Raw genomic sequence first — 47,078 nt, forward strand, 5'->3', positions numbered from 1 at the left:
CGTGCACCTCGGCGATGCCGCCGACAAATGGTGGCCCACCTTGCTGAAGGGGCTGCCTCGGCTGACGGCCTTGGCCTGACACCCAGCGTCACCAAGATTGACTCGCCAAGTAAGGCGGCCACAACGGAGGTCGACGGCCACGGCTGCGCCGGCGCCAGACATCAATTCCTGATCGTTATGAAAAGATCGGCCAAAAGCCGAATCGGGTATATGCCAACCGTCTACCAAGCGACCGCATGAGGTTGAAGCAGGTCGGTACCGGCAATCGATGGACTCAACACGCTCGTTCTGTGCCCTGATGAATGAGGCGGGTAGATAGCATCGCATCAGTTGAAATGGCACCCGGCTGACGGGATGTGAACCAGTGCGCCATTATGGCAGCTATTACTGTGCCGAACAGCGGGCGGCCAACAGCCAGTCCGCGCGCCCCCATCAACAGCAAGTATGTCATCCCGATCGGTTCCCGCATCGCCTGTTCAGGGGGCGCCATCTTGCCGAATTCTCGCCGCCCTGTGGGGTGGCATCGTTCAGGACGATCGCCTGGGCCACTGCGACGTCGCTCAGGGCACCGCGATCAGGGCACCACAATCAGGGGAATCGGCAGCCGCGCCAGCAGGTCGGGGTCCTGCTCGGCCAGCCGCGCGAGCCGAGGGCGATGCAGCAGCAGCGCGCCGCTGGTCGCCCGCCGGAGCCGGTGCTCGAGCTCACGCGCATTACTCGCCTCCAGGACCTCCTCGCCCTCGAACAGCCGCGCCAGGACCTCGGGGACCTCCATGCGGTAGGGCGCCTGCGCTTCCGCTTCGGCCAGGGTGCGCAAGGGGCCGTGAGCCAGCGGCAACCGCTCATCCCAGATGATCACCGTGCAGGGCGCCTCCAGCATCAGGGCGCGGCTGGTGGAGCCCAGCCGCACGCCCCAGTGGCTCGAGAAGCCGGCCTTGCCGAGCATCAGCACGTCCCCTGGCCCGGCCAGGGCCTGCGCCTCGCTGACGATGGCGCCACGACTGATCCTGAGTTCGTGGCGAAGCTCCCGACCGGACACCGCGGCCTCCAGCGCCTCGGCCACACGGCGGGCCTGGCGCGCCTGGCCGACCACGAGGTCGTCGCGAGAGCGCCGGCGCGCCCGCCCGGAGACCGCCCCGATCTCCCGGGCGAAGGGGAAGCCGGCGCTGCTCACGAGCTCCTGATCCTCGACGAACAGCGCCACCAGCTCGGCGTGGGGGGCCACGGCAAGATCCACCGCGGCGGCCAGCGCGGCCAGGCTGTGGCGCGAGGCATCGAGCAGGGTCAGCACCCGGACGACCCTGACCGCCTGGCCGGCCGAGCTGGGGCTCGGATCGTCTCCGAGCGGCGGTCGCGCCTCGTCAGGGGGCATCGTCATCCTCCTCGTTCTCTTCCTCTATTCTTTCCTCTTGCGCGGCCTCGCCGTCGGCAAGGCCGCGCTCCGCCCGCCGGGCGTGCGTCACCGCTTCGCGGAACTGTGCCAGGCGCTCGGCCACCCGCGCCTCGAGACAGCCTTCGGGGAAGCGCCCCTGTGCGTCGAGTTCGCCGATGGGCAGCCCGGTGAGCAGTGACAGGGCCTCGTCCACCCGGGAGATCGCGAAGACCCGAAAGCACCCCCGCTCAATGGCTGCACGCACCTCGGCCTTGAGCATCAGGTGCTCGACGTTGGTCCTCGGCAGGATCACCGCCTGACCCGACAGCGTGCCGCGGGAGCGGCAGACATCGAAGAAGCCCTCGATCTTCTCGTTCACCCCGCCCACCGCCTGGACCCTGCCGTGCTGGTCGATGGAGCCGGTCACGGCGAAGGCCTGGTCGAGCCCCACGCCGGCGATGGCCGAGACCAGGGCACAGGCCTCGGCCACCGAGGCGCTGTCGCCCTCGACGCCCCCGTAGGACTGCTCGAAGGCGAGACTCGCCGAGAGCGACAGCGGCTCCAGGGCGGCGTAGCGGCTGGCCAGGTAGCGGGAGAGGATCATCACCGCCTTGGCATGGATCCGCCCGCCGGTGCGCGCTTCGCGCTCGATATCGACCACCCGGCCCTCGCCGGGACGCGCCGTGGCGGTGATGCGCGTGGGCTGGCCGAAGGCGGACTCGCCCAGCTGCATCACCGCGAGGCCGTTGACCTGGCCGACCACGTGTCCCTCGGTGGCGACCATCAGGGTGCCGCGGGTGAACAACTCGTGGCTGCGCTCGCGCAGACGCCCCGCCCGCCAGAGCTGCTGCGCCACCGCCTTTTCGACATGGGCACGATCGATCACCCGGTCCTCCGCCTCGCCGGCCCAGTGATCGGCCTCCAGCAGCAGGTCATGGAGGTCGCGGTGGCGCGCCGTCAGCTTGCGCTGGTCGCCGGCCAGGCGGCTGGCGCGTTCGATCACCGCGGCCACGCCCTCGCGGTCCAGGGGGCGAAGCGCCGCGGTGCGCGCCAGGGTCGCCACCATGCGGGCGTAGAAGGCCTCGTGCTCAGGGTCACGATCGAGCTCGTCCTCGAGGTCGGCCTGCACCTTGAACAGCTCGAGAAACTCCGGGTCATGCTCGCAGAGCAGGTAGTAGAGCAGGCGGTCGCCGAGCAGCACGATCTTGACGTCCAGCGGAATCGGCTGCGGCTCGAGGGTCACGGTGCTGATCAGGCCATAGGCCTGCTCGAGGGACTCGGTGCGGATCTCGCCGGCCCGCAGCACCCGCTTGAGTGTCTCCCAGGCCCCCGGCTGGGTGAGCACGCCACGCACGTCCAGCACCAGGTAGCCGCCGTTGGCGCGATGCAGGGCACCGGCGCGGATCAGCAGGAAGTCGGTGAGCAGGGTGCCGTTGTGCACGTGGTGCTCGATGCGTCCCACCAGGTGCTGATGGCTGGGCAGATCCTGATGGATCACCGGGGCTCCCTTGGCCTCGGCGTTGTCCACCAGCAGGTTGATCTGGATGCGGCTGTAAAGCGCCTCCGCCGGTATCTCGGGGTCCTCCTCGATGAAGGACTCGGCATTGAACAGGATCGCCTCGCGAATCGCCTCGAGATGGGTGATGACGCCCGGCTGGGCGGCGTAGCGCTCCTTGAGCTCTTCAAGCGGCGCGTCGATGACCGATTCGAGCATCTCCGCATTGAGCGCACTGGCCTGCTCGCGCAGCTGCTTGGCCAGACGGGGCATCCGGCGAATCGCCAGGGTGAGCGTGCGCTGCAGCTCCTCGACCTTGTGCTCGATGCGCTCGCGCTCCTCGGCGGGGAGTGCCTCGAAGGCTTCCGGAGCCATCATCTTGTCGCCATCGGCCGGCGCGAACGTGAAGCCGTTGGGGGTGGAAAGCAGCAGGATGCCGTGCTCGCGGGCCTCGCCACGCACGCTCTCGACGGCATCGCGCTGTCGCTCGCCCATGGCCTGCTTCAGCTCGTGGAGGCGGTTCTGGTACTCCTCGCTCTCGAAGACTGCGGGAATGGCGCTACTCAGCTCCTCGATCAGGCCGTCCAGATCCTCGCGCAGCGTGCGACCCATGCCGGCCGGCAGGGAGAGCACCAGCGGCACGGCCGGATCATCGAAGTTGTAGCGAAAGCACCAGTCCCCGGGCGCGGGGCCACGCTTGGCCCGCTCGGCGAGAAAGCGCCCCACCAGGCTCTGCCGGTCGTGTCCGGGCGACCCCAGCACGAAGAGGTTGAAGCCGTCGCTGCGCATCGCGGTGCCGAAACTCAGCGCGTCCCGGGCTCGCTCATGCCCGCTGAGCAGGTCCAGCGACTCGAGTTCGCTGGTGATCTCGAACGCGAAGGCCTCGGTGGCACAGCGTCGATAGACTTGGGTGACCTCCAGGGGCTCCAGCATGGTCGCTCTCCTCTACCCTTCCCCCTTATAACTGGCTCGCCGCCATCGCGCCGTCAGCGCAGGATGTCGTGGATCACCTCACGGATGATGTCGTTGGTGATATCGACCAGCACGGCATCGGCCCCCACGCGACGCCACTCGTACCCCTCGTAGTAGGGCAGTTCGCGGCGCAGCCGCGGGTCGAAGTTCTTGGCGATCCCCGGCGGCAGGCGCTTGCCGCGCGCGAGGTTCTTGCGAATACCAGGCGGCAGGCGATCGCGCTCATCCAGATCGAGAGCATCGCGACGGCGATGGAAGATGTCGCGGATCTCGCGCTCATCGATGCGCAGGCGGCGAGCTTCCCGAACATCACGGTCGCGGTCCTGCTCTCGATCCCGGCCTCGATCCCGGTATCGATCGTCATCACGCCTCGCCTGGCGGTAGCGCTCGTCGGACCGGCCCTGACCCCGCTGGTCCTGCCCGTGCTGGCTCCGTCCCTGTCTACCCTGAACCGTCTCCTGACCCTGGCCCCTTTGCTGAACGCCGCCCTTGCCGACACCCTGTCCGTTGCCGGGTTGCGCCAGCAGCGGCGCGGCGACGAGCGCCAGCCCCAGGGCGGTGACGAACGCCAGTAAAGAGCCACAGCCGGCATATCTCATGAGACAACTCCTGATTGAGAAACGTACCCAGAGTCTAGTCACACCGGGCGCAGAACACGTGTAGCGACGGATTCGTCATCGTGCGAGAACAGGTATCATGTCAGCGATCCGAAATCGCTTTCCCTGCCTCTGCTGGAGATGTTTGAGATGATTCTGCGTTCGCTGCTCGCTTCCACCGGCCTGCTGCTCGGGGCCGTCAGCCCGCTGGCCCAGGCCGACACTCTGCGCCTGGGCATCGGCGAGTGGGCCACCGGTCAGGCCAGCACCTATGTGCTCAAGGCGGTACTCGAGGACGCCGGCCATGAGGTGGAGATCCGCTCGGTGAGCCTGGCCGCGATCTGGCAAGGGCTCTCCGTCGGCGAGCTCGATGCCTTCACCGGCGCCTGGCTGCCGGTCACCCAGGCCAGCTATTACGAGGGCCTGGCCGATCAGATCGATGATCTCGGCCCCAACCTCAACGACGCCCGCGTCGGCCTGGCCGTGCCCAGTTACGCCGAGGCGACCTCGATGGCGGACCTGGCCGAGGCCGGCGACGCCTTCGGCGAGCGTATCCACGGCATCGACCCGGGCGCCGGCATCATGGCCCTGACCGAGCGGGCCATGGAGGCCTACGGTCTCGACGACTGGCGACTGATCGCCGGCAGCGATGCCGCCATGAGCAAGACCCTGGAGACCGCGATGGGACGCCAGGAGCCGATCGTCGTCACCGCCTGGGCGCCGCATCCGGTGTTCTCGGGGCAGTCGCTGCGCTACCTGGAGGATCCCGAGGGCCTCTATTCCCAGGACGAGCGCATCCACACCGTGACGCGCCAGGGGCTCGACGAGGAGCAGCCGGAAATCACCGCCATCCTGGATCGCTTCGCCTGGAGTGCCGACGACGTCCAGGGCCTGATGGAAGCCAACCAGGCCAACGGCGACTACGAGGCCAACGCCCGCGCCTGGGTCGAGGCGCATCCCGAACTCGTCGCCGAGTGGCTGGGCGAGAACGACTGACCCCGCCCCCTCTGGTACGCGGGTCTGCCCGACGCGACACCAACAAAACCGCTTAACGACATCGCCCGGCCACACTGGCCGGGCGATGTCGCATCTGGCAATCGCCTACCGGCGCGGCCGCATTGGCGGCGCCGTCACGTTACCCTCAGGGGGTGCCGGGCTGGCTTGCGAGCATCGCCGGTGTATCGATATCCCGGTGCACGCCGTCGTCCTCGACCTCGATCTCCCGGCAGGCTTGGGGGTGGTCGGCGATCACGCCGCGGGCGCCCTGCTCGCCAGCCAGCCTGGCCAGGTGTGGCCAGAAGGCCCGGCCGAAAATCACCGGGTGTCCGGGACGCCCGCCGTGGCGGGGCCGCACGATGCGTTCAGGCGCTGCGGCCGCTGCCAGGCGCCGGCAGGTCCAGGGCGCGATGGCCGGCATGTCACCCAGCCACACCGCCGCCGCCTCGACGTCGCGCATGCCGGGGTCCTCGAGCAGCCGCGTAAAGGCATCACCGAGACTCGCCCCAAGCCCCTCGTCGGCTCGCGGGGCGACCAGCAGGCCAAGACTCGCAGGCTCGTGAGCGTCGAGCGCCAGCGAGGCGAGGCTCTCGCCGGCCAGCACGACCAGCACGCGCCGCGGCGATAGGGCGAGGCTTGCCTGAAGGCTCGCCGCCAGCAGGGGCCGACCATCCGGCAGGCGTGCCAGCCGCTTGTCGGCGGGCCCGAAGCGCCGCGAGCGCCCCGCCGCCATCATCAGGACGACGAGGCGGTTCGCGTCGTGACCCGCCCTCACAGGTCATCCCGGGCGCGGCCGCGGCGTACCCGTACGATATCGGCCATCACCGCCAGGGCGATCTCCGCCGGCGTCTTGCTGCCGAGCCCCAGGCCGATCGGCATGTGGATGCGTGCCAGCGCCGCCTCATCGAGGCCGCCGCTGCGTTTCAGGCGCTCGGCGCGGGCGGCAGAGGTCTTGTGCGAGCCCATCACGCCGATATAGAAGGCCTCGCTCGTCACCGCCTCGATCATCGTCAGGTCATCGAGGCGGGGGTCGTGGGTCAGCGCCACCACCGCGGTGGCCGCATGGCAGCCGCCGTCGGCGATGAAGGTCGAGGGCAGCGTCGCGACCCGCTCGACGCCGGGCAGGCTAAGCCCGTCGAGCGCCTCCGATCGCGGGTCGCAGACGATGACCTCGAATCCCAGCCGCTGGGCGAACTCGGCGCAGGCCTCGGCGACCGGCGACATGCCCGCCAGCACCAGCCGCGCCACGGGTCCGACTCTCAGCTGGACATGGCCCGGCCGGGCGCGGCCCGGCGACTCGCCGTTCGACGCGGGCGGCCAGATCACCCGCTCACCGAGGCCCGCATCGTCTTCGAGATACGCCGCGCCGCCTGTCAGGTCGACGTGACGCAGCGCCGGCCGCTGGCCGGTCAGCGCCGCCTCCAGGGCCGAGAGATGCGCGAGTGTCTCCTCGCCGGGCGACAGGCGTTCGACCAGCACCTCGAGGAGGCCGCCGCAGGGCAGCGTGACCCCGGGCCCGTCGAACTCTCCGCCCTCGCCATAGCGCACCCGCTGCACCGGCGACTCGAAAGCACCCTCGGCGAGGCGCTCGAGAAAATCCTCCTCGACGCAGCCCCCGGAGAGCGAGCCCACGTGGGCACCATCGCGGCGTGCCACCAGCCAGGCACCCGGCTCCCGGGGCGAGGAGCCGAAGGTCGAGAGCACCGTGCATAGCCACAGCGTCTCGCCCTGCCGCGCCCAGGCCAGCGCCTGGCGGATCACCGTCAGATCAAGGTGTTGCATGAAAGGTCTCATTCAAGAGGCCCCACCCCGGAGGCTCCGGGGCGGGGCGTGACAGCACGGGGGCGCTGCCCTGATGGAAGGCGGTCCGAGAGGACGCCCCTCTAGAGCGCGGCCTTGAGCGCCTCGGCGCGCATCGGCATGTCGCGCAGGCGCACGCCGACGGCATGCTGGATGGCGTTGGCGATGGCGGGCGCCACCACCGTGGTGCCCGGCTCGCCCAGGCCCACCGGCATGGCGTCGCTGTCGACGAACTCCAGGTCCATCTGGGGCACCTGATCCATACGCAGCGGCGTGTAGGCGTCGAGGTTCAGCGCCTTGGGCTTTCCCTTCTCGATCTCGGTGCCCTCGTAGAGCGCCATCGAGAGCCCCCACAGCAGCGAGCCCTCGAGCTGCGCCATGGCACCGTCGGGGTGTGCCAGGGTGCCGGCATCGGCCACCGTGGTCAGTCGCTCGACCTTGACCGTGCCGTCGCCGCGATCGACCCGGACTCGGGCGATGCAGGCGACCCAGGTCGGCATGCTGCGCTCCTGGCCGAAGGTCAGGGCCACGCCCATGCCGACATCGTCGGGCAGGCTGTCGCGGTCGTCCCAGCCTGCCTTGGCCATGGCCCGCTCGAGTACCGCCTTCAAGCGCTCGGCGCCGCCGAGGCTATGCGGCGCCTGGCCGGCGTTGCGGCCCTCGGCCTTGAGCAGGTTCAGCCGGAACCGCGCGGGATCCTCGCCAGCGGCCAGCGCCAGCTCGTCGATGTGCTGCTCCACGGCCCAGGTCGTCCAGCCCGGCCCCACCGAGCGCAGGTAGCCCGGCACGAAGACCTCGTGGGCCTTGTGATTCTGCTGGGCCCAGACGCGCTGGTCACCGACGTCGTACCAGTGATCGGCGCCGCTGATGGCGAAGGAGTCGACCTTGCCACCGTTCTCGACCGTCTCGGCGAGAAACGCCGGCGCCATGGCGGCCGACGGCCAGCCGGCGGCGGCGGCATGCTCGGAGGCTACCACGCGGCCGCTGTCATCGAGCCCGGAGCGAAGACGCTGCACCGAGGGCGAGCGCACGCAGTCGAAGCGAGTGTCGTCGGGACGCGTGAAGAGCATCTTCACCGGGCGCCCCAGCGCCTTGGCCGCCAGCGCCGCCGGGATGGTGTAGTCGCCATAGAGACGCCGCCCGAAGCCGCCGCCCAGGTAGTACTGGTGCAGGGTGACCTGGCTCTCATCGACCTCCAGGGCCTTGGCCAGCATCCCCACCGCCAGCGTCTGCTGCTGGTTGCCGCAGTGCACGTGCCAGTGGCCATCTTCCTCGACCACGGTGGCGTTGACCGGCTCGAGCTGGAAATGCAGCACGCTCGAGGTGGTGTAGGTGGACTCGACCACCCGGCTCGCCCCCTCGAGGCCGGCGGCGGCGTCGCCGATGTCGACGAACAGCGAGCCGTTGTCGCGGCTCGGTGCCTCGACCAGGGCATGGCCCTGCTGCTGAATGTCCGCCTCGGTGATGGCATAGCTGTCGCCGCGCTGCCACTCGACCTTCAGGGCGTCGGCGGCGCGCATCGCCGCCGAGGTGCTGTCGGCGATCACCGCGAGCCAACCCTGGCAGACGCCGGAGGGGTCGTTAAGCTCGATGGTCTGGCGATAGCCCTCGACCTGCTTCGCGGCGCTGTCGTCCACCGAGGTCGGCGTGGAGCCAAAGCGAGTCGGCGGCAGCACCGGGCGCGCATGGAGCATCCCCTCGACGCTGACGTCGATGCCGTAGATCGCCTCGCCGTTGACCTTGGCCGGCACGTCCAGGGCGCCGCCCTTGGTGCCGAGCACCCGGCGCTCGGCGGCAGGCTTCAGGGAGATCTGTTGGAGTTCTTCCTCTGAGAAGGTGCGCTCGAGCCCGGCCTGAGACACGATCTCGCCATAGCCGATCGACTGATCACCGCAGATGACCCGACCATTACGCGCGCGACAGTCGGCCGCGTCGACGCCGAGCAGTTTGGCCCCGGCCTCGATCAGCGCCATACGCCCGGCCGCGCCGGCCCGGGAGAGCGGCAGATAGCTTTGATGCACCGACCAGCTGCCGCCGGTGACCATGTAGCCCCACTTAGGGTCGCTGTCGACGTAGACCACCTCGATGGAGGACCAGTCAGCCTCGAGCTCCTCGGCGACCAGGCGTGCCAGGCTGGTAGCGACGTGCTGGCCCATCTCGGCCTTGGTGATATGCACCGTCACGGTGCCGTCGGGCGCAATGGCATACCAGATCGTCGGCTCGTAGCGCCCGGCGGCGAGCGCCTCGCTGGCGGAGCCGCTTGCCGCGCCGGCGATGCCGGAGAGACCGAAGGCGAGCATCGCCGAGCCGGCCATGGTGCCAATCAGAAAGCCGCGGCGCGAGATGCCCCGCGCGTCGTCCTGGCGCGCCTCGACGGCCGCCAGCTCATCGTCAAACCTGGCCATGGATCACCTCCTCTGCGCGGGCCGGATCGAAGACGCCGACACCGGCGGTGCTCGCCTCGCGGGCCTGAGTGATCTCGGCGGCGCGCTTGACCGCCCGATGGATACGCCGGTAGGCCATGCAGCGGCACAGGTTGCCGGCCATCGCCTCGGTGATCTCGTCGTCGTCAGGATCGGCGTTGCGGCTCAGGAAATCGGCCGCCTGCATGATCTGGCCCGACTGGCAGTAGCCGCACTGGGGCACCTGCTGCTCGCGCCAGGCCTGCTGCAGGGGATGGTCGTCGTCATCCGACAGCCCTTCGATGGTGACGATCTCGGCGCCTTCGGCGGCGGAGACCGGCAGCACGCAGGTACGCGTGGCTTCGCCATCGAGATGCACGGTGCAGGCGCCGCACTGGGCGATGCCGCAGCCAAACTTGGTACCGGTCATGTCGAGATGATCCCGCAGCACCCACAGCAAGGGGGTCTGGGGGGATACCTCGACGCTGACCGGCTCGCCGTTCAGGGTAAAACTGGCCAAGGGACTTCTCCTCAGGTGGTCGACAGGGCGGCGACTGGCGCCGCGCATGCGCCGTGAGCCGGCGTCTCTTGTAGGAAATTGATCAGGGTCAATGTTAGCAGGCTGACGATTTATGTCGACTCCGCCCCGACGTCGCCCTCAACGCCTCGCTCACGCGCCAATGAAAAACCCCGCCTCGAGAGGCGGGGTCGGTGACCGCGAAGAGCCGATGTTGGCCTAGCCGAGTGTCTCGCCAGCCAGCATGAACCAGGTCTCGAGGACCGCGTCCGGGTTCAGGGACACCGAGTCGATGCCCTGCTCCATCAGCCACTTGGCGAGGTCAGGATGATCCGACGGCCCCTGGCCGCAGATGCCGATGTACTTGCCCTGGGCGCGGCAGGCCTGGATGGCCATGGACAGCAGCTTCTTGACCGCCGGATTCCGCTCGTCGAAGAGGTGGGCGACGATGCCCGAATCGCGATCCAGCCCCAGGGTCAGCTGGGTCAGGTCGTTGGAACCGATGGAGAAGCCGTCGAAGTGCTCGAGGAACTCGTCGGCCAGCAGGGCATTGGCCGGCAGCTCACACATCATGATGACCTTGAGGCCATTCTCGCCGCGGACGAGGCCGTTGTCGGCCAGCAGCCCCACCACCTCGCGAGCCTCGTCGGGGGTACGCACGAAGGGCACCATGATCTCGACGTTGTCCAGGCCCATCACCTCGCGGACTCGCTTCAGTGCCCGGCACTCCAGCTCGAAGCAGGGGCGGAAAGACTCGGAGATGTAGCGCGCCGCGCCACGGAACCCAAGCATGGGGTTCTCTTCGCCGGGCTCGTAGAGCTTGCCGCCGATCAGGTTCTCGTATTCGTTGGACTTGAAGTCCGACAGTCGCACGATGACCCGCTGCGGATAGAAGGAGGCGGCCAGGGTGGCGATGCCCTCGACCAGCTTCTCGACGTAGAACTCGACCGGGTCCGGGTAGCCGGCGGTGCGCAGGTCGATGGTCTGCTGCAGATCGGCGGGCAGGGTGTCGTATTCGAGCAGCGCCTTGGGGTGCACGCCGATCATGCGGTTGATGATGAACTCGAGGCGCGCCAGGCCCACGCCGGCGCTCGGCAGGCTGGCGAAGCTGAAGGCGCGATCCGGATTGCCGACGTTCATCATGATCTTGAAGGGGATCTCGGGCATGGCATCGACGCTGGTCACCCGGCGGTCGAAGTCCAGCAGCCCCTCGTAGACGTGGCCGGCGTCGCCCTCGGCGCAGGAGACGGTGACGTCGCGGCCGTCGGCCAGCACCTCGGTGGCATCGCCGCAGCCGACCACGGCGGGAATGCCCAGCTCGCGGGCGATGATCGCCGCGTGGCAGGTGCGGCCGCCGCGGTTGGTGACGATCGCGGAGGCCCGCTTCATGATCGGCTCCCAGTCCGGGTCGGTCATGTCGGTGACCAGCACGTCGCCGGGATGGACCTTCTGCATGTCGTCCGGGGAGAAGACCACCTTCACCGCCCCGCTGCCGATGCGCTGGCCGATGGCCCGGCCGGAGACCAGGGTGCGGCCCTTCTCCTTGAGCTGGAAGCGCTCGAGCTTGCCGCCCTCCTGCTGGGAGACCACGGTCTCGGGACGCGCCTGGACGATGTAGAGCCTGCCGTCATCGCCATCCAGCGCCCACTCGATATCCATGGGACGCTCGTAGTGCTGCTCGATGGTCATCGCCTGGCGGGCCAGGTCCATGATCTGCTCGTCATTGATGCAGAAGCGCCCGCGGTCGGCCAGCGGCACGTCGACGGTCTCGACCGACTTGCCGGCGCTGGTGTCGTCGGTGTAGATCATCTTGATCAGCTTGGAGCCGAGGTTGCGACGCAGCACCGCCGGACGCCCCGCCGCCAGGGTCGACTTGTGCACGTAGAACTCGTCGGGGTTCACGGCGCCCTGCACCACCGTCTCGCCCAGGCCCCAGGAGGCGGTGACGAAGACCGCGTCGCGGTAGCCGGACTCGGTGTCCAGGGTGAACATCACGCCCGCGGCCCCCGTCTCGGAGCGCACCATCTTCTGGATGCCCGCCGACAGCGCCACGTTCTCGTGGGCATAGCCGCGGTGCACGCGGTAGGAGATGGCCCGATCGTTGAACAGCGAGGCGAACACCTCGTGGACGGCGCGCTTGATGTTGTCGAAGCCCTCGATGTTGAGGAAGGTCTCCTGCTGGCCGGCGAAGGAGGCGTCGGGCAGGTCCTCGGCGGTGGCCGAGCTGCGCACCGCCACCTTGAGGTTGGGGTGCATGGCGGAGAGCTTCTCGTAGCTCTCGCGCAGATACTGCTCGAAGGTCGGCGGCAGCGGGGTATCGATGACCCACTGGCGGATCTGGGCGCCCACGCGGGCGAGCTCATTGACGTCGTCGACATCCAGGGTCGAGAGGGCCTGGTTGATGCGATCGTTCAGCCCCTCGTGGGAGAGGAACTCCCGGTAGGCATGCGCCGTGGTGGCGAAACCGCCGGGGACGGTGACGCCCGCTCCGGCCAGGTTGGAGATCATCTCGCCCAGGGAGGCATTCTTGCCGCCGACTCGCTCGACATCGCCCATGCCCAAGTGCTCGAACCACTGAATGTAATCGTCCATGAGACCTCCCAGAAAAATCGTCGACGAGTGCATCACGCCGGTGGGACCGCTCGCGGGACCGACTCACAGGTCCAGCTCGCGGGCTCCCTCGCAGGTCTCCCTCGAGGGACCGGGACATGATGGGATGTTGGCGACTCTACCAGCGACCTTCCATATTCGCCATTGGTCTAACATCGAAGTCACTGGAGGATTTTTACAACAGCGGACCCATGGGCCCGTTTCCTGTAGTGGCGGGCCTCAGGAGCCACATCTCCGGGCCTTGTCGCGGCCGCGACCAGCGCCGACAATGGAGCTTCACTCGACCGGACGACAGCGACCGCCATGACCCGCACCGCCTTCTTCATCTCCGACGGGACCGGCATCACCGCCGAGAGTCTCGGCCGCAGCCTGCTGGCTCAGTTCGAGAGCGTCGAGATCCGCATGCTCACCAAGCCCTACATCGACTCTCTCGAGAAGGCCCGCACCCTGGTGGCGATTATCGAGGCCACGGCAGTGCGCGACGGCGAGCAGCCGATCATCATCGACACCGTGGTCGACGAGCAGATCCGCGCGGTGATCCGCGAGGCGCCGGGCTTCAAGGTCGACATCTTCTCGACCTTCCTGAAGCCGCTCGAGGAAGAGCTGGAGGCCCACTCCTCCTACAGCGTCGGGCGCACCCACGCCATCGGCCGCGACGACGTCTACATGGACCGCATCCACTCGGTGCACTTCGCGCTGGATAACGATGACGGGGCGCGCACCCACCAGTACGACCAGGCGGACATCATCCTGGTCGGGGTCTCACGCTGCGGCAAGACGCCGACCTCGCTCTACCTGGCGCTACAGTTCGGCATCCGCGCCGCCAACTACCCGCTCACCGAGGACGACCTGGACGAGGACGGCAGCCTCAAGCTGCCCAAGGTGCTGGCCCAGCATCGCCACAAGCTGTTCGGCCTGACCATCGATCCGCGGCGGCTGGCGGCGATCCGCCACGAGAGGCGTCCCAACAGCCGCTACAGCTCCATGGATCAGTGCGTCCAGGAGGTCGAGCAGGCCGAGGGGCTCTACCGCCAGCTGCACGTGCCCTACATTGACACCACCCGCTTCTCGGTGGAGGAGATCTCCACGCGGATGATCGCCGAAACCGGCCTGACCCGGCGCTTCTCCCCGCGCTAGCGAATCACGCCCTCTCGCCTGAGCCTGGCGATGTCCTCCGTCGTCAGCCCCATCTCGGCAAGAATGGCATCGCTGTCCTGGCCGAGCCGGGGCGGTGCGACGTCGCTGGTCAGCGCCTCGCCGTCGAAGCGAAGCGGATTGGCGACCTGGGGCACGCCGTCGATCTGACGCGCCATGCCGCGGTGGCGCACCTGGGGATCGTCGAACACCTCGGTCAGGGTATTGATGGGCCCCGCCGGAATGCCGCGCACCTCCAGCTCGGCGAGCCAGGCGTCGCGCTCGCGGCCGAGCAGTCGCGTCTGGATCATCGTCACCAGCACCTCGCGGTTATCGACCCGAGCGGCGTTGGTGGCATAGGCGGGATCCTCGGCCCACTCGGGATGGCCAAGCAGGGTCGCCAGACGCGAGAACTGGGCATCGTTGCCCACGGTAAGCACCAAATGGCCGTCGGCGCAGGCGAAGGCCTGATAGGGGACGATGTTGGGATGGGCGTTGCCGTGACGCTGTGGCGACGCCCCGCTGGTCAGGGCATTGAGGGCCTGGTTGGCCAGGGTGGCGACCTGGACATCGAGCAGCGCCACGTCGATGTGGCGCCCCCTCCCCGTCCGCTCGCGCTCATGGAGGGCCGCCAGCACCCCGACCGTGGCGTAGAGGCCGGTCATCACGTCGGTGATCGCCACGCCGGTCTTCATGGGCATGCCGTTCGGCTCGCCGGTGAGGCTCATCAGCCCGCCCATGGCCTGGATCATGAAGTCGTAGCCGGCGCGATGGGCGTAGGGCCCGCCCTGGCCGAAGCCGGTGATCGAGCAGCCGATCAGCCCCGGGTTGAGCGCCTTCAGGCTCGAGTAATCCAGGCCGTACTTCGCCAGTCCCCCGACCTTGAAGTTCTCGAGCAGGATGTCGGCTCCCTTGGCTAACTCCCTGACCAGGGCCTGGCCGCCCTCGATTGAGATATCCACGGCAAGCGACTGCTTGCCGCGGTTGGCACATAGATAGTAGGCCGCCTGGCGCTCGGCCCCGTGATCGCCGTCAAGCCAGGGGGGACCCCAGCCGCGGGTATCGTCGCCACGCGTGGGGTGCTCGATCTTGATCACCCGGGCGCCCAGGTCGGCCAGCTGCTGGCCGGCCCAGGGGCCGGCCAGCACCCGCGAAAGATCCAGCACCACGACTCCGTCGAGGGGTCGACTCATCACGGACTCCTTGGCAAGAGAGAGGTCGCGAGCGGCATGATCAGCCGGTGAAGGCCTGGATACCGGTCTGGGCGCGCCCGAGGATCAGGGCGTGGACGTCGTGGGTGCCCTCGTAGGTATTCACCGCCTCGAGGTTCATCATGTGACGGATGACGTGATACTCGTCGCTGATGCCGTTGCCCCCGTGCATGTCGCGGGCCATGCGGGCGATATCCAGCGCCTTGCCGCCGTTGTTGCGCTTGATCAGCGAGATCGCCTCGGGCACCAGCTGATCCTCGTCGATCATCCGCCCCACCCGCAGCGCGGCCTGCAGTCCCAGGGCGATCTCGGTCTGCATGTCGGCGAGCTTCTTCTGGATGAGCTGGTTGGCGGCCAGGGGGCGGCCGAACTGCTTGCGCTCCAGGGTGTAGTCGCGGGCGGCATGCCAGCAGGCCTCGGCGGCGCCCATGGTGCCCCAGGCGATCCCGTAGCGCGCCCGATTGAGGCAGGAGAACGGTCCCTTGAGTCCCTTGACGCCGGGCAGGCGGGCATCGTCGTCGACCTCCACGTCCTGCATGGCGATCTGACCGGTGACGGAGGCGCGCAGGCTGAACTTGCCCTCGATCTTGGGCGCGGAGAGGCCCTTCATGCCCTTCTCGAGGATGAAGCCGTTGACCACGCCCTCCTCGTCCCGGGCCCAGACCACGAAGACGTCGGCGATGGGCGAGTTGGTGATCCAGGTCTTGGTGCCGTTCAGCCGCCAGCCGCCGTCGATGCGGGTGGCGCGGGTGCTCATCCCGCCCGGGTCGGAGCCGTGATCCGGCTCGGTGAGGCCAAACGCCCCCACCCACTCGCCGCTGGCCAGCTTCGGCAGGTACTTCTCGCGTTGAACCTCGCTGCCGAAGGCGTGGATCGGATACATCACCAGGCTCGACTGCACGCTCATCGCGCTGCGGTAACCGGAATCGACCCGCTCCACCTCGCGGGCGATCAGGCCGTAGCTGACGTAGTTGAGCCCGGCGCCGCCATAGCCGTCGATGGTCGCGCCGAGCAGGCCCAGCTCGCCCATCTCGTTCATGATCTCGCGGTCGAAGCGCTCGTGACGGTTGGCCTCGAGCACCCGCGGCAGGAGCTTCTCCTGGCAGTAGTCATGGGCCGTCTGGCGGACCATGCGCTCCTCTTCGCTGAGCTGGTCGATCAGGCGGAGGGGGTCGTCCCAGGTGATAGGGGTGATCTGACTCATGGGGCATCCTCGAAAGGGGTGGCATTAATTTCTACATTTTCGACAAATGTAGACCAATAGTGCCTTTCTGCCAAGCCCGACGCACCTGCCACCCTCCCTTTCAGCGCCTGCTTATCGGCGCCCCGGTCGGCGCATGCGTCAGGAGGCCCGCGGCGGCAGCTGGCGACGAATCTGCCACCAGGCCAGCAGCCCGACCAGCAGATTGGCCGCGAGCAAACCGGCAAACACCCCGCTGCTGTCGGCCAGGCGACCGCCCACCCAAGCCAGCGGCACGTTGAGCACGAACAGCCGGATCACCGACAGGCGCATGGCCAGCGCCGGCCGATGCAGGGCATTGAGCGACGAGACGGCCAGGATCACCACGCCCTGGGCGCCCAGCCCCAGGGGCACTAGCCACAGGAAGCTGCGCAGCACCCCGGCCACCTCATCCGTTTCGGCATAGCCCGCCACCAGCCAGGGCGCCAGCCCCTGCAACGCCCCCCAGATGAGCAGCTGCCAGGCCAGCACGAAGACGAAGCAGCCGAAGATTGCCCGGCGCACCCGGTCGTGCTGGCCGGCCCCGGCGTTCTGGCTGACCAGCGGCGACAGGGTCATCGAGAGCGCCAGCACGACGATCTGGGAGATCGCCTCGATGCGGCTGCCGACGCCGTAGCCCGCCACGGCGGGGTGACCATGATCGGCGATGATGCGGGTCACAAGCCCCAGGGCGATAGGCGTGAAGACGCTGGTGAGCGCCGCCGGGCCGGCGATGCGACCGAGCTCCCGCCAGGAGTCGGCAAGTCCCTTCGCATCGAGGCCGGCCAGGTCGAAGAGCGCACGCAGCTCGCGATGAAAGACCAGTACCATCGCCATCAGGCCCCAGCTGAGCACGGTGGCGAGCGCCGCGCCGCTGACGCCGAGCGCCGGGAAGGGCCCTGCCCCGAAGATCAGCCACCAGTCGAGCAGCACGTTGATGCCGGCGGCCAGCGCCATCATCAGCCCCTGGGTGGCGGTGTTGCCGTGGGCTCGCAGGATGCTGTTGAGCACCCGTGGGACGATCATGGCGGCCGCGCCCAGGTACCAGATGCCCATGTAGTCGCGGATATGCGGCATCAGCACGTCGTCGGCGCCCATCAACCGAAACAGCGGCTCCAGGGTCGCGAGGCCCAGCAGCGTCATGGCGACGCCCACCACCACGGCCAGCAGCGCCGCATCGGTGGCGCGGCGGCGTACCGTGTCGAGCTCGCCCCGCCCCAGCCGACGGGCCACTACCGCCGAGGTGCCGATGCCCAGGCCAATGGCCAGGCTGATCACCGTGAACACCACCGGGAAGGTGAAGGAGACCGCCGCCAGCTCCTCGGTGCCAAGCCGGGAGATGAACCAGGCATCCACCAGGTTGAAGCTCATCATGGCGAGCATGCCGACCACCACCGGCAGGCTCTTGCGCAGCAGGGTGGCGGCGATAGGGCCCTCGAGCAGCTCGCGACGTGCGGGGCGCGACGACTGGGGAGCGGAGGACGAGGAGGGGCTGGAAGGCGGTGCGCTCATGGGGACTCTCGACGAGAAACGGGCACGAAAGTGTGCCCGTTTTCGCCATGACCGTGTAGGCATGGGGGCGCGGAATGCCCCTGGCGGTGTGACCCGCGCGTGCTACTTCTTGCCCTGCTCCTCACCCTGGCGATAGAGGGTCTGGATGCTGGAGAAGTCGCGCTGGCCGCTGCCCTGGGCGCTGTGCAGGGCGAAGAGATTGCGCGCCTGGGAGCCCATCGGCACGCTGGACTTCGAGCCCAGCGCCAGTTCCCAGGCAAGCCCCAGGTCCTTGGCCATCAGGTCGGTCAGAAAGCCGCCCTGGTAGTCACGGGAGGCCGCCGAGCCCTCCATCACCCCCGGCCAGGGGTTATAGACGTTGAGCGCCCAATTGCCGCCGCTGCTCTGCTTCATGATCTCGGAGAGCACCGCGGGATCCATGCCGTTCTTCACGCCCAGCGCCAGCGCCTCGGCGGTGCCCGACATCAGGATGCCCAGCAGCATGTTGTTGCAGATCTTGGCCACCTGGCCGGCGCCCGACTCGCCGGCATGGAAGATGTTCTTGCCCATCGCCTCGAGCAGCGGCTTGCCCTGCTCGAAGCCGGCCTCATCCCCGCCGACGATGAAGGTCAGGGTGCCGGCCTTGGCGCCGCCCACCCCGCCGGAGACCGGGGCGTCCAGGTAGGTGAAGCCGCGCTCGGCGGCGGCGGCGCCCACCAGGCGAGCATCGTCCGGCGCGATGGTCGAGGAATCGATCAAAAGCGGCCTGCTGTCCAGGGCATCGAGCAGGCCCGGCGCGCCGTCGCGCCCGAGATAGAGGCTCTGCACGTGGGCGCCGGCCGGCAGCATGGAGATGACCACCTCGGCGCCCGAAGCCGCGACCTCGGCGCTTTCCGCGCGGCTGGCACCCTCGGCTTCAAGGGCCTGGATGGTCTCCTCCACCAGATCGAAGACGATCACGTCGTGCCCGGCCTTGAGCAGATTGATGGCCATGGGAGCACCCATGTTGCCGAGGCCGATAAAGGCGATGTTCATTGGCGTGGCTCCTGTTTCATTGTGAGTTGTTCAGGACAAGCGTTCATGTGAGTCGATCACGGGGCCTCAGCCCACGCGATGGCCCGAGTCGATGGGATGGCCCAGATCGCGCAGCGGGTGTGACTCGGCGGACCAGCGCGTGCTCATCAGCGACTGGATATCGGCCTCGGGCACCTCGGCCACCGTGGCGTGAGACCAGCGCGGCGCCTTGTCCTTATCGATCAGCAGGGCGCGCACGCCCTCGACAAAGTCCCCCTCGCGGCAGCACTGCACCGAGAGACTGAGCTCCTCGCGGAAGGCGTCGGCGAGGCCGGTGTGCGCATGGCGCTCGAGCATGCGCCACACCAGCTGGGCACTCACCGGACAACCGGCCTCGAGCCGCGCGCGGTTGGCGGCGAGCCAGGCATCCTCGGTGGTGTCGCGCAGGATGCGCTTGACGGCGCACGCGGCGTCGACGCGTCCCACCAGCGACTGAAGGTGATCCAGATGCGGCCAAACCTGCGCCGGCGGGGCCGCTCCGCGATCCTCATGATCATCGAGTACCGACTGCACGCCGGCACGCAGGGCCCGCGGGGCGCGGTCGCCGTAGTCGGCCTCCTGCAGCGCGCCTAGCAGCGACTCGCGACGCTCGCGCGGAATGAAGCGATCGGCCATGCCCAGGTCGAGGGCGTCCCGGGCATTGAGCTGGGCGCCGGTGAGGCCCAGATAGGCACCCACGCCCGGCGGCATGCGCCCCAGGAACCAGCTCGCGCCGATATCGGGATAGAGGCCGATGGTGATCTCGGGCATGGCGATGCGGGTGGTCTCGGTCACCAGGCGCTGGAAGCCGCCGGCCATCAGGCCCAGCCCCCCGCCCATGACGATGCCGTCGCCCCACACCATCAGCGGCTTGGGATAGGTGTGGATGCGGTGGTCGAGGCGATACTCCGCCGTGAAGTAAGTCTCGGCGAAGAGGCCGTCGCGCCCGGCGCCACGATTCTCGCCCTCCTCGGTCAGCGAGCGGTAGAGGGCCACCACGTCGCCACCGGCGCAGAAGGCCTTGTCGCCGCTGCCCTCGAGCCACACGGCCACCACGCTGCGGTCCACCGCCCAGGCGTCGAGCTTGGCCTCGAGCTGGCGGATCATCTCCAGCGACAGGGCGTTGAGCGACTTCGGGGCATTCAGGGTGGCCACGCCGATACGGCCGCCGTCGCGGGTGGGCAACTCGTCGAAGAGCACTGCGAGGTCCGACATCCGGGGATCTCCTGGATCTGATAAAGGGGTGTGACGGTTACTGGAGCGACTCGATGACGCCGTCGGCCAGCAGGCGGCGGGCGACGATCAGGCGCATGATCTCGTTGGTCCCCTCGAGGATCTGGTGCACGCGGGTGTCACGCACCAGTCGCTCCAGGGGGTATTCACGAATGTAACCATAGCCGCCGTGCAGTTGCAGGGCCTCGTTGCAGACGTTGAAGCCCATGTCGGTGGCGAAGCGCTTGGCCATGGCGCAGTGGGCGGTGGCCTCGGGGTCATTCTGGTCGAGGCGCCAGGCGGCGTGGCGCACCATCAGCCTGGCGGCGGTGAGCTCGCTGGCCATGTCGGCAAGCTTGAACTGCAGGGCCTGGAAGCTCGCGAGGTCGCGACCGAACTGCTTGCGCTCGGACAGATAGTCCCGCGACAGGGTCAGGGCCTGCTGAGCGGCGCCCAGCGAGCAGCTGGCGATGTTCAGACGCCCGCCGTCGAGGCCCTTCATGGCGAACTTGAAGCCCTCGCCTTCCGCCCCGAGGCGATGGGTGACCGGCACCCGCACGCCATCGAAGCTCACCAGGCGGGTCGGCTGGCTCTTCCAGCCCATCTTCTCCTCGTTCTTGCCGTATTCCACGCCCGCGGCATCCGCCGGCACCACGATCGCCGAAACGCCGCCGGCGCCGCTGTCGGGCGCGCCGGTGCGGGCCATCACCACCAGCACCTCGGTGGCGCCCGCGCCGGAGATGAACATCTTGCTGCCCGAGATGACGTAGTCGTCGCCGTCGCGGACGGCCTTGGTGCGCAGGCTGGCCGCGTCGGAGCCGGCGCCGGGTTCGGTCAGGCAGTAGGAGCCCAGCGCCTCACCGGCTACCATGGCGGGCACCCAGGCCTCGCGCAGGGCGTCGTCGCCCCAGCTGGCGATCATCCAGGTGACCATGTTGTGGATGGTCAGATAGGCGGTGGTGGCGACGCAGCCCTGGGAGAGCTGTTCGAAGATCAGCGAGGCCTCGAGCCGCGAGAGGCCGAGGCCGCCGTGTTCCTCGGGGGTATAGATGCCGTGAAAGCCGGCCTCGCCCGCCCGGCGGATGACGTCCACCGGGAAATGGGAGGTCGCGTCCCAGTCGGCCGCATGGTCGGCCAGCTCAGCGCGGGAAAAGTCGGCGGCGGCCGCGGCCAGCGCCTTCTGATCATCGGTCAAGGAGAAGTCCATGGGGGAGTCCCTCTTGTTTAGCTATGAATGAGTTCGGCTATGAATGGATAACGGTTCGAGGTGGTGGTCCGCTCCGCGCTGCCCGAGAGCCGGTCGTCGCGGCGCCCGACGGGCGCCATCGACCAATCCAGCCGGTTGGACCCCAACCTAGCACTTGCTAGGTTTATCCCATATCACCCCATGGTCGAACAAGCACTTTACGTTAACGTCAACCTCGTCTAGTGTTTCCAGACGAGGTGGGAAACCGCCGGTTCACCACCCGGTCACAGGATCAACGTCATGACACAATCAACCTCCCCGGACACCCCGAGCGGCCAGGACGCTCTGCCGCGCCAGCACCGCCAGTACACCATCGGTGAGCTGGCGAGGATGTTCGAGGTGACGCCACGCACCATCCGCTTCTATGAGCAGGAGGGTCTGCTGGCCCCGCACCGCGAGGGACAGAAGCGTATCTATCACGAGAAGGATCGGGTGCGTCTGAAGCTTACCCTGCGCGGCAAGCGCCTGGGATTCTCGCTGGGCGAGATCCGCGAAGTGGTGACGATGTATGACGCCATGCCCGACGGTAATGCACGCCAGCTGCGGCGCCTGCTGGAGATACTGGCCGACAAACGCGCCAACCTCGAGCGCCAGCTGGAAGACATCCGCCTGATGCGCATGGAGCTCGACGACGTGGATCACCGCGCCCGGGAGGTACTGCGCGGCCTCGGCCACGAGGCCTGAGCGCCCGGCCCCGATCGAACACTCACCACGACGTCATCCTGCGTTTCACGTACCCCGTCACAGGCCAACAACAAGAGACGAGACACTTCATGACACGCCAACACCCTTCGATCAGCTACGTCAGCGGTATCAGCGACACGCCCCTCAAGGGTCAGACCATCGGTGACTGCTTCGACGACACCGTGACGCGCTTCGCCGAGCGAGACGCCCTGATCAGCCGCCACCAGGGGCTGCGCTACAGCTGGAGAGAGCTTCAGCAGGCCGTCGACCGGGCGGCCCGCGCCCTGATCGCCCTGGGGGTCACGCAGGGCGAACGCGTCGGCATCTGGTCGCCCAACTGCGCCGAATGGACGATCACCCAGTTCGCCACCGCGAAGATCGGCGCCATCCTTGTCAACATCAACCCCAGCTACCGCACCCATGAGCTCGACTATGCGCTCAAGCAGTCCGGCGCCACGACGCTGATCCTGCAGGGCGCCTTCAAGAGCTCCGACTATGTGGCGACGCTGGCGGAGCTGGTTCCGGAGCTCCATGAAGAGCGGGCGCCGGAGCTGCGCGAGGGGAGCTCCGACACCTTCAAGAGTGCCAGGCTCCCCGCGCTCGAACGGGTGGTGTGCCTGGATGCCGACCGCGCCCTGCCCGGCATGTTCAGCTGGCAGTCGATGCTGGACCACGCCGACAAGGTCTCCGCCGAGCGCCTCGCCGAGGTTCAGGCCGGCCTGCAGTTCGACGACCCGATCAACATCCAGTACACCTCGGGCACCACCGGTGCGCCCAAGGGCGCCACCCTCTCCCACCACAACATCCTCAACAACGGCTTCTTCGTGGCGCGCACCATGAACCTCGACGAGACCGATCGCATGGTGATCCCGGTGCCGCTCTATCACTGCTTCGGCATGGTGATGGGCAACCTCGGCTGCGTGACCCACGGCGCCACCATGATCTATCCCGGCGACGGCTTCGAGGCGGGCGAGACGCTGCGTGCGGTGGCCGAGGAACGCGCCACCACCCTCTACGGGGTGCCCACCATGTTCATCGCCGAGCTGGAGCACCCCGAATTCGAGAGCTTCGACCTCTCCTCCCTGCGCACCGGCATCATGGCCGGCTCCATCTGCCCCATCGAGGTGATGCGCAAGGTCATCGACAAGATGCACATGCAGGACGTGACCATCTGCTACGGCATGACCGAGACCAGCCCGGTGAGCTTCCAGACTCAGACCGATGCCCCGCTCGAGAAGCGCGTCACCACGGTCGGCACCATCCACCCGCACCTCGAGGTCAAGCTGGTCAGCCCGGACACCGGCGCCGTGGTGCCGCGTGGCGGCACCGGCGAGCTCTGCACCCGCGGCTACAGCGTGATGCTCGGTTACTGGGAGAACGAGGAGGCCACCGCAAAGGCCATCGATGCGGCGGGCTGGATGCACACCGGCGACCTCGCCACCATGGACGACGAGGGCTATGTGGCGATCGTCGGGCGCATCAAGGACATGATCATCCGCGGCGGCGAGAACATCTACCCGCGCGAGATCGAGGACTTCCTCTATACCCACTCGGCCATCTCCGACGTGCAGGTGATCGGCGTGCCCGACGAGAAGTACGGCGAGGAGGTGATGGCCTGGGTCAAGCTCAGCGAGGGCGAGAGCCTCGACGAGGAGGGCCTCAAGGCCTTCTGCAAGGGCCAGATCGCCCACTACAAGGTGCCGCGCTACGTGAAGTTCGTTGACGCCTTCCCGATGACCGTCACCGGCAAGATCCAGAAGTTCAAGATGCGCGAGGAAGCCACCCACGAGCTGGGATTGGCGTAAGCGCCGAGAAGGATATTCCGCGCATTATGAGAAAACCTCCAGCTGATCAGTCTGCTGGAGGTTTTTCTTGGCCGCTTGGCTGCTTAGCGCTTACAGCCCCTTGGGCGCGTAGATGCCCGGGGCGTTGCGCCAGTAGCCCTTGTAGTCCATGCCGAAGCCGAACACGTAGCGGTCGGCGACCTCCAGGCTGCAGTAGTCCGCCTTGAGCCCCGGCACCGCCTTGCGCTCGTGTTGCTTGTCGACCAGCACCGCGGTGGAGATGCTCGCCGCCCCGGCCTCGCGGCAGTAGTCGAGGATGGCGGCGAGGGTCGAGCCTTCGTCGAGGATGTCGTCGACGATCACCACGTGGCGCCCGGCCATGGGCACCTCCGGGGAGACGCGCCAGAACAGCTCGCCGCCGCGGATGCCACCGCGATAGCGGGTGGCGTGGAGATAGTCGACCTCGACCGGAAAGCCCAGGCGAGTGAGCAGGTGGCCGGTGGTGATCAGGCCGCCGTTCATCACGCAGTAGAAGACCGGCAGCTTGTCACCCAGGTCGCGGGTGATCTCGTCGGCCATGCGGTCCAGGGCGAGCTCGACCTCGGACTGCGAGATCAGGCAGTCGGCGTTGTCCATGAGCTCGCGCATGTCGTCCAGCGACGGATGGAAGGTATCGAGTGTGGGCATCGGTTAGCGACTCGTCATCGGCAAGTGGAATCGGTGGTGTAGAAGCGGCATAGCGTCAGCTGGCCGCCAGGGCTTCCAGGCGGGCATGAACGCGGCGCCAGCGCGACAGCGCGCCCAGTGCCTGAAGATCGGGCCGAGCGCGGGCATAGCGCAGCCGGGACAGGCGCCGTGCCTGGTGGCCCTGGCAGGCCTCGATGACCTCCAGCGCCGCGGCGCGGTCGTTGCACACCAGCAGCATGTCGCAGCCCGCGGCCAGCGCCGCCCGAGCCCGCTCGCCAGGCGTGCCGGCGAAGGCCGCGCCGGCCATGCTCAGATCATCGGAGAAGATCGCGCCCTTGAACCCCAGGCTTTCGCGCAGCATCCCCAGCCACGCCGGCGAGAAGCCGGCCGGGCGATGATCGAATCCGGAATAGACCACATGCGCCGGCATCAACGCGTCGAGGCGCGGGGCCAGCCGAGCGAAGGGCACCAGGTCATGCTCGTGCAGCGCCTCTAGTGGCCGCGCATCCACCGGAAGCTCATGGTGGGAGTCGGCGGCGACCCCCCCATGGCCCGGGAAGTGCTTGCCGACGCCGACCATGCCCGCCTCGTGCAGGCCGTCGAGGAAGGCACGTCCCATGCTCGCCACGGCCTCGGGGTCGGCGGAGAAGCTGCGATCCCCGATCACGCTGGACGTGCCGCCATCGACATCGAGCACGGGCGCGAAGGAAAGATCCAGGCCGCAGGCGGCCATCTCCATGCCCAACAGCCAGCCGGCATCCTGGCAGAGCCGCAGGGTGACCTCGGGCTGCGCGGCGAAATCACGCCCCAGGCGCCCCATGGCCGGCAGGCGCGTCACGCCCTCGCGCAGGCGCTGTACGCGCCCGCCCTCCTGGTCGACCGCCAGCAGCAGGTCGGGACGGATACGGCGAATCTCGTCGCTCAGGGCGCGGACCTGAGCCGCGGAGACGATGTTGCGGGCGAACAGGATCACCCCGCCGACCTCGGGACGCGCCAGCAGCTCGCCCTCTTCGGGCGTCAGGCTCTGGCCCTCCAGATCCAGCATCACCGGTCCGAGCATCTGGGTCATGATCGTGCCCCTGGAAGTAGAAAGGGAGCAGATTCTAGACCAAAGCCGAACGCCAGGACAGCCCGGGCGCGACGCCGGAAGCCGGGCATTCGATGCCATCCCCCGATACAATGGCGCTTTGGAACCGACCGGACAGGAGTCACCCTTGCTCGCCGACCTCCCCCCCTCGCTGCTCTGGCCGCTCGCGGCCGTCCTGGGCCTGTGCCTGGGCAGTTTCCTCAACGTGGTGATCACGCGGCTGCCGGTGATGCTGATGCTGGGCTGGCGCGCCGAGGCCCGAGAGGCGCTGGAGTTCGAACCGGAAGAGACGCCGCGCTTCAACCTGCTCACCCCCCGCTCGCTCTGCCCGCGCTGCGAGGCCCCCATCGCCTGGCACGACAACATTCCGCTGCTGGGCTGGTTCAAGCGCCGCGGGCGTTGCGCCAGCTGCGAGGCGCGCATCAGCCCCCAGTACCCGCTGGTCGAGCTGGCCGGCGGCGTGCTGGCGCTGGCGGTACTGGCGCTCTTCGGCCCGACGCTCGAGGCCCTGTTCATCCTTGGTGCCTGCCTGGCGCTGCTGGCCATGGGGGTCATCGACCTGCGCACCCAGCTGCTGCCGGACCTGCTCACGCTGCCGCTGCTGTGGGCGGGCCTGCTCTACCAGCTGCTGTTCCAGCCGCTGCTGCTGCCCTCGGCGGTGATCGGCGCCATGGCCGGCTACCTGGTGCTGTGGAGCTTCTACTGGCTGTTCAAGCTGGTCACCGGCAAGGAGGGCATGGGCTATGGCGACTTCAAGCTGCTGGCGGCCCTCGGCGCCTGGCTGGGCTGGCAGACCCTGCCGCTGGTGCTGATCCTCTCCGCCGGGGCCGGCGCGCTGGTGGGCATCCTCATCCAGCTGGCGGTGCCGCGTCTGCGCGGCGCCCCGCTGCCCTTCGGGCCCTGGCTGGTGATGGCCGGCTGGCTCGCCCTGCTGGCAGGTGAGCCGCTGATGGCGCTCTATACTGGGCTGCTCTATTGAGAACGGTCGTATTGATACCGGGACCATTGATGCCGGACTCATCCATCCGGCCCTCGAGACCCACGATGAATCACGGGAGACGACGATGATCATTGGCGTGACGGGCGGCATCGCCTCGGGCAAGTCCACGGTGGCGCGCGCCTTCGCGGCGCTGGGCGTTCCCTGGGTGGATGCCGATGACGTGGCCCGCGAGATCGTCGAACCCGGCGAGCCGGCCCTGGCCGAGATCGCCGCGCATTTCGGCGCCAAGGTCATCGCCGCGGATGGCCGCCTCGATCGCCGCGCGCTGCGCGCGATCGTCTTCGACGATGACGCCGAGCGTCACCGGCTCGAGGCGATCACCCACCCGCGCGTCCGCGAGCGGCTCATCGCTCACCTGGCAAGGCTCGAGGCCCAGTCGGTGCCCTATGTGCTGCTGGTCTCGCCGCTGCTCTTCGAGTCGGGCCAGGCGGCACTGGTCGACCGCTGCCTGGTCATCGACGTCCCCGAGTCGCTGCAGATCACGCGTACCGCGGCGCGGGACGACGTCGACGAGTCCCAGGCGCGCGCCATCGTCGCCGCCCAGATGCCGCGACAGGCCCGCCTGGAACGCGCCGACGACGTGATCGACAATGCCGCCGACGACGACGCCCTGGCGCGTCAGGTGGCCGAGCTCGACCGCCGCTACCGGGCCGCCGCCGACTTGCCTCCGGCGCCCTGAATCCCCATCCTTTCCCGACATTCCGCCCAGGACGATATCCCATGAGCACGCAAGACACCGCACGCCCCCTGGAAGTCGCCTGCCCGCAGTGCCGTAAGAAGGTGCTGTGGCGCGAGGAAAATGCCTACCGCCCCTTCTGCAGCAAACGCTGCCGCCTGCTCGACCTCGGCGCCTGGGCCGACGAATCTCACCGTATCGCCGGCGAGCCCGCCATGGACGAGACCGACCTCGACGCCCTGCTGGCGCGCGCCGACCGGGATGGCAACGCCTCGTGACTCAGGGCAGCCAACGCCCGGAATACCGGCTGCTGGCCGAGCTGGAGGCGCTCTTCGACCGCCTGCTCGAGCAGACCGATGCCCTGGTAGCGCACTGGCAGGCCTCAGGCGGGGCAGCCTGGTCTTTCGAGGACGCGACGGCCGACGCCGGCTGGCTGCGCCGGTGTCTGCTGGATGTCTGGTATCAGGACGGCCAGGACGGCCGGGCGACGCGCAGCCATGTCGGCCTGGTGGCCGCCACGGAGCGCGTGATGGAGGCCGCCCAGGAGGTCAACGCCACCAAGCAGGCCTTCGCCGCGCTGCTCGCCGAGATCCGCCGCGAGGTGCCCTCGCTGATCCCGGAGATCAAGGCGGTGCTGCCGTTTCGTCACCCGGCCCTGCACGATCACCTGCGCGGCACGGGCCTGGCACGGCTGCACCTCAAGCAGTGCTGGCGCTCGATTCCTCTGGCCGAGGCCCCGGTGGCGCGCGTGCGACTCGCCTGGTACTCGAGCGGACGCTCGATCAAGCGGCTGACGGTGCGCGAAGCCGAGCAGAAACTGCTGGCACTCGACAGCGATGCCCCCCATGTTCGCATCCAGCTGCGCCAGCTTGCCGGCATCCCCGATGGCGAGCCGCTGGCCCAGGTGCAGACTCAGGCCCCGCTGATGCGCGCCAACCTCTTCTACCGCGAGCCGCTCGAGGATGGCCGCACGCGTCGGGCCATGAACATCGCCCTGCCGCTGTTCGTGCCGAGCCCCGACGGCCGCCTGCCCGACCACAACCATCCCTCGCCGACGCCGCCCGCCACGCGAACCCGGGCTCGTCGCCGCGACGAGCGGCTGGAAGACGTCGCCTTCCTGCCAAGCCTCAGGGTGTTTCGCTACCGGTAAGGTGCCAATATCGCCTCAGGCGATGCGTCCGAGGGATTTGAGCGTCTGCAGTAACCGGCTGACGTGTTCAGCCGGCTGAGCGTATTCGCTCATCAGCGCCGCAAGGCGGTCTTCGAACAGACGCTGGCGACTCTTCTCGTCCTGCGGCTCAACGGCCGCGTCCCGCTCTTGGCCGTCGAGTTCACGCACGGACGCGTCGCTGGTACCGCCCGACTTATCGTCGGAAGCATCGAGACTGCGTAATGCCTCGGCGAAGGCATCGTCGAGTTCGCGGAACTTGCGCAACTTCTCACGCTCGTCCACGGGCTGTCGGGAATTCTGCTGTTTCATGTGAGTCCAATAGCGTCGAAGCGACGGCCGGGCGGGAATAGGTAATAAGGGCCATCGCCGTTAATCGGGAATGTGATAATTATACCGCCTCAGGCCGAGTGAATCACCTTCCCATGATCGCCCGGCCACGCCATATAAAAGCCTGGAGCGACGAAACCCTGCCGACAACAGGGAAGCCCGATACGACGACGCCGCCCCACGGGGCGGCGTCGTGAAGGCGATAGCGGCGAGGATCACTCCTCGACGCGAACCAGCCAGGATTCGACGGTATCGGAGCCGTGCTCATCCTTCCACGCCTTGAGCGTTTTCTGATTACCGCCGCGGGTTTCCACCACGTCGCCGGTATGCGGATTCTTGTAGATCTTCAGCTTGCGCTTGCGACGGGTGCCGCCGCTTGCCGGGGCAGCCGCGCTGGCCTGGGCGGCCGGCTTGGGATTGAGCAGCTCGATGACGTCGGCGGCGCTCTTGTCGAACTCGCGCATCAGCGCTTCGAGCTTTTCCTTGAACTCGAGTTCAGCCTTGAGGCGATCATCATTCTGCAGCTTGTCCAGTTCCGACTGGAGTTGCTTCAGTTGCTGCTCCATCTGCATGTAGTTGCTGAGCATCGATGACATCTAAAAGATTCCTTATTGGGCATTAGGGGATGCAAGGCATTATTGCCTGTTTAAACTTCTTTGGCAAGTGTATGAACACTCATTCCCAGTTCAGGAATTAATAGTCTCAAACACTGCCAATCAATACGCCGAAGCATTGCCCAAAAACTTGAAGGAAGCCTTATTTGATAAGAAGCCCCACATATTTTTCGGAACTTCGTTCTTCGCCACGCCTACGCCACATCTGGCATCGATGCCACGCATCAATGCCAGCGAAACAGCGCCCCCGAAACAGCACCTCCGAAACAACACCACCGACCAAAGCACAAACAAACGAAAGGCGCCGCCCCTCGGGGCGGCGCCTTTTATCGACCGATAGGCGGGAGAAATCCCGCGGGTATCAGTCCTGCCCCATCTGCTGCTTGATGAGGTCGCCGATGGTGGTAGCACCGGAGTCGGAGCTCTCTTCACGCAACTTCTTCAGGTTCTGACGGGTGTCATCCTGATCCTTGGCCTTGATGGACAGAGCGATCTGGCGGTTCTTACGATCGACACCGATGATACGGGCCTCGACGCTGTCGCCTTCGTTCAGCGCGTTGCGAGCATCCTCGACGCGGTCGGCGCTGATCTCGGACGCCTTGAGCACGGCGACGACATCGGTAGCCAGTTCGACCTGAGCTTCCTTGGCATCGACCTCGACCACACGGCCGGTGACGATGGAGCCCTTGTCGTTGACCGCCAGGAACTCGGAGACCGGATCGGTATCGAGCTGCTTGATGCCCAGGGAGATGCGCTCACGCTCCGGATCGATGGAGAGGATGACGGCTTCCGCATCGTCGCCCTTCTTGAAGGAGCGAACGGCTTCCTCACCGGTGTCGGTCCAGGAGATGTCGGACAGGTGCACCAGGCCGTCGATACCGCCTTCCAGGCCGATGAAGATGCCGAAGTCGGTGATCGACTTGATGGTACCGGTGACGCGATCGCCCTTGTTGTAGCGCGCGTTGAAGTCTTCCCACGGGTTGGTGGTGCACTGCTTGATACCCAGGGAAATACGACGACGCTCTTCGTCGATGTCCAGCACCATGACGTCAACATCGTCGCCGACCTGCACGACCTTGGACGGATGGATGTTCTTGTTGGTCCAGTCCATTTCGGACACGTGGACCAGACCCTCGACACCCTCTTCCAGCTCGGCGAAGCAGCCGTAGTCGGTGAGGTTGGTGACGGTAGCGTGCACCTTGGTGCCTTCCGGGTAACGATCCTTGATGTTGACCCACGGATCTTCGCCCAGCTGCTTCAGGCCCAAGGAGACACGGTTGCGCTCGCGGTCGAACTTGAGCACCTTGACGGTGATCTCGTCGCCCACGGCAACGATCTCACTCGGATGCTTGATGCGCTTCCAGGCCATGTCGGTGATGTGCAGCAGGCCGTCGACGCCACCGAGGTCGACGAAGGCGCCGTAGTCGGTGAGGTTCTTGACGATACCGATGATCTGCTGACCTTCCTGCAGGGTGGCCAGGAGGGCCTCACGCTCGGCGCTGTTCTCGGCCTCGAGCACGGCACGACGGGAAACGACGACGTTGTTGCGCTTCGGGTCGAGCTTGATGACCTTGAAGTCGAGTTCCTTGTTCTCGAGGTGGGTGGTGTCGCGCACGGGGCGGACATCCACCAGAGAACCCGGCAGGAAGGCACGGATGGAGTCGACGTCGACGGTGAAGCCGCCCTTGACCTTGCCGTTGATCACGCCCTTGACGATCTCTTCCTTCTCGAAGGCCGCTTCCAGCACCTTCCACGCTTCGGCACGCTTGGCCTTTTCGCGGGACAGGCGGGTCTCGCCGAAACCGTCTTCGACGGCTTCCAGGGCGACGTGGACTTCGTCACCGACGGCGATGGAAAGCTCGCCGTTTTCGTCGCGGAACTGCGACGAGGGGATCTGACCTTCGGATTTCAGGCCGGCATTGACGGTGACCCAGTCGCCGTCGATGTCGACGATGGTAGCCTGGACGATGGCGCCCGGCTCCATGTTGATGTCCTGGAGAGACTGTTCAAACAGTTCAGCAAAGCTTTCGCTCATGATGTTCCTACGTGATCAACGTTGAGTACGGCGTTACCGCCATCTCCGCACCACCAGCGAGTGCGGGCCTTATTTACCAGGCCCCCGGGGATGTTAGCGCTGGTTCGACCTGGCCCGGCTTACGGCACATGAAGGTGCCGGACCACGTCATCACATCTTCCCGGGGACGCCGCAAGGGAGTGTCAGGTGTCGGGTGCCAGACCACGCTCGGTCAGCAGTTCCGTCAGCCGATCCACCACTTCCGGTATCGTCAGGCGCGTGGTGTCAAGCGTAATGGCATCATCGGCCGGCTTGAGCGGGGCCACGCTGCGCTGCATGTCGCGTGCATCGCGCGCCTGAATCTCCTCTAAAAGACTCGATAGACTAGCATCGACCCCCGCTTCCTGCAACTGACGCTGACGCCGATGGGCCCGCTCGGAGGCCGAGGCGGTGAGGAAGATCTTGAGGGGCGCCTCGGTGAACACCACGGTGCCCATGTCCCGCCCGTCGGCGACCAGCCCCGGGGGCTTGCGAAAGTCGTGCTGCCGCTGCATCAGGGCATGGCGCACCGCCGGCAGGGCCGCGACCCGGGAGGCTGCATCGCCCACCTGCTCGGTGCGAATGGTCGTGGTGGCCTCCTCGCCCTCCAGCAGCACGCGAGTCGTTTCTGGCTCGGCGACGAAGACCACGTCGAGGCCCAGGGCGACCTCGGCGATACGCGCCTCGTCATCCAGCGGGACTTCGTGCTTGACCGCCGCCAGGGCGGTCAGGCGATAGAGCGCGCCGCTGTCCAGCAGATGCCAGCCCAGACGCTCGGCGACCAGGCGGCTGATGGTGCCTTTGCCGGCCCCCCCGGGGCCGTCGATGGTAAGTACCGGTGCCGCACTGCTCATGATGCCTCCTGCTCCTCGATAGCCAGCCCGACGCGACACGCCAGGTCGATGAAACCGGGGAAGGAGGTGGCGACGTTGGCGCAGTCGTCGATATCGATCGGCTCACCGGCGCGCAGGGCTGCGATGGCAAACGACATCGCGATGCGGTGATCGCCCAGGCTGTCGATGCGCCCGCCGCCGTAGTTGGCCCCTTGCGCCTGGCCGCCGCCGACGATATCGATGCCGTCCTCGAGCAGGGTGTGCTCGACGCCGATGGTCGCGAGGCCGTCGGCCATGGCCTTCAACCGGTCGGACTCCTTGACGCGCAGCTCTTCGGCGCCGCGCAGGCGCGTCACGCCCTCGGCATTGGCCGCGGCGATGAACAGCGCCGGGAACTCGTCGATGGCGAGCGGCACCTGGTCCACGGGAATGTCGATGCCCGTGAGCGGCGCGTAGCGGATGTGCAGGTCGGCGACCGGCTCGCCGCCCACCTCATGCTCGTTTTCGAGGCGCAGATCGGCACCCATCAGCCGCAGGATATTGATCACCCCGATGCGGGTCGGATTGATGCCGACGTGCTCGAGCACCAGATCCGATCCCGGAGTGATCGCCGCCGCGACCAGGAAGAAGGTCGCCGAGGAAATATCCGAGGGCACGTCGATGGGCGCGGCGCTGAGCCTGCCTCCGCCCTCGAGCCAGCAGGTGTCGCCCTCGCGCTGGACGGCGTAGCCGAAACCGGCCAGCATCCGCTCGGTATGGTCGCGGGTCGGCGCCGGCTCGCGAACGCGTGTCTCGCCCTTTGCATAGAGGCCGGCGAGCAGCAGGCACGACTTCACCTGGGCACTGGCCATCGGCATATCGTAGGTGATGCCCGTGAGGGGCTCGCCGCCATGGAGGTGCAGCGGCGGACGCCCACCCTCGGCAGTATCGATCCTGGCCCCCATCAGGCGCAGCGGATCGGCCACGCGTCCCATGGGGCGCTTGGTCAAGGAGGCGTCGCCGGTGAGCTCGGTATCGAAGGCCTGACCGGCCAAAAGCCCGGCGAACAGCCGCATGGCGGTGCCGGCGTTGCCCACGTAGAGCGGGCCGGCGGGTGCCTTGAGGCCGTGCATGCCGACGCCGTGCACCGTCACGCGCCCCTGATGGGGCCCTTCGATGGCCACACCCATCTCGCGGAAGGCCTGCAGCGTGGCCAGGCTATCCTCGCCCTCGAGAAAGCCCTTGACCTCGGTGACCCCCTCGGCCAGGGCCCCGAGCATGATGGCGCGGTGGGAGATCGACTTGTCGCCGGGCACGCGAATCCGCCCGGCGACGTTGCCGCCGGGGCTCGCCCGGAAGCGCAGCTTGCCGTGTTGTTGCATCTGATACTCCGCCTGATAACTGGTCTGGTTGAGCAGGGATTCGAAATAGTGCCGGGCATGACTGGCGCGATCGAAGGTCGCCAGCATGGCATCGCCGTCGCCGCTCTCCACGGCCCGGCGCAGCCGCGCCACGCCCGCCTCGAAGTCATCCAGGGAGGCGAGCACCGCGTCGCGATTGGCGATGAAGATGTCCCGCCACATCACCGGGTCGCTGCCGGCGATGCGCGTGAAGTCGCGAAACCCGCCGGCGGCGTAGCGAAAGATCTCCAGCCGCTCGTCCTGGCGGGCCAGGGTGTCGACCAGCGAGAAGGCCAGCAGGTGCGGCAGATGGCTGGTGCGGGCCAGCACCTGGTCGTGGCGCTCCACGGCCATCTCCAGCACCTCGGCATGACAGCTTTCCCAGAGCCGCCGCACCCGGGCCGTGGCGGCCGGGTCGGTATCGGACTCCGGGGTGAGGATCACCTTGTGACGCGCATAGAGGGCGGGATCGGCGGCGGCCACGCCGCTCTTCTCCGAGCCGGCGATGGGGTGTCCCAGCACCAGGTTGGCCGGCATGCGCCCGAAGGCGGCGATGGCCGAGCGGCGGATCGCCGCCTTGGCACTGCCCACGTCGGTAACCACGACGTCGGGTGCGGCCCGCTCCAGGCAGCCGGCAAGCTCTCGCATTACGCCGGCCATGGCCAGCACGGGCACCGCCAGCACCACCAGCGACACGCCCTCGACGAGCGGCGCCAGACGGGTGTCGCCGCGGTCGATAAGGCCCATCTCCACGCCGCGCGCAATCTCTCCGGCATCGGGGTCGCAGGCCAGGATTTCGGCTCTCTTCACCGGCCCGCCCCCGCCGGCATCGTCGCTATCGCGACGACCGAAGCCGGCCGCATCTTTCTTAGCGGCCCCGACACCGGCCGCGCGCAGGGCGGCGGCCAGCGAGCCGCCGATCAGGCCGAGTCCGACGATCAGGATCCGCGCTTCGCGCACCTCCACCGCCATGCCTAGAGCACGCCGACCGGGTAGGAGCCCAGCACCTTCACTTCGGCGGCGCGCAGCTTGACCTCTTCGAGCATGGCCGCGACCTGCGGCTCCTCGCGGTGCCCCTTGAAGTCGATGAAGAAGACATAGTTCCACACGCCGCTGCGCGACGGACGGGTCTCGAGACGCGTCATGTCGATATGGTGGCGATGGAAGGGTTCGAGCAGATCGTGCAGCGCGCCGGGCTGGTTGCGCATCGCTACCACCAGCGAGGTCTTGTCCTCGCCGGAGATCGGCACGTCCTGGTTGCCGATGATCAAAAAGCGCGTGGAGTTATCCGGGCGGTCTTCGATCTTCTCGGCCAGTTTGGACAGGTCGTAGAGCTTGGCCGCCATATCGCCGGCGATGGCCGCGCTGTGCCACTCGGTCTTGACCAGGCGCGCCGCCTCGGCGTTGGAGGAGACCGGCACCCGCTCGGCGTGGGGGAAGTGGGCGTCGAGCCACTTGCGGCACTGTGCGAAGGACTGCGGATGGGAGTAGATCCGCGACACCTTGTCCCGACGGGTGGTCTCGCCCACCAGCAGATGATGGTGGATGCGCAGCACCACCTCGCCGCAGATGCGAAGCGAGGAGTCCATGAAGGAGTCGAGGGTGTGGTTGATCACGCCCTCGGTGGAGTTCTCCACCGGCACCACGCCGTAGTTGACGGCGCCGGCCTCCACCTCGCGGAACACCTCGTCGATGGCGGCCATCGGCAAGCTGATGGCGCTCTCGCCGAAGTGCTTGAGCGAGGCCTGCTGGGTAAAGGTGCCCTCCGGCCCCAGGTAGGCGACCTTGACCGGCTGCTCGAGGGCCAGGCACGCCGACATGATCTCGCGGAACAGTCGCGCCATCTCTTCGCTGTCCAGCGGGCCGTGATTGAGCTCCATGACGCGACGCAGCACCTGGGCCTCGCGCTCGGGCCGGTAGAAGACGCCGCCGGACTCATGTTCGGCCTTGATCGCGGCGACCTCCTGGGCACAGGCGGCGCGCTCGCTGATCAGGCGCAGAATATCGTTGTCGAGGGCGTCGATGCGCTGGCGCAGCGCCTCGAGGCTGACGGAAGGCTCGGTCATGGAGTTATCCCCTGCGTTTCTCGAAATCGGCCATGAAGGCAATCAGCGCGTCGACGGCGGCCTCGGGCACGGCGTTGTAGAGGCTCGCCCGCATGCCGCCGACGCTGCGGTGGCCCTTGAGGTTCAGGAGCCCGGCCGCCTCGGCCTCGGCCAGGAAGGCCGCATCGAGGCTCGCGTCGGCCAGCACGAAGGGCACGTTCATGCGCGAGCGATTGCGAAGCGTAATCGGGTTGGCATAAAGAGCGCTTGAATCGATCGCCGCGTAGAGCTTGTCGGCCTTGCGCGCGTTGAGGGCGTCCATGGCGGCCAACCCGCCGATGTCACGCTTCAGCCACTCGAAGACCAGCCCGGCAAGGTACCAGCTGTAGGTGGCCGGGGTGTTGACCATGGAGCCGGCATCAACCAGCGCCCGGTAGCCCAGGAGAGAAGGCATGTCATCGCGGGCGCGATCCAGCAGATCATCACGCACGATGACCACCACCAGGCCCGCCGGCCCGATGTTCTTCTGGGCGCCGGCGTAGATCACGCCGAACCGCGAGACATCGAGGGGCCCCGAGAGGATGCTCGAGGACATGTCGCAGACCAGCGGCACCTCAGTGCCATCGGGGCGGCGCAGCCCCCCCTCTTTACTGCCGGGAATATAGTCGAACTCGAGACCGCCGATGGTCTCGTTGGCGGTGTAGTGCAGGTAGGCGGCGTCCTCCGAGAGGACGATCTCCTCCTCGCGCGGCACCGCACTGTGGCCGTTGCTCTCGCTGCTGGCGGCGACGTGCACGTCGCCGACCAGATGGCGAGCCTCGGCGATGGCCTTCTTGCCCCAGATTCCGGTATGCAGGAAGTTGGGGCGGCCGCCGTGGCCCAGCAGGTTGTAGGGCACCGCGGAGAACTGCAGGCTGGCGCCCCCCTGGGTGAACAGCACTCGGTAGTTGTCCGGAATGGCCAGCAGCTCGCGCAGGTCGGCCTCGGCCTGCTCGGCGATGGCCACGTACTCCGGCGAACGGTGGCTCATCTCCATCACCGAGAGGCCACGCCCCCGGTAGTCCAGCATCTCGTCGCGGGCACGCTCCAGCACGGCGGCCGGCAGGGCCGCCGGACCGGCGCAGAAGTTGTAGTGACGTGTCATCAGCGTTGGGTGTCCTTATTGCTCGCCGGTCTCGCCGCCGGCATCCGCGTCACCGGTCGAGGGCGCGTCGTCACTCGTCGGCGCGGTGTCTTCCTCGATCTCCGGCTCCACCGTCTCCTCGGGCTCATCGACGCGCACGGTCTTGACCAGCTTCTCGTCGTTGCCGAGGCGGATCAGCATCACGCCCTGGGTATTGCGCGAGGTGGTGGAGACCTCCTCGACGCGGGTACGCACCAGGGTGCCGCGATCGGTGATCAGCATCATCTCGTCCGCGGAGTAGACCTGCATGGCGGCCACCAGGGCACCGTTGCGCTCACTGGTCTGCATCGCGATCACGCCCTGGCCGCCTCGGCCGCGCAGCGGGAACTCCTCGAGGCGGGTGCGCTTGCCGTAGCCGTTCTCACTGGCGGTAAGGATGTAGATCTGGCCGCCGTTGCCGGCCTCGACGCTGGCGCCCTCCTCTGCTTCGGCCTCGGCCTCATTCTCCAAGCCGGCCTCGGCATCGATCTGCTGGCTCTGCGGGATGATCAGGCTGATCACCTCCGCACCCTCGAGCAGGCGCATGCCGCGAACGCCGCGGGCGGTGCGGCCCATGGCGCGCACGTTGGACTCCTCGAAGCGGATCGCCTTACCGTTGGACGACAGCAGCATCACGTGATCGGAACCCGAGGTGATGGCAGCGCCGACCAGGCGGTCGTCTTCGTCGAGATCGATGGCGATCAGGCCCACGCTGCGCGGCCGTGAGAACTGCTCGAGGCTGGTGCGCTTGACCGTACCCTTGGCGGTGGCGAAGAGGATGTAGCTCTGCGCGTCGTAGTCGCGCACCGGCAGGATGGCGTTGATCGCCTCGCCCTCGTCCAGCGGCAGCAGGTTGACCAGCGGCTTGCCGCGCGAGCCGCGGCTGGCCACCGGCATCTCATAGACCTTCAGCCAGTAGACCTTGCCGCGGTTGGAGAAGAGCAGCACGGTGTCGTGGGTCGAAGCCACCAGCAGGTGCTCGATGACGTCCTCGTCCTTCATGGACGTGGCCGACTTGCCGCGACCGCCACGGCGTTGGGCCTGGTAGTCGGAGAGCGGCTGGGTCTTGGCATAGCCGGTGCGGGACACGGTAACCACCATGTCCTCCTCGGCGATCAGGTCCTCGAGACGCAGGTCCAGATGGCTGGCCTGAATCTCGGTCTTGCGCGCATCGCCGAACTGGTCGCGCACCGCGGTGAGCTCCTCGCGGATCACCTCGAGCAGGCGATCGGCGGAGGCCAGGATGGCAGTGAGCTCGGCGATCTTCTCGAGGATCGAGAGATACTCGTCGAGAAGCTTCTCGGTCTCGAGCCCGGTCAGACGGTGCAGACGCAGTTCGAGGATCGCCTGGGCCTGGGCCGGCGACAGGCGGTAGTCGCTACCGGTCTGGCTGAGGCCGAAGCCCTCTTCCAGATCCTCGGGCTTGCACGAGGTGGCACCGGCCCGCTCGAGCATTTCGGTGACCTGCCCCGGCTGCCAGGTGGCGGCCAGCAGCTTCTCCTTGGCCTCGGAGGCATTCGGCGAGGCCTTGATCAGCTCGATCACCTCGTCGATGTTGGAGATGGCGACCGCCAGGCCTTCGAGAATGTGACCGCGTTCGCGGGCCTTCTTGAGCTCGAACAGGGTGCGCCGGGTGACCACCTCGCGGCGGTGGCGAATGAAGGCCTCGAGGATCTGCTTGAGGTTCATGATCTTCGGCTGGCCATCCTCGATGGCGACCATGTTGATGCCGAAGACGGTCTGCAGCTGGGTCTGGGCGAAAAGGTTGTTGACCACCACCTCGCCCGACTCGCCGCGCTTGACCTCGATCACCACCCGCAGGCCGTCCTTGTCGGACTCGTCGCGCAGCTCGGCGATACCCTCGATCTTCTTGTCCTTCACCAGCTCGGCGATCTTCTCGATCAGCCGCGCCTTGTTCACCTGATAGGGCAGCTCGCTGACGATGATGTGGTCGCGACCGGTCTTGTCGTCATGCTCGATGGTGTGACAGGCGCGCACGTAGATGCGCCCGCGGCCCGTGCGGTAGGCCTCGAGGATGCCGGCACGGCCGTTGATGATGCCCCCGGTGGGGAAGTCCGGACCGGGGACATGCTCGATCAGGTCGTCGACGCTCAGGGTGTAGTCGTCGATCAGCGCCAGGCAGGCGTTGATGATCTCGCCCATGTTGTGGGGCGGAATGTTGGTCGCCATGCCGACCGCGATGCCCGAGGAGCCGTTGATCAGCAGGTTGGGCACCTTGGTCGGCAGCACGTCGGGGATCCGCTCGGTGCCGTCGTAGTTGTCGACCCAGTCGACGGTGTCCTTCTCGAGGTCGGCCAGGAGCTCGTGGGAGAGCTTGGCCATGCGCACCTCGGTGTAACGCATGGCGGCGGCGCTGTCGCCATCGATGGAGCCGAAGTTGCCCTGGCCATCGACCAGCACGTGGCGCATCGAGAAGTCCTGGGCCATGCGCACGATGGTGTCGTAGACGGCACTGTCCCCGTGGGGATGGTACTTACCGATGACATCGCCCACCACGCGGGCGGACTTCTTGTACGGCTTGTTCCAGTCGTTGCCGAGCTCGTGCATGGCGAACAGCACGCGCCGGTGCACCGGCTTCAAGCCATCGCGCACGTCAGGCAGCGCACGGCCGATGATCACGCTCATCGCGTAATCGAGGTACGACTGCTTGAGCTCGTCCTCGATATTGACTGGCAGAATCTCTCTGGCGATGTCACCCATGGGTCGTCGAATCCTTTGCACTGCAACAGGTTGGCGCGTCACGTGGCCGTGACATGGCGCGCAATAACAGCCTTACATCATACCATCCCGGATACTGATAAGGGAGCTAGGCGAGCACCAGCTGCGCCATGGCCTCACGGATCTCGCCATCGATCGTTACCGCCCTGCCGGTCGCCACGTCGAGCAGCACGAAGGTGATGTCGGCACTGGCCACCACCTTGCCATCCCCGACACGACTAATTTCCTGATGGATGCGGGCACGACGCGAGCCGATCTCGGAGAGCCGGGTCAGCACCTCCAGGTCATCGCCGGCCACGGCGGCTCGCCGATAGTCGATGTTGAGATTGACCGCGACGAAGGCCAGATCGCCGCGCGACAGGAAGGCCCCCAGGCCAGGCCGCTCATCGAAGTAGGCCCAGCGTCCCTCCTCCAGGAACTCCAGGTAGCGCGCGTTGTTGACGTGACCGTAGCCATCGAGGTGGTAACCCCTGACGCGCAGGGTAGTACGGGAGAGGCGAGAATCCATGCTGACGGCTCCTGGGCTTGAACGATGAACAACGAAAAGAACATCGATTCTAGCCAGCCGGGGCGCCGGCGTTCAAACCACCGTTTGAACACGACGCCTCGGCGATGGCCTAGGGCGCTGGCACCCGCGCCGCCCTTTGGCCATAATATGCCCCCTTTTCTCCCGGGAAATGCGCCATGTGGTTCAAGCACTTGCATCTCTACCGCCTGCACGACGCCCCTGAGCTGGATGCCGCCAGCCTGGAAACCGCCCTCGACGAGCAGGCCTTTCGTCCGCTGGGCGGCAGCGAGGCACGCCGCCTGGGCTGGTGCGCGCCGGCCGGACGCGCCGGGACGCAGCTGCTCCACGAGCTGCAGGGGCAGCGACTGCTGACCGCGCTGCGCCAGGAGCGCATCCTGCCCGCCTCGGTGGTTCGCGAGGAGGTCGAGGAGCGCAGCGAGGCGATCGAGGCCAGCGAGGGTCGCAAGCTGCGACGCCAGGAGAAGCTCACCATCAAGGAGCAGGTCTACGAGGAGCTGCTGCCCCGCGCCTTCGTGCGCAGCCAGAAGGTCGATCTGTGGTGGGACAGCCGCCGCCAGCTGATCGCCATCAACTCAAGCTCGCGTACCCGCGCCGAGGAGCTCCTCGACCTGCTGCGTGAGACCCTGGGCAGCCTCAAGGTGACGCCGCTGGCCAGCCAGACGCTGCCGATGCGCGCCATGACCACCTGGCTCGGCGACCCCGGCTCGCGGCCGGCCGACCTGATGCTCGGCGACCAGGTGGAGCTGAAGGCCAAGGGCGACGACGGCGTGCTGCGCGCTCGGCAGGTCGACCTGGACAGCGACGAGATCCAGCAACTGCTGGAAAGCGGCCGCCAGGCCAGCAAGCTGGCCCTGTCGATCGAGGGACGGCTAAGCTTCGTGCTGCATGACGACCTCGCGATCAAGTCGCTGCGATTCGACGACGCCCTCATTGACGAGGCCTCCCAGACCGACGACGGCGACGATGCCCTGGTGCGGCTGGAGACCGACTTCATCCTGATGACACAGGCGCTGGCAGAGAACATCGAGCGCCTGATCGAGTGGCTGGGTGGCGAGGCCGGCAGCGCCGGCGACGCCCCGAGCGCCTGATCGCCCACGACCACAGCCTGGAAGACATGACCGAGACACAAGACACCACCGCAGCCGATCCCTGGGCCGACATTCGCCCCTACCAGGACGACGAGGTGGCCGAGGTGCTCGAGCGCCTCGTCCACGACGGCGAATTGCTGGACGCTCTGACCCGCTATCGGCTGCCGCGCCTGGCCCGCGTCATGCCGAGGCTCTCGCGGATCCTGGCCAGCTTCGCCATCCGCCGCGAGACCCGCGGCGTGGCCAGCGTGTACGACTTCCAGATGCGCATCGCCAGCTACATGCAGCGCATGCTCAGGAACTCAACCGACGACTTTCGGGTGGAGGGGCTGGAGCAGCTGGATCCGAACTCCGCGTATCTCTTCATCGGCAACCATCGCGACATCTCGATGGACCCGGCCTTCGTGAACTATGCCCTCTATCTGGCCGGGCGCGACACGGTGCGCATCGCCATCGGCGACAACCTGCTCAAGAAGCCCTACGTCAACGACCTGATGCGCCTCAACAAGAGCTTCATCGTGCCGCGTAGCGCCCGGGGCAAGCGCGCCATGCTGGCCGCCTACCAGAAGCTCTCCGCCTATATCCGCCACTCCATCCTCGGAGACAACCACTCGATCTGGATGGCCCAGCGCGAGGGGCGCGCCAAGGACGGTATCGACCGCACCGATCCGGCGATCATCAAGATGCTGACCATGGCGCGGCGCGGCGAGGATCGTCGGGCCGCGATCGGCGAGGCCGTCGCCGAGCTGCGCCTGGTGCCGGTGTCGATCAGCTACGAGTACGATCCCTGCGATCTGCAGAAGGCCCGCGAGCTGCGGGCCCTCGAGGACAGCGGCAACTACGAGAAGAGCGAGTTCGAGGACATCAGCTCCATCGTCGCCGGCATTACCGGCCACAAGGGACGGGTTCAGCTGACCTTCGGCACCCCGCTCTCGGCCGATCTCGCGGGTCCCGAGGAGGTAGCCGCCGAGGTCGACCGCCAGGTGCTCGCCGGCTACCACCTCTTCCCCAGCCACTACCTGGCCCTGGAGGCGCTGGGCGAGGCGCCGGAGCTGCTGGAGCTGAGCGAAGTCAGCGATGCCGACCGTGCGCGCTTCCAGGCACGGCTGCAGACGGTGCCCGAGGAGCTACGTCACTGGTGGCTGACCCAGTACGCCAACCCCGTTCTCAACAAGGCCGGACGCTGCCAGTGAGACGCACGGCATGAGGGACGAGTCATCGAGCGCACATGAACCGCCCAGGAGCGAACACGGCAGCGCGATGGAACGCGCCGCCCAGACCCGCGAGGCGCATCGGGTCACGCTGATCGGCGCCGTCATCGACTTCGCCGTCGGCGTCGCCAAGATGATCGCCGGCGTCATGGTGGGCTCGGCGGCGCTGGTGGCCGACGGCATCCACTCCTTCTCCGATATCCTCACCGACCTCTTCGTCGTCGCCGCCACGCACTTTGGCCGTCAGGAGCCCGACAGCAACCACCCCTACGGCCACGGCCGCATCGAGACCCTGGCGACCCTGTGGCTCGGCAGCGTGCTGATCTTCGTCGCCGGCGGCATCGCCTGGGCGAGCATCGGCCGGCTGCTTGAGGGCGAGCCCATCCCCGCCCCGGGGTTCTGGGCCATCGGTATCGCTGTTATCGCCCTGCTCGCCAAGGAGTGGATCTTTCGCTACACCATGCAGGTGGCCAGGCGCGTCAATTCGCGGCTGCTCGAGGCCAATGCCTGGCACTCACGCTCCGACGCGCTCTCCACCGTGGTGGTACTGATCGGCCTGGTGGCGGCCCAGGTCGGCGTGGGCTGGATGGACGCCCTCGCCGCTATCGTGGTGGGCGTCATGGTCGGCCAGGTCGGCGGACGGCTGCTGTGGGAATCCGGCCGGGAGCTGATCGACACCGCCCTGCCGGCCGAGGAGCGCGATGCCATGCAGCGGGCAGCCGAGGAAGTCGCGGGAGTGCGCAGCGTGCATGACCTGCGCGCCCGCAAGCTGGGCAGCGACATCCTGCTCGACCTGCATATCGTGGTGCCTCCCCGGGTCACGGTGTCCGAGGCGCACGAGATCGGTAACGAGGCCAGCCGCCGACTGCGTGAGACCTTCCCCAACCTCCACGACGTGACCTTCCACATCGACCCTGAAGACGACGCGGGAGAAACCGAACACAGCCTGCGCCCGGCCCCGCCGCTGCGTGCCGATGTCGAGGGCGTGCTCGACCAGGCCTGGCACGACCTGCCGATCTGGCAGGCGTGCGTGGATCTGGATCTGCACTACCTGGACAACCAGGTCGACGTCTCGCTCTACGTCGACACCCTGCCGCCGGGGCAGGATCTCGACGCGGCGGCACAGGCGCTGCGCCGGGCCGCCAGCCGGCTCGACTGGGTCGGGCGCCTGCGGGTCTGGCTCGGGCCGGGCAAGGGATAGGCCGCCAGCCTCGCAAAGGCCGTGCTGAAACGGCCACCCCGCTCGCATTAGGTGCCTGCTCCCCCTAGACTTGAGCAAGTGCTCATTCAGGCCGACTCCATGTCTCCCCCGTCATACCGGACACTCGACTCGCCCGTGCGTCGCCGTTTCCTGGCGGGCTTGGGAAGCTTGTGGCTGCTCGCCGGCCTGGGTCTTGGCCCATCACCGGTGGCGGCCAGCCTCTCGCCGCAGCAGCTTCGCCGCTCCATGCAGGCGGAGTACGGCGCCCAGGGCGTCGCGGTCCTCGAGGAGTGGTTTGCCCTGCTCGACCGGCTGCGCCCGGCCGACCTGGAGGCTCGCCTACGCGGGGTCAACGACTTCTTCAACCGGCGCATTCGCTGGCTCGAAGATATCGCTATCTGGCGTCAGGAGGACTACTGGGCCACGCCGCTGGAGACGCTGGGGCGCGGTGAAGGCGACTGCGAGGACTTCACCATCGCCAAGTACGTCACCCTCAAGGAGCTCGACGTATCGGAGGAGGAGCTGCGCCTGATCTACGTGCGTGCGCGTATCGGCCGCAGCAGCATCACCCAGGCGCACATGGTGCTGGGCTACTACGAGACGCCCGGGGCGGACCCGCTGGTGCTGGACAACCTGGTGCCCTCGATCACCCGCGGCTCGCGGCGCACTGACCTCGATCCGCTGTTCAGCTTCAACGGCCGCGGCCTGTGGGCTGCCGGCTCGTCGCAGTCACGCGCCGACCCGGTGGCCCGGCTATCGCGCTGGCGGCGCGTGATCGATCGCATGCGACAGCAGGGATTCATTCAAGGGGAGTAGGACATGTCACTCATCAAGCAGCTCTGGCTGATCGTCGCGGCACTGCTGCTGCTCGCCTTCGGGGGCAGCCTGTTCATCGGGGTCACCGCCAGCCGGGCCTATATCGAGCAGGAAGTGCTGATCAAGAACGCCGACAACGCCAGCGCCCTGGCGCTGACGATGAGTCAGATGCCCAAGGATCCGGTCACCCTGGAGCTGCTGGTCTCGGCCCAGTTCGACACCGGGCACTATCGGCGAGTGGAACTGCGCTCCCCGAAGGGCGAGATCATCGAGCAACGCCTCGGCGGTGATGCCATCCGGGACGTGCCGGCCTGGTTCGTCGATCTGGTACACATCGAGGTGCCGCCCGGCCGGGCCGTGGTCCAGGATGGCTGGCGACAACTCGGCACCCTGGTACTGGAAAGCCAGCACAGCTTCGCCTATCGCTCGCTGTGGAGGAGCACCCTGAGCCTGGTGGGCTGGTTCGGCCTCGCCGCGGTCATCAGCCTGCTGCTCACCTGGTGGATCGTGCGCCAGATTCGCCGCCCGCTGAGCGCCGTGGTCGAACAGGCCCAGCACATCGGTCAACGCCGCTTCACGACCGTACCCGCCCCACGGACCCGCGAGCTGCGTGAGGTGGTCGAGGCCATGAATCGGCTCTCCGCCGCAGTGGGCAACATGCTCGGCGAGGAGAGCCAGAAGCTCGATCGGCTTCGACAGCAGCTACAGCACGACCCGGTGACCGGCGTGCTGAATCGCGAGGCGTTTCTCTCACAGCTGCAGATCCACCTGGACAGCCAGGACGCGCGAGCGAGCGGTGCCCTCGCCCTGGTGCGCCTGGCCCACCTGGTCGAGATCAACGAGCGGCTGGGCCGCGCCGAGACCGACGCCCTGCTCCACGAAATGGCCCATGGCCTGGAGCAGTTCGGCCAGGCTCACGGCGGCGGCATCGTGGGCCGGCTCAACGGCAGCGACTTCGTCTTGCTGCTACCCGGCAAGATCGACCTGGGACAGCTCCGCCACGATCTCGGCAGGCGTCTCGCCGCGATGCGTGAACGCGGCCGCACCCCGGTGGGGCTTCCCGGCGCGCTGATCGACTATGCTCAGGGCGATCAGCGCAGCATGCTGTTGGCCAGTCTCGACGGCACCCTCTCGGCGGCCGAGACGCGCAGCGATGAGGGACTGATGATCGCCGAGGGCCCGCAGCGGCGCAGCCTCTTCACCAGCCACGACGAATGGCGCTACGCCCTGCAGGTGGCCATGGCCAAGGGTATCTACCTGGCCCACTATCCGGTACTGGATGCGACGGGCGAACTGCTGCACATCGAGTGCCCTTCGCGCCTGCGCCTCGCCGGCGAGTGGCAGCCCGCCGGGGTCTTCATACCGTGGATCTCGCGACTGGGGCTCGATAGCCAGCTTGATCTCGTGGTGATCGATGAAGCCATTCGAGACATTACTCACCGGGGCAAGCCGCTGGGCATCAACCTGTCGGTGGCATCGATCCAGGATGCCCACTTCGTTATCGAGCTGCAGTCCCGACTCAAGGCGCGTCCGGACGTCGCCAAGCTGCTGTGGTTGGAGATTCCCGAAGCCATGGCCATCCACGACCTGGCGAGCTTTCGCAGCCTGTGCCGCGCCCTGCAGCCGCTGGGCTGTCGGATTGGCCTCGAGCACGTGGGTGCCTCCTTCACCCGGATCGCCGACCTGCAGGACCTGGGGCTCGCCTACCTCAAGCTCGACCGCACCCTGGTCAGGGGCATCGACCGGGTCGCCGAGCAGCAGACCATCCTGCGCGGCATGGCCACGCTCTGCCATTCGCTGGGTATCCTGGCCATCGGCGAGGGTGTCGAAAACCGGGAAGAGGCCCGTGTGCTCTTCGAGTTGGGCCTGGATGGGGCCACCGGGCCTGGCATTCGTCAGCATGAGAAGCCGGCGGACTGATCACGACAAGGGCCGACGTCCTCGCGGACGCCGGCCCTTGTTCCTGCCGAAGTATCGGCAACGGGTCTATATCACACCGCCCTCGTCATCGCTGCCGGTCACCAGCTGCAGGCCGTTAAGCCTACGCCGCAGCGTCTGGCGCTCCATCACCTTCTCCTGAGCCGGTTCCGGCAGGTCGGTGAAGCTGATCACCCCCTTGTCCATCAGCAGTTCGATCACGTCCTCGAGCACCCGCACGAAAGCGAGATCCGAAGCCTGAAAACGCGCCGCCCCCTTGCCGCTCTCCTCCTCCATCAGGAAGGCCAGCAGTTCCGGTGAGTCCGCCGACAGGTACTCCGGACATTCCGGTGTCTCCTCCCGGCTGACCAGCTCGATGCGATCATCGCTGTCGCGCTTAATGTACATGAACTCCTCCAACCACTGATCTCGAAAGCCTAGGCTTTGTCCGAAAACTTGAATTTGCTAATGTCACCTATGCCACAGCAGCATAGGTGACCCATGGCAGGACGCTACGAGATCTCCGACAACGGCTGGGCCATCATCGAGGACATCGTGTCACCGCCGCAGAGAACGGGGCGCCCCCGCCGCGATGACCGCCAGGTGCTGAACGGCATCTTCTGGATCCTCTGCTCGGGCGCCAAGTGGCGCGATCTGCCAGAACGCTACGGCCCGTGGAAGACCGTCTATGACCGGTTCCGCCAGTGGCGCGATGACGGCACCTTCGAGACCATCCTGGCGCGCCTCCA

The 47,078-nt window shown here is 67.4% G+C and carries 40 protein-coding genes; 14 read left to right on the forward strand and 26 right to left on the reverse strand.

The window, feature by feature from the left end; all coding sequences use genetic code 11:
• Positions 1-574: 574 nt before the first annotated feature.
• From BM388_RS12975 to BM388_RS12985, 3 genes are read right to left on the reverse strand one after another with little or no spacing between them, the layout of a single operon-like run.
• Entirely contained in the window at positions 575-1,372 is a 798-nt protein-coding gene (locus BM388_RS12975) for a universal stress protein (protein WP_217641069.1), read from the reverse strand.
• The gene (locus tag BM388_RS12980; protein ID WP_089850838.1) at positions 1,362-3,800 is read right to left on the reverse strand and encodes a Lon protease family protein; all 2,439 of its coding nucleotides are present in this window, start codon (positions 3,798-3,800) and stop codon (positions 1,362-1,364) included. The genes BM388_RS12975 and BM388_RS12980 overlap by 11 nt, the downstream gene beginning before the upstream one ends.
• A 53-nt stretch (positions 3,801-3,853) precedes the next feature.
• Positions 3,854-4,438, reverse strand: a complete 585-nt coding sequence (locus BM388_RS12985; protein WP_089850840.1) for an anti-virulence regulator CigR family protein — start codon at positions 4,436-4,438, stop codon at positions 3,854-3,856.
• A 147-nt stretch (positions 4,439-4,585) separates the two neighbouring features.
• Here BM388_RS12985 and BM388_RS12990 point away from each other — a divergent pair, with 147 nt between their 5' ends.
• Positions 4,586-5,431, forward strand: a complete 846-nt coding sequence (locus BM388_RS12990; RefSeq protein ID WP_217641070.1) for a glycine betaine ABC transporter substrate-binding protein — start codon at positions 4,586-4,588, stop codon at positions 5,429-5,431.
• A gap of 145 nt (positions 5,432-5,576) precedes the next feature.
• Here the strand turns inward: BM388_RS12990 and BM388_RS12995 are convergent, their stop codons facing one another.
• From BM388_RS12995 to ppsA, 5 genes are all read right to left on the reverse strand, one after another.
• A complete protein-coding gene (locus BM388_RS12995; protein ID WP_245781547.1) occupies positions 5,577-6,206 on the reverse strand; it encodes a nucleotidyltransferase family protein in 630 nt (209 codons plus the stop codon).
• Positions 6,203-7,213: an XdhC family protein gene (locus BM388_RS13000; protein ID WP_089850844.1), complete on the reverse strand. Its 1,011-nt coding sequence runs from the start codon at positions 7,211-7,213 to the stop codon at positions 6,203-6,205. The genes BM388_RS12995 and BM388_RS13000 overlap by 4 nt, the downstream gene beginning before the upstream one ends.
• Before the next feature lie 101 nt (positions 7,214-7,314).
• Positions 7,315-9,636 (reverse strand): xanthine dehydrogenase family protein molybdopterin-binding subunit, encoded by a 2,322-nt coding sequence (locus BM388_RS13005; RefSeq protein WP_089850845.1) that lies wholly within the window; start codon positions 9,634-9,636, stop codon positions 7,315-7,317.
• The gene (locus BM388_RS13010; protein WP_342714253.1) at positions 9,623-10,153 is read right to left on the reverse strand and encodes a (2Fe-2S)-binding protein; all 531 of its coding nucleotides are present in this window, start codon (positions 10,151-10,153) and stop codon (positions 9,623-9,625) included. The genes BM388_RS13005 and BM388_RS13010 overlap by 14 nt, the downstream gene beginning before the upstream one ends.
• A gap of 216 nt (positions 10,154-10,369) precedes the next feature.
• Positions 10,370-12,742 carry a phosphoenolpyruvate synthase gene (gene ppsA, locus BM388_RS13015; RefSeq protein WP_089850849.1) on the reverse strand — a complete coding sequence of 791 codons (2,373 nt, stop codon included), beginning with the start codon at positions 12,740-12,742 and terminating at the stop codon, positions 10,370-10,372.
• Positions 12,743-13,063: 321 nt separating this feature from the next.
• Between ppsA and ppsR the strand changes: the two genes are divergently transcribed.
• Positions 13,064-13,897 carry a posphoenolpyruvate synthetase regulatory kinase/phosphorylase PpsR gene (ppsR, locus tag BM388_RS13020; protein WP_089850851.1) on the forward strand — a complete coding sequence of 278 codons (834 nt, stop codon included), beginning with the start codon at positions 13,064-13,066 and terminating at the stop codon, positions 13,895-13,897.
• Here the strand turns inward: ppsR and BM388_RS13025 are convergent.
• The 6 genes from BM388_RS13025 to BM388_RS13050 form a co-directional block, all read right to left on the reverse strand.
• Complete coding sequence (locus tag BM388_RS13025) at positions 13,894-15,087, reverse strand: CaiB/BaiF CoA transferase family protein (protein ID WP_089850853.1); 1,194 nt, start codon at positions 15,085-15,087, stop codon at positions 13,894-13,896. The two genes, ppsR and BM388_RS13025, sit on opposite strands and share 4 nt — an antisense overlap.
• Positions 15,088-15,127: 40 nt before the next feature.
• Positions 15,128-16,309 (reverse strand): acyl-CoA dehydrogenase, encoded by a 1,182-nt coding sequence (locus BM388_RS13030; RefSeq protein ID WP_089850856.1) that lies wholly within the window; start codon positions 16,307-16,309, stop codon positions 15,128-15,130.
• A gap of 138 nt (positions 16,310-16,447) precedes the next feature.
• Positions 16,448-17,836 (reverse strand): MATE family efflux transporter, encoded by a 1,389-nt coding sequence (locus tag BM388_RS13035; RefSeq protein ID WP_089850858.1) that lies wholly within the window; start codon positions 17,834-17,836, stop codon positions 16,448-16,450.
• Positions 17,837-17,938: 102 nt separating this feature from the next.
• Positions 17,939-18,850, reverse strand: coding sequence for a 3-hydroxyisobutyrate dehydrogenase (mmsB, locus tag BM388_RS13040; RefSeq protein ID WP_089850860.1), 912 nt, complete (start codon positions 18,848-18,850; stop codon positions 17,939-17,941).
• Positions 18,851-18,916: 66 nt separating this feature from the next.
• Positions 18,917-20,083, reverse strand: coding sequence for an enoyl-CoA hydratase/isomerase family protein (locus tag BM388_RS13045; protein WP_089850862.1), 1,167 nt, complete (start codon positions 20,081-20,083; stop codon positions 18,917-18,919).
• A gap of 37 nt (positions 20,084-20,120) precedes the next feature.
• Positions 20,121-21,287, reverse strand: a complete 1,167-nt coding sequence (locus BM388_RS13050) for an acyl-CoA dehydrogenase family protein (protein ID WP_089850864.1) — start codon at positions 21,285-21,287, stop codon at positions 20,121-20,123.
• 279 nt (positions 21,288-21,566) lie between these two features.
• On the opposite strand from BM388_RS13050, the gene BM388_RS13055 reads away from it, so the two are divergent.
• Positions 21,567-22,010: a MerR family transcriptional regulator gene (locus BM388_RS13055; RefSeq protein WP_089850865.1), complete on the forward strand. Its 444-nt coding sequence runs from the start codon at positions 21,567-21,569 to the stop codon at positions 22,008-22,010.
• Between the two features lie 89 nt (positions 22,011-22,099).
• The gene (locus tag BM388_RS13060; RefSeq protein ID WP_089850867.1) at positions 22,100-23,815 is read left to right on the forward strand and encodes an AMP-binding protein; all 1,716 of its coding nucleotides are present in this window, start codon (positions 22,100-22,102) and stop codon (positions 23,813-23,815) included.
• Between the two features lie 90 nt (positions 23,816-23,905).
• Here the strand turns inward: BM388_RS13060 and BM388_RS13065 are convergent, their stop codons facing one another.
• Positions 23,906-24,481: a hypoxanthine-guanine phosphoribosyltransferase gene (locus tag BM388_RS13065; protein ID WP_089850869.1), complete on the reverse strand. Its 576-nt coding sequence runs from the start codon at positions 24,479-24,481 to the stop codon at positions 23,906-23,908.
• 55 nt (positions 24,482-24,536) lie between these two features.
• The gene (nagZ, locus tag BM388_RS13070; protein ID WP_089850871.1) at positions 24,537-25,550 is read right to left on the reverse strand and encodes a beta-N-acetylhexosaminidase; all 1,014 of its coding nucleotides are present in this window, start codon (positions 25,548-25,550) and stop codon (positions 24,537-24,539) included.
• A 145-nt stretch (positions 25,551-25,695) separates the two neighbouring features.
• Here nagZ and BM388_RS13075 point away from each other — a divergent pair, with 145 nt between their 5' ends.
• From BM388_RS13075 to BM388_RS13090, 4 genes are all read left to right on the forward strand, one after another.
• Positions 25,696-26,547, forward strand: a complete 852-nt coding sequence (locus BM388_RS13075; RefSeq protein WP_245781548.1) for a prepilin peptidase — start codon at positions 25,696-25,698, stop codon at positions 26,545-26,547.
• A gap of 85 nt (positions 26,548-26,632) precedes the next feature.
• Positions 26,633-27,247 (forward strand): dephospho-CoA kinase, encoded by a 615-nt coding sequence (gene coaE, locus BM388_RS13080; protein WP_089850875.1) that lies wholly within the window; start codon positions 26,633-26,635, stop codon positions 27,245-27,247.
• Positions 27,248-27,288: 41 nt separating this feature from the next.
• On the forward strand, positions 27,289-27,522 hold the full coding sequence (yacG, locus tag BM388_RS13085) for a DNA gyrase inhibitor YacG (protein WP_089850877.1): 234 nt from the start codon (positions 27,289-27,291) through the stop codon (positions 27,520-27,522).
• Positions 27,519-28,394: a DNA replication terminus site-binding protein gene (locus BM388_RS13090; protein WP_089850879.1), complete on the forward strand. Its 876-nt coding sequence runs from the start codon at positions 27,519-27,521 to the stop codon at positions 28,392-28,394. The genes yacG and BM388_RS13090 overlap by 4 nt, the downstream gene beginning before the upstream one ends.
• Positions 28,395-28,409: 15 nt before the next feature.
• On the opposite strand, the gene BM388_RS13095 is transcribed toward BM388_RS13090, so the two are convergent.
• The 9 genes from BM388_RS13095 to BM388_RS13135 form a co-directional block, all read right to left on the reverse strand.
• Positions 28,410-28,724 carry a hypothetical protein gene (locus BM388_RS13095; RefSeq protein ID WP_089850881.1) on the reverse strand — a complete coding sequence of 105 codons (315 nt, stop codon included), beginning with the start codon at positions 28,722-28,724 and terminating at the stop codon, positions 28,410-28,412.
• A gap of 233 nt (positions 28,725-28,957) precedes the next feature.
• Positions 28,958-29,338, reverse strand: a complete 381-nt coding sequence (locus BM388_RS13100) for a histone-like nucleoid-structuring protein, MvaT/MvaU family (protein ID WP_089850883.1) — start codon at positions 29,336-29,338, stop codon at positions 28,958-28,960.
• Between the two features lie 379 nt (positions 29,339-29,717).
• On the reverse strand, positions 29,718-31,391 hold the full coding sequence (rpsA, locus tag BM388_RS13105) for a 30S ribosomal protein S1 (protein WP_089850885.1): 1,674 nt from the start codon (positions 31,389-31,391) through the stop codon (positions 29,718-29,720).
• Between the two features lie 182 nt (positions 31,392-31,573).
• The gene (cmk, locus tag BM388_RS13110) at positions 31,574-32,263 is read right to left on the reverse strand and encodes a (d)CMP kinase (protein ID WP_089850887.1); all 690 of its coding nucleotides are present in this window, start codon (positions 32,261-32,263) and stop codon (positions 31,574-31,576) included.
• Positions 32,260-34,593 carry a bifunctional prephenate dehydrogenase/3-phosphoshikimate 1-carboxyvinyltransferase gene (locus BM388_RS13115; protein WP_089850889.1) on the reverse strand — a complete coding sequence of 778 codons (2,334 nt, stop codon included), beginning with the start codon at positions 34,591-34,593 and terminating at the stop codon, positions 32,260-32,262. The genes cmk and BM388_RS13115 overlap by 4 nt, the downstream gene beginning before the upstream one ends.
• A gap of 2 nt (positions 34,594-34,595) precedes the next feature.
• Positions 34,596-35,687 carry a prephenate dehydratase gene (gene pheA / locus BM388_RS13120; RefSeq protein WP_089850892.1) on the reverse strand — a complete coding sequence of 364 codons (1,092 nt, stop codon included), beginning with the start codon at positions 35,685-35,687 and terminating at the stop codon, positions 34,596-34,598.
• Between the two features lie 4 nt (positions 35,688-35,691).
• Positions 35,692-36,810, reverse strand: a complete 1,119-nt coding sequence (gene serC / locus BM388_RS13125) for a 3-phosphoserine/phosphohydroxythreonine transaminase (RefSeq protein WP_089850894.1) — start codon at positions 36,808-36,810, stop codon at positions 35,692-35,694.
• Between the two features lie 15 nt (positions 36,811-36,825).
• Positions 36,826-39,549 (reverse strand): DNA gyrase subunit A, encoded by a 2,724-nt coding sequence (gene gyrA, locus BM388_RS13130; RefSeq protein WP_245781549.1) that lies wholly within the window; start codon positions 39,547-39,549, stop codon positions 36,826-36,828.
• A 106-nt stretch (positions 39,550-39,655) separates the two neighbouring features.
• Positions 39,656-40,075, reverse strand: a complete 420-nt coding sequence (locus BM388_RS13135; RefSeq protein ID WP_089850896.1) for an acyl-CoA thioesterase — start codon at positions 40,073-40,075, stop codon at positions 39,656-39,658.
• 176 nt (positions 40,076-40,251) lie between these two features.
• Here BM388_RS13135 and BM388_RS13140 point away from each other — a divergent pair, with 176 nt between their 5' ends.
• The 5 genes from BM388_RS13140 to BM388_RS13160 all read left to right on the forward strand — a co-directional run bounded on the left by BM388_RS13140 (position 40,252) and on the right by BM388_RS13160 (position 46,332).
• Positions 40,252-41,184, forward strand: a complete 933-nt coding sequence (locus tag BM388_RS13140) for a recombination-associated protein RdgC (protein ID WP_089850898.1) — start codon at positions 40,252-40,254, stop codon at positions 41,182-41,184.
• A gap of 26 nt (positions 41,185-41,210) precedes the next feature.
• A complete protein-coding gene (locus BM388_RS13145; protein ID WP_089850908.1) occupies positions 41,211-42,377 on the forward strand; it encodes a 1-acyl-sn-glycerol-3-phosphate acyltransferase in 1,167 nt (388 codons plus the stop codon).
• Between the two features lie 67 nt (positions 42,378-42,444).
• Positions 42,445-43,596 (forward strand): cation diffusion facilitator family transporter, encoded by a 1,152-nt coding sequence (locus BM388_RS13150; protein WP_089850899.1) that lies wholly within the window; start codon positions 42,445-42,447, stop codon positions 43,594-43,596.
• A 99-nt stretch (positions 43,597-43,695) separates the two neighbouring features.
• The gene (locus BM388_RS13155; protein ID WP_089850910.1) at positions 43,696-44,412 is read left to right on the forward strand and encodes a transglutaminase-like cysteine peptidase; all 717 of its coding nucleotides are present in this window, start codon (positions 43,696-43,698) and stop codon (positions 44,410-44,412) included.
• A gap of 3 nt (positions 44,413-44,415) precedes the next feature.
• The gene (locus BM388_RS13160; RefSeq protein ID WP_089850901.1) at positions 44,416-46,332 is read left to right on the forward strand and encodes a bifunctional diguanylate cyclase/phosphodiesterase; all 1,917 of its coding nucleotides are present in this window, start codon (positions 44,416-44,418) and stop codon (positions 46,330-46,332) included.
• A gap of 66 nt (positions 46,333-46,398) precedes the next feature.
• On the opposite strand, the gene BM388_RS13165 is transcribed toward BM388_RS13160, so the two are convergent.
• Positions 46,399-46,737: a tryptophan synthase subunit beta like protein gene (locus BM388_RS13165; RefSeq protein ID WP_089850903.1), complete on the reverse strand. Its 339-nt coding sequence runs from the start codon at positions 46,735-46,737 to the stop codon at positions 46,399-46,401.
• 93 nt (positions 46,738-46,830) lie between these two features.
• Between BM388_RS13165 and BM388_RS13170 the strand changes: the two genes are divergently transcribed.
• Positions 46,831-47,078 (forward strand): transposase (locus BM388_RS13170; protein ID WP_139233945.1); only part of this gene is annotated, 248 nt, incomplete at its 3' end.

The organism is Halomonas saccharevitans (assembly GCF_900116405.1).
Lineage (GTDB): Bacteria > Pseudomonadota > Gammaproteobacteria > Pseudomonadales > Halomonadaceae > Halomonas > Halomonas saccharevitans.

What these genes read in the sequence shown, in the direction of transcription:
- BM388_RS13155 (WP_089850910.1), top strand. Translation starts at nt 43,696, where the DNA reads ATGTCTCCCCCGTCATACCGGACACTCGACTCGCCCGTGCGTCGCCGT.
- ppsA (WP_089850849.1), bottom strand. Translation starts at nt 12,742, where the DNA reads ATGGACGATTACATTCAGTGGTTCGAGCACTTGGGCATGGGCGATGTC.
- BM388_RS13060 (WP_089850867.1), top strand. Translation starts at nt 22,100, where the DNA reads ATGACACGCCAACACCCTTCGATCAGCTACGTCAGCGGTATCAGCGAC.
- cmk (WP_089850887.1), bottom strand. Translation starts at nt 32,263, where the DNA reads ATGAGCAGTGCGGCACCGGTACTTACCATCGACGGCCCCGGGGGGGCC.
- BM388_RS13135 (WP_089850896.1), bottom strand. Translation starts at nt 40,075, where the DNA reads ATGGATTCTCGCCTCTCCCGTACTACCCTGCGCGTCAGGGGTTACCAC.
- BM388_RS13165 (WP_089850903.1), bottom strand. Translation starts at nt 46,737, where the DNA reads ATGTACATTAAGCGCGACAGCGATGATCGCATCGAGCTGGTCAGCCGG.
- BM388_RS13030 (WP_089850856.1), bottom strand. Translation starts at nt 16,309, where the DNA reads ATGAGTCAGATCACCCCTATCACCTGGGACGACCCCCTCCGCCTGATC.
- BM388_RS13055 (WP_089850865.1), top strand. Translation starts at nt 21,567, where the DNA reads ATGACACAATCAACCTCCCCGGACACCCCGAGCGGCCAGGACGCTCTG.
- BM388_RS13145 (WP_089850908.1), top strand. Translation starts at nt 41,211, where the DNA reads ATGACCGAGACACAAGACACCACCGCAGCCGATCCCTGGGCCGACATT.
- BM388_RS13045 (WP_089850862.1), bottom strand. Translation starts at nt 20,083, where the DNA reads ATGTCGGACCTCGCAGTGCTCTTCGACGAGTTGCCCACCCGCGACGGC.
- pheA (WP_089850892.1), bottom strand. Translation starts at nt 35,687, where the DNA reads ATGACCGAGCCTTCCGTCAGCCTCGAGGCGCTGCGCCAGCGCATCGAC.
- nagZ (WP_089850871.1), bottom strand. Translation starts at nt 25,550, where the DNA reads ATGACCCAGATGCTCGGACCGGTGATGCTGGATCTGGAGGGCCAGAGC.
- BM388_RS12975 (WP_217641069.1), bottom strand. Translation starts at nt 1,372, where the DNA reads ATGCCCCCTGACGAGGCGCGACCGCCGCTCGGAGACGATCCGAGCCCC.
- ppsR (WP_089850851.1), top strand. Translation starts at nt 13,064, where the DNA reads ATGACCCGCACCGCCTTCTTCATCTCCGACGGGACCGGCATCACCGCC.
- BM388_RS13050 (WP_089850864.1), bottom strand. Translation starts at nt 21,287, where the DNA reads ATGGACTTCTCCTTGACCGATGATCAGAAGGCGCTGGCCGCGGCCGCC.
- BM388_RS13160 (WP_089850901.1), top strand. Translation starts at nt 44,416, where the DNA reads ATGTCACTCATCAAGCAGCTCTGGCTGATCGTCGCGGCACTGCTGCTG.
- mmsB (WP_089850860.1), bottom strand. Translation starts at nt 18,850, where the DNA reads ATGAACATCGCCTTTATCGGCCTCGGCAACATGGGTGCTCCCATGGCC.
- BM388_RS13065 (WP_089850869.1), bottom strand. Translation starts at nt 24,481, where the DNA reads ATGCCCACACTCGATACCTTCCATCCGTCGCTGGACGACATGCGCGAG.
- BM388_RS13150 (WP_089850899.1), top strand. Translation starts at nt 42,445, where the DNA reads ATGGAACGCGCCGCCCAGACCCGCGAGGCGCATCGGGTCACGCTGATC.
- BM388_RS13005 (WP_089850845.1), bottom strand. Translation starts at nt 9,636, where the DNA reads ATGGCCAGGTTTGACGATGAGCTGGCGGCCGTCGAGGCGCGCCAGGAC.
- BM388_RS13100 (WP_089850883.1), bottom strand. Translation starts at nt 29,338, where the DNA reads ATGTCATCGATGCTCAGCAACTACATGCAGATGGAGCAGCAACTGAAG.
- gyrA (WP_245781549.1), bottom strand. Translation starts at nt 39,549, where the DNA reads ATGGGTGACATCGCCAGAGAGATTCTGCCAGTCAATATCGAGGACGAG.
- BM388_RS13140 (WP_089850898.1), top strand. Translation starts at nt 40,252, where the DNA reads ATGTGGTTCAAGCACTTGCATCTCTACCGCCTGCACGACGCCCCTGAG.
- BM388_RS13115 (WP_089850889.1), bottom strand. Translation starts at nt 34,593, where the DNA reads ATGGCGGTGGAGGTGCGCGAAGCGCGGATCCTGATCGTCGGACTCGGC.
- BM388_RS13025 (WP_089850853.1), bottom strand. Translation starts at nt 15,087, where the DNA reads ATGAGTCGACCCCTCGACGGAGTCGTGGTGCTGGATCTTTCGCGGGTG.
- BM388_RS13095 (WP_089850881.1), bottom strand. Translation starts at nt 28,724, where the DNA reads ATGAAACAGCAGAATTCCCGACAGCCCGTGGACGAGCGTGAGAAGTTG.
- BM388_RS13035 (WP_089850858.1), bottom strand. Translation starts at nt 17,836, where the DNA reads ATGAGCGCACCGCCTTCCAGCCCCTCCTCGTCCTCCGCTCCCCAGTCG.
- coaE (WP_089850875.1), top strand. Translation starts at nt 26,633, where the DNA reads ATGATCATTGGCGTGACGGGCGGCATCGCCTCGGGCAAGTCCACGGTG.
- rpsA (WP_089850885.1), bottom strand. Translation starts at nt 31,391, where the DNA reads ATGAGCGAAAGCTTTGCTGAACTGTTTGAACAGTCTCTCCAGGACATC.
- BM388_RS12990 (WP_217641070.1), top strand. Translation starts at nt 4,586, where the DNA reads ATGATTCTGCGTTCGCTGCTCGCTTCCACCGGCCTGCTGCTCGGGGCC.
- yacG (WP_089850877.1), top strand. Translation starts at nt 27,289, where the DNA reads ATGAGCACGCAAGACACCGCACGCCCCCTGGAAGTCGCCTGCCCGCAG.
- BM388_RS13000 (WP_089850844.1), bottom strand. Translation starts at nt 7,213, where the DNA reads ATGCAACACCTTGATCTGACGGTGATCCGCCAGGCGCTGGCCTGGGCG.
- BM388_RS12980 (WP_089850838.1), bottom strand. Translation starts at nt 3,800, where the DNA reads ATGCTGGAGCCCCTGGAGGTCACCCAAGTCTATCGACGCTGTGCCACC.
- serC (WP_089850894.1), bottom strand. Translation starts at nt 36,810, where the DNA reads ATGACACGTCACTACAACTTCTGCGCCGGTCCGGCGGCCCTGCCGGCC.
- BM388_RS12985 (WP_089850840.1), bottom strand. Translation starts at nt 4,438, where the DNA reads ATGAGATATGCCGGCTGTGGCTCTTTACTGGCGTTCGTCACCGCCCTG.